General features: G+C 45.6%; 53 protein-coding genes (1 of these 53 only partly in view). 48 read left to right on the top strand and 5 right to left on the bottom strand.

Going from position 1 to position 57,671, the window contains the following annotated elements; all coding sequences use genetic code 11:
- The 14 genes from HPY31_RS03795 to pepT form a co-directional block, all read left to right on the top strand.
- Nucleotides 1-295 carry the 3' portion of a TetR/AcrR family transcriptional regulator gene (locus HPY31_RS03795; protein WP_172138526.1) on the top strand. 368 nt of this gene lie to the left of the window's left edge, so 295 of the gene's 663 nt are visible here — the last part of the coding sequence; the start codon falls outside the window, past its left edge; it ends in the stop codon at nucleotides 293-295.
- On the top strand, nucleotides 282-1,166 hold the full coding sequence (locus tag HPY31_RS03800; protein ID WP_172138528.1) for an amidohydrolase family protein: 885 nt from the start codon (nucleotides 282-284) through the stop codon (nucleotides 1,164-1,166). The genes HPY31_RS03795 and HPY31_RS03800 overlap by 14 nt, the downstream gene beginning before the upstream one ends.
- On the top strand, nucleotides 1,153-1,923 hold the full coding sequence (locus HPY31_RS03805; protein ID WP_172138530.1) for an enoyl-CoA hydratase/isomerase family protein: 771 nt from the start codon (nucleotides 1,153-1,155) through the stop codon (nucleotides 1,921-1,923). Before HPY31_RS03800 ends, HPY31_RS03805 begins: the two co-directional genes overlap by 14 nt.
- Nucleotides 1,924-1,949: 26 nt before the next feature.
- Entirely contained in the window at nucleotides 1,950-3,515 is a 1,566-nt protein-coding gene (locus tag HPY31_RS03810; protein ID WP_253901690.1) for an AMP-binding protein, read from the top strand.
- 25 nt (nucleotides 3,516-3,540) lie between these two features.
- Nucleotides 3,541-4,620, top strand: a complete 1,080-nt coding sequence (locus HPY31_RS03815; RefSeq protein WP_172138534.1) for a M42 family metallopeptidase — start codon at nucleotides 3,541-3,543, stop codon at nucleotides 4,618-4,620.
- A gap of 40 nt (nucleotides 4,621-4,660) precedes the next feature.
- A complete protein-coding gene (locus tag HPY31_RS03820; protein ID WP_172138536.1) occupies nucleotides 4,661-6,304 on the top strand; it encodes an ABC transporter substrate-binding protein in 1,644 nt (547 codons plus the stop codon).
- Nucleotides 6,305-6,335: 31 nt separating this feature from the next.
- Entirely contained in the window at nucleotides 6,336-7,637 is a 1,302-nt protein-coding gene (locus tag HPY31_RS03825) for a serine hydrolase domain-containing protein (protein WP_172138538.1), read from the top strand.
- 35 nt (nucleotides 7,638-7,672) lie between these two features.
- Nucleotides 7,673-8,611, top strand: a complete 939-nt coding sequence (gene nikB / locus HPY31_RS03830) for a nickel ABC transporter permease (RefSeq protein WP_172138540.1) — start codon at nucleotides 7,673-7,675, stop codon at nucleotides 8,609-8,611.
- Between the two features lies 1 nt (nucleotide 8,612).
- Nucleotides 8,613-9,506: an ABC transporter permease gene (locus HPY31_RS03835; protein WP_172138542.1), complete on the top strand. Its 894-nt coding sequence runs from the start codon at nucleotides 8,613-8,615 to the stop codon at nucleotides 9,504-9,506.
- 36 nt (nucleotides 9,507-9,542) lie between these two features.
- On the top strand, nucleotides 9,543-10,538 hold the full coding sequence (locus tag HPY31_RS03840; RefSeq protein WP_172138544.1) for an ABC transporter ATP-binding protein: 996 nt from the start codon (nucleotides 9,543-9,545) through the stop codon (nucleotides 10,536-10,538).
- Complete coding sequence (locus HPY31_RS03845) at nucleotides 10,535-11,518, top strand: ABC transporter ATP-binding protein (protein WP_172138546.1); 984 nt, start codon at nucleotides 10,535-10,537, stop codon at nucleotides 11,516-11,518. The genes HPY31_RS03840 and HPY31_RS03845 overlap by 4 nt, the downstream gene beginning before the upstream one ends.
- An 89-nt stretch (nucleotides 11,519-11,607) precedes the next feature.
- Nucleotides 11,608-12,450 (top strand): diaminopimelate epimerase, encoded by an 843-nt coding sequence (dapF, locus tag HPY31_RS03850; RefSeq protein WP_172138548.1) that lies wholly within the window; start codon nucleotides 11,608-11,610, stop codon nucleotides 12,448-12,450.
- 158 nt (nucleotides 12,451-12,608) lie between these two features.
- Nucleotides 12,609-13,169, top strand: a complete 561-nt coding sequence (locus tag HPY31_RS03855; RefSeq protein ID WP_172138550.1) for a dihydrofolate reductase family protein — start codon at nucleotides 12,609-12,611, stop codon at nucleotides 13,167-13,169.
- Nucleotides 13,170-13,259: 90 nt separating this feature from the next.
- Nucleotides 13,260-14,492: a peptidase T gene (gene pepT, locus HPY31_RS03860; RefSeq protein ID WP_172138552.1), complete on the top strand. Its 1,233-nt coding sequence runs from the start codon at nucleotides 13,260-13,262 to the stop codon at nucleotides 14,490-14,492.
- A gap of 197 nt (nucleotides 14,493-14,689) precedes the next feature.
- Here pepT and HPY31_RS03865 read toward each other — a convergent pair whose 3' ends face one another.
- Both HPY31_RS03865 and HPY31_RS03870 read right to left on the bottom strand, forming a co-directional pair.
- Complete coding sequence (locus tag HPY31_RS03865) at nucleotides 14,690-15,310, bottom strand: GNAT family N-acetyltransferase (protein WP_172138554.1); 621 nt, start codon at nucleotides 15,308-15,310, stop codon at nucleotides 14,690-14,692.
- A gap of 2 nt (nucleotides 15,311-15,312) precedes the next feature.
- Nucleotides 15,313-16,098, bottom strand: a complete 786-nt coding sequence (locus tag HPY31_RS03870) for a MerR family transcriptional regulator (RefSeq protein ID WP_172138556.1) — start codon at nucleotides 16,096-16,098, stop codon at nucleotides 15,313-15,315.
- A 196-nt stretch (nucleotides 16,099-16,294) separates the two neighbouring features.
- Here HPY31_RS03870 and HPY31_RS03875 point away from each other — a divergent pair, with 196 nt between their 5' ends.
- The 28 genes from HPY31_RS03875 to HPY31_RS04005 all read left to right on the top strand — a co-directional run bounded on the left by HPY31_RS03875 (nucleotide 16,295) and on the right by HPY31_RS04005 (nucleotide 46,864).
- Nucleotides 16,295-16,891, top strand: coding sequence for a class I SAM-dependent methyltransferase (locus tag HPY31_RS03875; protein WP_172138558.1), 597 nt, complete (start codon nucleotides 16,295-16,297; stop codon nucleotides 16,889-16,891).
- A 135-nt stretch (nucleotides 16,892-17,026) separates the two neighbouring features.
- A complete protein-coding gene (locus HPY31_RS03880) occupies nucleotides 17,027-18,040 on the top strand; it encodes an alpha/beta hydrolase family protein (RefSeq protein WP_172138560.1) in 1,014 nt (337 codons plus the stop codon).
- Complete coding sequence (locus tag HPY31_RS03885; protein WP_253901662.1) at nucleotides 18,040-18,837, top strand: GNAT family N-acetyltransferase; 798 nt, start codon at nucleotides 18,040-18,042, stop codon at nucleotides 18,835-18,837. The genes HPY31_RS03880 and HPY31_RS03885 overlap by 1 nt, the downstream gene beginning before the upstream one ends.
- A 398-nt stretch (nucleotides 18,838-19,235) precedes the next feature.
- Complete coding sequence (gene katG / locus HPY31_RS03890) at nucleotides 19,236-21,419, top strand: catalase/peroxidase HPI (protein ID WP_172138562.1); 2,184 nt, start codon at nucleotides 19,236-19,238, stop codon at nucleotides 21,417-21,419.
- Between the two features lie 262 nt (nucleotides 21,420-21,681).
- Nucleotides 21,682-22,476, top strand: coding sequence for a hypothetical protein (locus HPY31_RS03895; RefSeq protein ID WP_172138564.1), 795 nt, complete (start codon nucleotides 21,682-21,684; stop codon nucleotides 22,474-22,476).
- A gap of 88 nt (nucleotides 22,477-22,564) precedes the next feature.
- A complete protein-coding gene (locus HPY31_RS03900) occupies nucleotides 22,565-23,218 on the top strand; it encodes a response regulator transcription factor (protein ID WP_172138566.1) in 654 nt (217 codons plus the stop codon).
- A complete protein-coding gene (locus HPY31_RS03905) occupies nucleotides 23,219-24,655 on the top strand; it encodes a sensor histidine kinase (protein WP_172138568.1) in 1,437 nt (478 codons plus the stop codon). It begins immediately after the preceding gene.
- Between the two features lie 246 nt (nucleotides 24,656-24,901).
- Nucleotides 24,902-25,033: an FDLD family class I lanthipeptide gene (locus tag HPY31_RS28595; protein WP_216675413.1), complete on the top strand. Its 132-nt coding sequence runs from the start codon at nucleotides 24,902-24,904 to the stop codon at nucleotides 25,031-25,033.
- A gap of 84 nt (nucleotides 25,034-25,117) precedes the next feature.
- Nucleotides 25,118-28,324 carry a lantibiotic dehydratase gene (locus HPY31_RS03910; RefSeq protein WP_172138570.1) on the top strand — a complete coding sequence of 1,069 codons (3,207 nt, stop codon included), beginning with the start codon at nucleotides 25,118-25,120 and terminating at the stop codon, nucleotides 28,322-28,324.
- On the top strand, nucleotides 28,305-30,179 hold the full coding sequence (locus HPY31_RS03915) for an ABC transporter ATP-binding protein (protein WP_216675414.1): 1,875 nt from the start codon (nucleotides 28,305-28,307) through the stop codon (nucleotides 30,177-30,179). The genes HPY31_RS03910 and HPY31_RS03915 overlap by 20 nt, the downstream gene beginning before the upstream one ends.
- Before the next feature lie 16 nt (nucleotides 30,180-30,195).
- Nucleotides 30,196-31,596, top strand: coding sequence for a lanthionine synthetase C family protein (locus HPY31_RS03920; protein WP_172138574.1), 1,401 nt, complete (start codon nucleotides 30,196-30,198; stop codon nucleotides 31,594-31,596).
- 16 nt (nucleotides 31,597-31,612) lie between these two features.
- Nucleotides 31,613-32,137, top strand: a complete 525-nt coding sequence (locus tag HPY31_RS03925) for a flavoprotein (RefSeq protein WP_172138576.1) — start codon at nucleotides 31,613-31,615, stop codon at nucleotides 32,135-32,137.
- Nucleotides 32,138-32,372: 235 nt separating this feature from the next.
- Nucleotides 32,373-33,092, top strand: a complete 720-nt coding sequence (locus HPY31_RS03930) for a lipoprotein BA_5634 family protein (protein ID WP_172138578.1) — start codon at nucleotides 32,373-32,375, stop codon at nucleotides 33,090-33,092.
- 25 nt (nucleotides 33,093-33,117) lie between these two features.
- Complete coding sequence (locus tag HPY31_RS03935) at nucleotides 33,118-33,804, top strand: ABC transporter ATP-binding protein (RefSeq protein ID WP_172138580.1); 687 nt, start codon at nucleotides 33,118-33,120, stop codon at nucleotides 33,802-33,804.
- Nucleotides 33,805-33,828: 24 nt separating this feature from the next.
- Nucleotides 33,829-35,817, top strand: a complete 1,989-nt coding sequence (locus tag HPY31_RS03940) for an ABC transporter permease (RefSeq protein ID WP_172138582.1) — start codon at nucleotides 33,829-33,831, stop codon at nucleotides 35,815-35,817.
- Between the two features lie 76 nt (nucleotides 35,818-35,893).
- Entirely contained in the window at nucleotides 35,894-36,601 is a 708-nt protein-coding gene (locus HPY31_RS03945; protein WP_172138584.1) for a response regulator transcription factor, read from the top strand.
- 4 nt (nucleotides 36,602-36,605) lie between these two features.
- The gene (locus HPY31_RS03950; RefSeq protein WP_172138946.1) at nucleotides 36,606-37,841 is read left to right on the top strand and encodes a HAMP domain-containing sensor histidine kinase; all 1,236 of its coding nucleotides are present in this window, start codon (nucleotides 36,606-36,608) and stop codon (nucleotides 37,839-37,841) included.
- An 87-nt stretch (nucleotides 37,842-37,928) separates the two neighbouring features.
- Nucleotides 37,929-38,348 (top strand): ribosomal maturation YjgA family protein, encoded by a 420-nt coding sequence (locus tag HPY31_RS03955; RefSeq protein WP_253901663.1) that lies wholly within the window; start codon nucleotides 37,929-37,931, stop codon nucleotides 38,346-38,348.
- Between the two features lie 299 nt (nucleotides 38,349-38,647).
- Nucleotides 38,648-38,941 carry a hypothetical protein gene (locus HPY31_RS28755; protein WP_253901664.1) on the top strand — a complete coding sequence of 98 codons (294 nt, stop codon included), beginning with the start codon at nucleotides 38,648-38,650 and terminating at the stop codon, nucleotides 38,939-38,941.
- 15 nt (nucleotides 38,942-38,956) lie between these two features.
- Complete coding sequence (locus HPY31_RS03965; protein WP_172138588.1) at nucleotides 38,957-39,733, top strand: CPBP family intramembrane glutamic endopeptidase; 777 nt, start codon at nucleotides 38,957-38,959, stop codon at nucleotides 39,731-39,733.
- Nucleotides 39,730-40,047, top strand: coding sequence for a heavy metal-binding domain-containing protein (locus HPY31_RS03970; RefSeq protein ID WP_056487584.1), 318 nt, complete (start codon nucleotides 39,730-39,732; stop codon nucleotides 40,045-40,047). The genes HPY31_RS03965 and HPY31_RS03970 overlap by 4 nt, the downstream gene beginning before the upstream one ends.
- 3 nt (nucleotides 40,048-40,050) lie before the next feature.
- Nucleotides 40,051-40,275, top strand: a complete 225-nt coding sequence (locus HPY31_RS03975; protein WP_172138590.1) for a hypothetical protein — start codon at nucleotides 40,051-40,053, stop codon at nucleotides 40,273-40,275.
- A 232-nt stretch (nucleotides 40,276-40,507) separates the two neighbouring features.
- Complete coding sequence (locus HPY31_RS03980; RefSeq protein WP_172138592.1) at nucleotides 40,508-41,182, top strand: response regulator transcription factor; 675 nt, start codon at nucleotides 40,508-40,510, stop codon at nucleotides 41,180-41,182.
- The gene (locus HPY31_RS03985; protein ID WP_172138594.1) at nucleotides 41,179-42,999 is read left to right on the top strand and encodes a sensor histidine kinase; all 1,821 of its coding nucleotides are present in this window, start codon (nucleotides 41,179-41,181) and stop codon (nucleotides 42,997-42,999) included. Before HPY31_RS03980 ends, HPY31_RS03985 begins: the two co-directional genes overlap by 4 nt.
- A gap of 113 nt (nucleotides 43,000-43,112) precedes the next feature.
- Complete coding sequence (locus HPY31_RS03990) at nucleotides 43,113-43,805, top strand: GDSL-type esterase/lipase family protein (RefSeq protein ID WP_172138596.1); 693 nt, start codon at nucleotides 43,113-43,115, stop codon at nucleotides 43,803-43,805.
- A 21-nt stretch (nucleotides 43,806-43,826) separates the two neighbouring features.
- Complete coding sequence (locus HPY31_RS03995; RefSeq protein ID WP_172138598.1) at nucleotides 43,827-45,233, top strand: MBOAT family O-acyltransferase; 1,407 nt, start codon at nucleotides 43,827-43,829, stop codon at nucleotides 45,231-45,233.
- Nucleotides 45,234-45,248: 15 nt separating this feature from the next.
- Complete coding sequence (locus HPY31_RS04000) at nucleotides 45,249-46,385, top strand: DHHW family protein (RefSeq protein ID WP_172138600.1); 1,137 nt, start codon at nucleotides 45,249-45,251, stop codon at nucleotides 46,383-46,385.
- A gap of 5 nt (nucleotides 46,386-46,390) precedes the next feature.
- Nucleotides 46,391-46,864, top strand: coding sequence for a DUF4358 domain-containing protein (locus tag HPY31_RS04005; RefSeq protein WP_172138602.1), 474 nt, complete (start codon nucleotides 46,391-46,393; stop codon nucleotides 46,862-46,864).
- A gap of 106 nt (nucleotides 46,865-46,970) precedes the next feature.
- Here HPY31_RS04005 and HPY31_RS04010 read toward each other — a convergent pair whose 3' ends face one another.
- On the bottom strand, nucleotides 46,971-48,161 hold the full coding sequence (locus HPY31_RS04010) for a winged helix-turn-helix domain-containing protein (RefSeq protein WP_172138604.1): 1,191 nt from the start codon (nucleotides 48,159-48,161) through the stop codon (nucleotides 46,971-46,973).
- Between the two features lie 817 nt (nucleotides 48,162-48,978).
- Here HPY31_RS04010 and HPY31_RS04015 point away from each other — a divergent pair.
- Nucleotides 48,979-50,934, top strand: coding sequence for a GTP-binding protein (locus HPY31_RS04015; protein WP_172138606.1), 1,956 nt, complete (start codon nucleotides 48,979-48,981; stop codon nucleotides 50,932-50,934).
- Between the two features lie 79 nt (nucleotides 50,935-51,013).
- Here HPY31_RS04015 and HPY31_RS04020 read toward each other — a convergent pair whose 3' ends face one another.
- Entirely contained in the window at nucleotides 51,014-51,646 is a 633-nt protein-coding gene (locus HPY31_RS04020; RefSeq protein WP_172138608.1) for a Crp/Fnr family transcriptional regulator, read from the bottom strand.
- 32 nt (nucleotides 51,647-51,678) lie between these two features.
- Nucleotides 51,679-52,326 carry a Crp/Fnr family transcriptional regulator gene (locus tag HPY31_RS04025; RefSeq protein WP_172138948.1) on the bottom strand — a complete coding sequence of 216 codons (648 nt, stop codon included), beginning with the start codon at nucleotides 52,324-52,326 and terminating at the stop codon, nucleotides 51,679-51,681.
- A gap of 330 nt (nucleotides 52,327-52,656) precedes the next feature.
- On the opposite strand from HPY31_RS04025, the gene HPY31_RS04030 reads away from it, so the two are divergent.
- The 5 genes from HPY31_RS04030 to HPY31_RS04050 are packed head-to-tail and all read left to right on the top strand — an operon-like array spanning nucleotide 52,657 to nucleotide 57,639.
- Nucleotides 52,657-54,144: a 4-hydroxyphenylacetate 3-hydroxylase family protein gene (locus HPY31_RS04030; RefSeq protein ID WP_172138610.1), complete on the top strand. Its 1,488-nt coding sequence runs from the start codon at nucleotides 52,657-52,659 to the stop codon at nucleotides 54,142-54,144.
- A 28-nt stretch (nucleotides 54,145-54,172) separates the two neighbouring features.
- Nucleotides 54,173-54,709 (top strand): 3-hydroxyanthranilate 3,4-dioxygenase, encoded by a 537-nt coding sequence (locus tag HPY31_RS04035; protein ID WP_172138612.1) that lies wholly within the window; start codon nucleotides 54,173-54,175, stop codon nucleotides 54,707-54,709.
- On the top strand, nucleotides 54,700-55,704 hold the full coding sequence (locus tag HPY31_RS04040) for an amidohydrolase family protein (RefSeq protein ID WP_172138950.1): 1,005 nt from the start codon (nucleotides 54,700-54,702) through the stop codon (nucleotides 55,702-55,704). The genes HPY31_RS04035 and HPY31_RS04040 overlap by 10 nt, the downstream gene beginning before the upstream one ends.
- A complete protein-coding gene (locus HPY31_RS04045) occupies nucleotides 55,701-56,162 on the top strand; it encodes a RidA family protein (protein WP_172138614.1) in 462 nt (153 codons plus the stop codon). The genes HPY31_RS04040 and HPY31_RS04045 overlap by 4 nt, the downstream gene beginning before the upstream one ends.
- Before the next feature lie 10 nt (nucleotides 56,163-56,172).
- Nucleotides 56,173-57,639, top strand: a complete 1,467-nt coding sequence (locus tag HPY31_RS04050) for an aldehyde dehydrogenase (protein WP_172138616.1) — start codon at nucleotides 56,173-56,175, stop codon at nucleotides 57,637-57,639.
- Nucleotides 57,640-57,671 lie beyond the last annotated feature (32 nt).

Genomic DNA, 57,671 nt, shown 5'->3' on the forward strand with positions numbered 1-57,671 from the left:
GCTCTGGCAGCGTATTTTAACGGGCGGATTGGAGAGGGGCGTATTTACGATAGAAAATACCAAGCTTGCCGTCCTGGCTTTGCTTCAAATGTGCACGGGCGTCGCCCATTGGTACTCGCCCGATGGCCCAAATTCATTGGAAGAAATCAGCTTGAATTTTTCCGATATGGCGCTTGCACTCGTTCAGGCAAAGCGAAACGGTGAGCAACTGACTATCTCCGATTTGGATCTACCTACACCCGCTCGTTTTTTTATGAAACCATGGCTGGGGGCTGCTGCGCATGAACATTCTTGATGCCCGTGTCCGCTTGCCACAGCAGTTCCGTGAGGCACGCATAGGTGAAATGAGAAATGAGTACGTCGCTCAATATGACGCGGTGTTACAAGTAAGATCGACTATGGCGAAAACGCTCGACGATTTGATGCAAGAAATGAAAGAAGCAGGAGTCGACCACGCCATTATGCATGCAGAATACGAGTTCGGCGAGGATGGGGATGCGCTGAATGAAGCATTGGCAAAAGTCATATCCGCTCACACCGACCTCTTCTCAGGATTTGGTACGATTTCAATGGAGCATTTCAGACCGATGCGCGCTGTCCAACAAGTGAGCCGCATCAGAGAGCTGGGCTTTCTGGGAGTAAACATCCAGCCTGCATTTTTTGAGATGCCAATCGATGATCGCAAATTATATCCCGTATACGCAAAGGCTGCCGAGTTAGGCTTGGCAGTTGCCATTCATACGGGAATTAATTATTCAAGCATTCATCCCATCCGAAATGAACACCCGCTGCTGCTGGATCAAGTCGCCTGTGATTTTCCGGAATTAACATTGATCGCGTGTCATGGAGGGTGGCCATGGGTGCCTGAAATGGTTGCCGTAGCACGCAAGCACCCCAATGTTCTGATGGACTTGGGCGGGCTTTCTCCAAGGTATTTGGGGGTGCAAGGAGCAGGGTGGGAGATGATGTACAGGTTAGCAAACAACCTCTTGCAAGATCAAATCCTCTTTGCGACAGACTGGCCTGTATTTCCTCTGAAACGCGCGATTGCAGAATGGAAGGAATTAAGCATAAAGCCCGAGGTGCTTGAGAAGGTGCTCGGTTCGAATGCGAGAGCATTGTTTTCCAAAATAAAGGCGGAGGTAAAAAAGAATGATAACACGTAAGGCGGTGGTAGAGTGTGAGATCCGTCAAGAGATAGGCTGGATTCACCTGAATCGTCCCGAACGGTTAAATGCGGTGATTCCTCAATTGGTAGAGGAGCTGTATGGATCGCTCGATAAATTGGAACGGGAAGGAGTTAGGGCAGCAATACTGGCTGGCCGCGGGAATGCTTTTTGTGCAGGACATGATTTGCGTCATGAAGAAAAGCCTGAAAATGAGGCTGAGCTCCGCTGTAATTTACAGAAGATTCAGGATATAACGCGGAAGATCCAGCGTGTTCCTTTTCCGGTGATCGCTGCGGTCCACGGGTATGCACTAGGAGCAGGGTGTGAGTTTGCGCTCGGATGCGATTTGATCATCGCCGCTCAAGATGCCGAATTCGGCTTTCCGGAAGTGAGTGTGGGACTTAGTGTTACCGGGGGGATCTCGCATATCCTTCCCATCACGATCGGACTGGTCCGTGCGAAAGAATTGCTGTTCTCGGGCGAAAGGTTTGGTGCATCGCAAGCACTGCATCTAGGACTCATCAACAAGGTAGTGGATCATTTAGTGTTAGCACAAGAAGCTGACAAGTGGGCGAAACGGTTAGCTGAGCTCCCGCAAGTAGCGCTGGCAAAAGCCAAATTTGCACTAAATCGCGGGGCACAATGTGATCTGGAGGCAGCTTTTGAATTAGAGATCGAGCATGCGCTGGCAACCGTGCAAACGAACGAATCCAAGCAGGCGGCTGAAGAGTTCCGAAAAAAAGGATCGGTATAGAGAAGGAGGGCTGAAACCTTTTGGATATGCAAGAAATCAAGTCTTTGACGGCACGGGCAGCCAAACGATGGGGAGAAAAAATCGGGCTTGTCTTTGATGAATGGAATGAACAATTGTCCTTTCAAGAGATAGAAGACCGTTCCAACCAGATCGCCAACATGCTCCAAGCGCTGGGTGTAGGCTATGGGGATCGGGTAGCCGTCATGCTGAGGAACCAGCCGGAATTCCCCCTTACCTGGCTGGCGTTGGCAAAACTGGGCGCGACTATCGTGCCGATAAATGTAAATTACAAAGAGTACGATGCGCAGTATATCCTCCACCACTCCGAAGCAATCGTTATCGTCACTTCACAAGAGTTTTTATCCCTGCTACAGAAGATCAGACCTTCTTTACCAACCCTCAAAACAATCCTCTCAATAGACCAATCAGATGATCCCAACGTTGTCGATTTCAGAACGATGTGTGAAACAGCGCCCACGAATCCAACAACGCTTCCCGTTTTTCCTGAAACGTTAGTCAACATCCAATATACTTCCGGCACGACAGGCTTACCCAAGGGGTGTATGCTTTCACATGAATATTGGCTCACCATAGCAAAAAAGGTGGTGGAGCAGCATCCCCATTTGACCCATTCAGATGTACTGTTAACGGCTCAGCCCTTTTACTATATGGACCCCCAATGGAATTTGCTGGGTGTGATCGCTGTGGGGGCAAAGCTTGTGGTTCTCGATCGATTTCATCCCTCTACATTTTGGGAGAAAGTACGGCAATATGACGTTACCTTTTTCTACTGCCTAGGGATCATGCCCACACTAATGGTCAAAGCACCACGCTCGCCATTAGACAGGGAAAATAACGTTCGCACCATCCTTTGTTCGGCCATTCCCCCGCATCTGCACCGCGAATTGGAAGAGCGATGGGGTGCGCCATGGTATGAGGTTTTTGGCATGACAGAGACAGGGGGAGATATTTCGGTAAAACCACACGATCATGACCGATTGCTCGGTACAGGCTGCATCGGAAAACCGGATAAAGACCGGACCGTCCGCGTTGTTGATATTCATAACCGCCCCGTTTCGAGGGGCGAGGTTGGCGAGCTCCTCCTGCGGGGCTTGGGGATGATGGATGGCTATTTTAAAGATCCTGATGCGACTTGCGCTGCCTTTCAGGGCGGCTGGTTCCACACGGGAGATTTGGTGCGAATGGACGAAGACGGATACATCTATTATGTCGGCAGAAAAAAGGAGATGATTCGCCGGAGCGGGGAAAATATTTCAGCGGCTGAGGTTGAGGAAGTCATGAAAATGCATCCGGCTGTGCAATATGCTGCCTGTCTTCCAGTGAAAGACGAATTACGCGGGGAAGAAATCAAGGCATACGTGGTAGTAAAAGAGGGCCATGTGGTGCCTCCTCATGAGTTGATCGCTTATTGCACCGAGCATCTTGCTTACTACAAGGTTCCACGATATTGGGAATACCGCAGTGAATTGCCCCGTACCCCATCTGAGCGTATAGCCAAGCATGTACTGGCGAACGAAAAAGCAGATCTTCGCATCGGTTCCTATGATCGCATGGATGATAGCTGGAGATAACCTACAAATGGAGAGGAAGAGATGGATGAATAGTTGGGTAAAGGTACTGAAAGAGCTGACAGAGGCTTCCGGAGTTCCCGGACAAGAACAGGAAGTGCGAGAATTAATGCACACGTATTTGGAACCGCTTACAGAAGAAGTGTTCACAGATAATCTGGGAAGCATAATCGGTCGGAAAACAGGCCTGGCCAATGGCCCCAAAATCATGTTGATGGGCCATATGGATGAAGTGGGGTTCATGGTAACGCGTGTCATGAAGGATGGATTCATCGCCTTCCAGCCGCTTGGTGGCTGGTGGTCGCAGGTGATGCTGGCACAGCGCGTGAACATTAAAACACGCAAAGGGGACATTGTCGGCGTAATAGGGTCAAAACCGCCACATTTGCTGTCTTCGGAAGAACGAAAGAAAGTAGTTGAAATCGAACGGATGTACATCGATATCGGAGCATCCGATGCAGAACACGCAAAGGAGCTGGGTATTCGCCCAGGTGATCCGATTGTACCGATCTGCCCTTTCACGGTAATGGCGAATGACAAGATGTATATGGCAAAAGCGCTCGATAATCGCGGGGGTTGCCTGACAGCCATTGAAGTAATGAAACAGTTGCAGGAAACGGAACACCCCAACATCGTCTATAGCGGCGCAACTGCACAAGAAGAAGTGGGATGCCGCGGCGCATTCACGAGCGCGTATATGGTGCAGCCGGATCTATTCATTGCATTGGAGACGGGGATAACGTTTGACACGCCGGGAAGCGCCGACTCTCCTAATTTGCCTGATATCAAGTGTGGTGGTGGGCCTACGATTGCTCTATTCGACGGCTCGCTCGTGCCTAATCGGAAATTGCGTGATTTGTTATTTGATACGGCTGAAGAGGAAGGCATCCCGTATCAATATGCTGCTCTTGCAGGTGCGGGTACGGACGCAGGAGCTGCTCATATGGTTGGCAAAGGGGCTCCATCCATTGTCATTGCAATCCCTGCGCGTTACATTCACAGTCACGCTTCGATTCTCCATCATGATGATGTGGAAAATACGGTGAAATTGCTGACTGCTCTCGTCAAAAAGCTGGATCAAAAAACGGTTGATTGGCTCAAATCGTAGGAGGCGAGGATATTTCCCAAACAAGGGAGTGGTGTCATTGATGGGGATAAGAAATCGGGAAATCGCCACGTTTGTTAGCATTGTCCTTTCCTGTTTCGTACTGCTGGCTATCGTGTCCGGCTGCAATGCGCCAGCAACGAAATCAGGTACGGATGAAGGAAATAAAGATGCCAATATATCCGAGAAAAAGGGCGGAACGATCACCGTTGCGATCGGCAGTGAACCAGATACACTGGATGCCCACAAATCGACAGCGTTAAGCACGGAGGGGGTAGCGCTCAATCTAGGGGGGGCTCTCCTTTACAGAGATCCCCAAACAAATGAGGTGAAGCCCTATCTGGCCGAATCGTACTCCATTTCGGAAGATGGGAAGACTTGGACATTTCGCATTCGCCAAGGCGTTACCTTTCATGATGGGACACCGCTCACTGCACAGGCGTACAAGCGAACGTTTGAGCGGGCCATGTCTCCGGAAATCGCTCCGAAAGGCGTAGGCATGGTTCTTGGGATCATCCAATCAATCAAAACACCAGATGATCAGACCCTGATTTTGGAGTTGAATGAACCGTCTGCCACGCTCCTCACCTATTTCACTTCCGCTAGCTGGATGCAGCCGCTCTCGGTGGACGCGGTGCAAAAGTTTGGGGATCAATACGGAAGGAATCCGGTCGGTGTCGGTCCATGGAAGATGGAGAGCTGGAAATCAGGAGATTCGATCACGTTAATACAAAATGATGCCTATCGCTGGGCACCGCCCTCCTTTCAAAATCAAGGACCAGTGAGGCCGGACAAATTAGTTCTGAAATTGATTCGAAATCCGCAAACGGCTGTCGCTGCTTTGGAAAGTGGCACCATCGACATCGCTGATCTGCCTGCGAAAGACGCGAAGAAATTCAAGAACAACAATCGTTTTACCGTACTTGAGCAGACAAAGCGCGGCTTGGGGCTGTTTGTCGAGTTGAACTTGAATAACGAGATTTTACAAGATAAAAACGTACGCAAAGCGTTGCAAATGGCAGTCAAGAAAGAGGCTATCGTGCAGTCGCATCTCCAAGGCGAAGGAATTGTTGCAGATGGTCCGCTGCCTGCCAATTTGTTCGGATACGATCAATCCATTGCCCACTATGCGTACAAATACAACCCCGAAGAAGCGGTGAAGCTCCTGGAAGAGGCCGGATGGAAACTGAATGAACAAGGGATAAGGGAGAAAGCAGGAAAACCGCTTCATCTCGAATTGTTGAGTATGGAAGTGTGGTCTCAACCTGCCCAGTTGATGCAAGGAATGTTCAAAGCAATTGGAGTAGACGTAAAAATCATTACGCTGGAAGGCAGCGCAGTCGACCAGCTAACGGCTGCTGGCACATTTGACTTGGCGCTTGACGGATACGTCGCTGATGACCCTGATATCTTGTTTCCGTTCATGCATTCAAGTCAGATCGGTGGGATGAATCGTTCAGGCATCCATGACAAAACGATCGATGCCTTGCTGGAAAAGGGACAGGTGACGATGAAAAGCGACGATAGAGCAAAAATCTACGAAGAACTTCAGAAGCGCTCTGTGGAGGAGGCTTTTTGGATTCCCATTTACACGGAAAAACGGTTTGTCGTGGTAAACAACCGTGTTCAGGGACTGAAGCTTGATCCATCCGGACTGAAATTGTATCAGGACGTGTGGGTTAAGTAAGCGTGGAAACAAAAAACAAGGAGAACAGGTCATGAACAGTCAGGAATGGATCGTGAGTTATGAGGAGTTTGTGCGAGAAACCATGTTGGAAAGTAAAGTGCCTGGAGCTGCAGTTGGAGTGGCCAAACAAGGGCACCTCGTTTATGCCAAAGGCTTCGGTTATCGTGATGCCGAGCAAGGTCAGGCAGCGACAGTTGATACTCTGTTCGGAATCGCTTCGATTACGAAATCGTTTACCGCTATTGCGATCATGCAGCTACAGGAAGCCGGAAAACTGACGGTTGCCGATCCTGTTTCCCGCTTTTTGCCAGAGTTTCATGTAAAGACGGGAAGTGGAACGGAAGCCATTACCATTCACAACTTTCTAACCCATTCCTCCGGCTTGCCGCCATTATCTTGCGTCGATGAAGCACTCAAGCTTGGGATGAACACCTATGAGGATTTGATGACCTATATGGCCCAACTGGAATTTCCTTTATTGGGCGCACCAGGTACGGAGTTCAGCTATTCCAATGATTGCTATACGCTACTGGGAGCAATTGTCGAACGGGCAAGCGGTAAGCCATATTCGACGTATGTGAAGGAGCATATTCTCCAACCAGCGGGAATGCAGCATAGTTGCTTTTCTTTGGCGGAGTTGCACGGGTACGAGGATCGAACACCACTATTTGAGACACCGACGTTTCAATCATCCGGTGGATTAAAATCAACGCTCACCGACATGATGAGATACACCGAGCTGTTTCGAACGAAAGGTTTGATTGGCAAGGACCGAATTCTTCACACGGAAAGTGTGCAGCAGATGACCACCCCTTATTTCCGATGCGAACATAACCAATATTACGGGTACGGTATAGCGATTACACCCAATTTCTACGGTGCTGTGATGCTGGGCCATAGCGGCAGCGAGAAAGGGATTCAAGCCCACATGAGCATCATCCCCGAGAACGGATTGGCTGCCGTAGCCCTCACTAATCTCAGCGGTTCGCCAGCCACCGCATTGGCGCATGGAACGTTTCACTGCATCGAGAATCGTCCGGCGAAATCAACGCATGTCCCCTATAAGGAATATGACCTCCAGCTAGATCGTCTGCTTGAGTATGCGGGGGAGTACGGATCTATGGAAGGAATTCATCTTCAGGTAAGCGTGGATGCAGGTACGCTGATCGTAACGGTCGATCATTCGGACTCATTCTCTTTAAAAGCGATTGACGAAGATGTTTTTCTTACAAACGTTGAAGGGTCGAATCAAACCGTACGCTTTATACGAGACAAAAGTCAAACGGTAATTCGCATGATGGGCTCCTATCGCCAAATTCCCAAGCGAGTTTAGCCATACGCATTCTAGAAGAGAGGAGTGAACGAATCATGAAACAGTATTTGTTGAATCGGATGCTATCAGGAGTGATTGTCCTCCTCGGTATTTCCATCTTTTCGTTTGCACTCGTTCATTTTATTCCTGGCGATCCGGTACGGATCATGTTAGGGGAAAAGGCTACAAAAGCACAAGTGGAACAGTTACGTGAACAAATGGGGCTAAATCAGCCCCTTCCGCATCAGTACCTGACCTACATGGAAAAAGTCATCCAAGGGGATTTCGGAAATTCCTTACAAACGGAAAGACCTGTCATCGTGGAAATAATGGAACGGTTTCCAGCAACGGTCAAGCTAGCCTTCGCTGGAATTGGCATCGCGGTCGTCATTGGTTTAACGATGGGAATAATTGCTGCTAAATACAAGAATACGCTCTTGGACTTTATGCTGATGGCGGCAGCATCGATTGGATTATCGCTACCGAGCTTCTGGCTGGGCTTAATCGTCATCATGTTCTTTTCCGTTCAATTAGGCTGGTTTCCAATCGCGGGTGGTACGGGATGGAAGGATCTTGTTTTGCCTGCTTGTACCTTGGGCGTATTGTCTTCTGCAATGATCAGCCGACTGACGCGTTCAGGTATGGTCGAAGTACTTTCTCATGATTACATCCGAACGGCACGGGCCAAGGGATTGAGGGAGTCGATCATCCTATTCCGACACGCCTTGTGGAATGTCATGATTCCTGTTGTTACGGTGGTAGGCTTGCAAATCGCAACTCTGCTGGGCGGAGCAGTTATCATCGAACAAGTGTTTAACTGGCCTGGAATCGGCACATTAGCTATCCGTGCGATTTCAGCCCGTGATTTTCCGATGATTCAGGGCATTGTGTTGCTGATGGGCTTTGTCTATGTGGTGGTAAATATGATGGTCGACCTCCTTTATGGTTTGATTGATCCGCGTGTCGACCTCATTACGGAAAAGGAGGGGCGGTAACTTGAATGAAGTGAGCAAAACCGTCGCAGATGGGGTGGCGCATGCCAAATACCCGATTTTCCCCAAGCTTGCCTTTTGGGGAAAAATGAAGAAACAGCGAGCAGCAAAACTAAGCTTGGTGGTGCTTTTACTCATTACTGCGATCGGAATTGTCGGGCCTTGGATTGCTCCTTATGACCCTACTGAAAGTAATTACGAAGCCTTTCTGCAAGGCCCGTCTGCCAAGCATGTGCTCGGAACGGATGCGATCGGCCGCGATTTGTTTTCCCGTATTTTATACGGAACGCGCGTTACACTTGTGGTTGCTGTCATGGCGGTCGGCATCACAGTAGTGGCAGGAACGATGATTGGGGTCATCAGTGCATATGTGGGTGGATTCATTGATCATCTGCTCATGCGGATCATGGATATTTTGCTCGCCTTGCCGGGGATCATTTTGGCCTTGGCCATTGTCGCGGCGCTTGGACCGAGTCAAACCAATGCGATGATCGCAATCGGCATTTCTTCGATTCCCAGCTTTGCACGTCTGATCAGGGCAGCGACGCTCGTGATCATGTCGTCTGGATATGTGGAAGCCAGCAGATCGATCGGGACGCCGAGCTGGTGGATCATTCTTTTCCAGGTTCTCCCCAATATTACGAATGTATTGTTTGTTTACATGACATTGTTCGTCGGGGGAGCGATTCTCGATACGGCTGCATTGGGCTTTATCGGCTTGGGCGCGCAGCCGCCGACTCCCGAATGGGGGACCATGTTGAATGAAGGAAAAGATTACTTGTCCGATGCCTGGTGGCTTGCGACATACCCAGGATTGGCCATCACCATTGTCGTGTTGGCAGTAAACCGGCTGGGAGATGCCTTACGTGATATTTTTGATCCTCGTACGCAAAAGTAAAAGGGCGATAAGAGGATTGGAAGGGGGACTCCATTTATGGACAATGTATTGGAAGTGACAGGGCTGACAACCCGGTTCACGAAAGAGTCGGGAACGATTACGGTGGTTGATCAGCTCGATTTACATGTAAAAAAAGGGGAGACGCTGGGAATTGTCGGAGAGTCGGGGTGCGGCAAGAGCGCCACGTCGCTCTCACTCATGCGCCTGTTGGACAATAATGCCACTTTGACTGGAAGCATTCGATTCAACGGGAAAGAAGTGCTTGCGCTGAGTGAAGCCGAGATGCGCAGTCTCAGAGGCAAGGAAATGGCGATGATTTTTCAGGAACCGATGCATTCGTTAAATCCGGTGTTGACGATCGGTCGGCAAATCAGTGAGGTACTACACGAGCATGAGGGGGAAAGCAAGGCGTCGGTAAAGCAACGGGTACTCGATTTACTTACCGTGGTGGGCATCTCCCGTGCGGAAGAGATTTTCAGGGATTACCCGCACCGTTTGTCAGGAGGAATGAGGCAGCGGGTGATGATTGCCATGGCGATCGCATGCAATCCGTCATTACTGATCGCAGATGAACCGACGACCGCATTGGATGTGACCATTCAAGCGCAAATCTTGAATTTGATCAAAAAAATCAGAAGGGATATCGGCATGTCAGTGATCATGATTACGCATGATTTAGGGGTGATTGCTGAAGTGTGCGACCGCGTCATGGTGATGTATGCGGGACAAGCGATTGAAACAGCGGACGTACGGTCGTTGCTGCGCAATCCGAAGCACCCGTACACTGTAGGTTTGCTCCAATCGACACCAAGGCAACACGCAAAGAGGCTTCACAGCATAAAGGGCAGTGTGCCGACACCGGAAAACAAACCCAATGGGTGCCGGTTTGCCCCGCGATGCGATCGAGCGATGGCGATATGTTGGGAGCAGAATCCGGTGCTCACTCAAGTGGATCAGTATTCTTCTTGTCGATGCTGGTTATTTACCCAAGACAAGGGTCATGTACAGGAAAGCTCGGTGGTAGGTGGATGACGACGCCAATCCTGGAAGTGAAAGGACTACGCAAGCTGTTTCGCATGAAAAGAGGGTGGCTTCAACAACCGCATGATGTTCATGCCCTAAACGGGATTGATGTGACCGTCTATGAAGGAGAAACGCTGGGGATTGTCGGGGAGTCAGGCTGCGGAAAGTCTACATTGGGAAAATGTATTCTACGTTTGCTGGAGCCCGTCCAAGGCGAAATTCGTTTCCAAGGGAACGAAATAGGAAAAATGAACAAAAATGAAATGCGTGCAGTTAGGCGAAATATGCAAATGGTTTTTCAAAATCCATTTGAAACATTGAACCCGAAACTAACGATCGGGCACATCTTGACGGAGCCGCTGATTTCGCACCGTATTCCCCGGGAGCAGCGACAAGCGCTATTGGAAGAAACGATTGAGATTGTCGGTATGAGCAAGCAGCATCTATCTCGCTATCCTCATGAATTTTCCGGAGGGCAAAGACAACGAATTGGCATCGCCCGTGCTCTGATTCTTCGGCCAAAGCTGATTATCGCGGATGAGCCCGTCTCCGCACTAGATGTGTCAATTCAATCGCAAATCCTAAATTTGCTACAGGATTTGCAAGAACAATTTTCCTTGACGTATGTCTTCATTTCGCACGATTTGAGCGTAGTAGAGCACATTGCTGATAAAGTGGCGGTCATGTATTTAGGTGAAATCATCGAGTATGCCCAGACAGAAAAGCTGTTTGGACGACCACTGCATCCCTATACACAAGCACTGCTTTCAGCCAAACCCATTACCGATCCTGATGATACGCGAGAGCAAATTGTGTTGTCAGGAGAACTCCCGTCCCCGTCTAAGCCACCGAAGGGATGTAAATTCCATCCGCGCTGTCGTTCCAGCATGGAAATATGCAAGGTCGAGTTGCCAAAGCTGCGTGAAATAGAAGGGCAATCGGTCGCTTGTCATCTCTATCAATCATCTGCTCCAATCCATCCTTCTTAAAGCAAGGTGACTGCTCCCTAGTCCAACCTGTGGAGCAGTCGCTTGGATGAAAATAAGAAACTGATCATCGAAAAAAAAGGGGGAGAGAAATGTTTGAACGTGGGATCCCGTTTAAAAAAATGAATGGCTGTGGCAACGACTTTATTGTAGTAGACAATCGCGATGGCCTGTTGAACGAGGTTGCGCTTTCAGCCTTTGTCCAAAATGTATGCAGGCGAGGCACTTCAATCGGTGCGGATGGGTTCATGCTGCTGGAGAACTCCAACATCGCTGATTTTAAGATGAGGTATTTTAATGCAGATGGCAGTGAAGGAGAAATGTGTGGCAACGGTGCAAGGTGCATGTCGCGCTTTGCTCACCACATCGGAGCAGCAGAGACGAAGATGAGTTTCGAAACAATGGCCGGCATCTATCAGGCAGAACTCAATCAGAACAGCGTGAAGGTCAAGTTCCCGGACGTTCCATTACAAGCGCTGAAGCTGAATCAGCCCTATGAGTGGGACGGACCGAGCGGCGTTTACCACTATGGTGTTGTCGGCGTTCCCCACACGGTCTGGTTTGTCGAAAATGTTATCGCGATAGCGGACGACCAGCTCAGAGAATGGGGACGGATGGTCAGAAATGATCTGCAGCAGTTTCCCAATGGTACCAACGTAAATTTTGTGGAACGGATTGATAGGCAAACGCTTGGCATCAGGACCTATGAGCGCGGTGTAGAGACAGAGACCTACGCGTGCGGTTCCGGATCGACTGCTGCAGCCATCATTGCCGGTATTTTAGGACAAGTAGACACCCCTGTGAACCTGCTTACTCGAGGGGGACCACTTAAAATTTCTTACCAGCTCACTGATTATGCTGCCGAATCTGTTTACTTGGAAGGCAACTCAAAGCTGGTAGCAGAAGGACATTTGTTGCCCGATGCATGGACATGAAAACGCCCCACATCCGATTCCCTTTTCGATAGCTTTAGCATGCACGCATGGGTATCTATCGCCAATGAAGTGAGTTGTTTTTATACTTCGAATAAGACATAAGATGACATATTTAAAGGTCTAAAATGGGAGGAGATCAACGAAAGGGGTAACCACTCATGACGCGAAGAATCATATTAGATTTAGCTGTTACTTTAGATGGGTTTATTGAAGGGAAAAATGGAGAAGTTGATTGGTGCATAATGGACGCTGAAATGGGGTTTGTTCATTTCTTACATCAGATCGACACGATTCTTTATGGAAGAAAAAGTTATGATTTATGGGGGCAATATACGCCGGAAAATGAACATACGGATACGGAAAAAGAGATTTGGGGATTGGTCCATGGTAAAGAAAAGTATGTGTTTTCCAAGACACAGAAAGGGACTGATCATAAAGCAATATTCATCAACGATAATATTCTTGAAGAAGTCAATCTGCTAAAGAATAAGCCCGGCAAAGACATCTGGCTATATGGTGGAGCCAGTCTTATTACCACATTTATCAATTTAGAGCTTGTAGATGAATTTCGATTATCTGTTCACCCGGTTATTTTGGGAGAAGGAAAACCGTTGTTTACGGATATAAAACAGAGGTTGAATTTGAGCTTGGTGAATACAAAAACACTTTCCTCTGGCGTTGTGCAACTCATCTATCAAAGCAGTAGGCCAATCGATTGAAGAATCGATGGGGATCGTGGTAGAATTTGTCACGGGATTACCTCTTTTTAGAAGAGGTGTGACTAATTGTACTGGAGTTGAGATAAGACCATGAAAACGGAAATCATAAATAGATTCATCTCTTACGCACAAGTGGATACACAATCCAATGAAAACAGCGAAACGTGCCCTTCAACACCAGGACAACTAGTACTGGCCCAAATGCTTGTAGACGAGCTGAAAGCTTTAGGTATGCAGGAAGTTACGATGGATTCGAACGGCTATGTAATGGCAACCCTACCGTCCAATACAGACAAAGAAATTCCCACAATCGGTTTTCTCGCTCATATGGATACGGCTACCGATTTTACAGGCGCTGACGTGAAACCGCAAGTCATTGAAAATTATAACGGACAAGACATTGTCTTGAATGAAGCACTGAATATTGTCCTTTCGCCGCAGGAGTTTCCAGAGCTGGCTGGCTACAAAGGCCACACCTTAATCACGACAGACGGTACCACATTGCTTGGTGCTGATGATAAAGCCGGTATTGCCGAGATCATGACCGCCATGGACTATCTGATTCGCCACCCAGAATTGAAACATGGGAAAGTAAGAGTAGCCTTCACCCCGGATGAAGAAATCGGCAGAGGCCCTGATAAATTCGATGTGTCCGCCTTCGACGCCGTATATGCCTATACGATGGATGGCGGTCCTCTTGGCGGGATCGAGTATGAGAGCTTTCATGCTGCGTCTGCCACCATTACCTGCAAAGGGACGAACGTTCACCCCGGATCGGCCAAAGGCAAAATGGTCAACGCTGCTAAAATAGCCATGGAGCTGCATGGAAAGCTGCCGGCTGATGAAACACCTGAGGAGACGGAGGGCTACGAAGGCTTCTACCATCTGTTTTCCATTCAGGGTGACGTCGAGCAAGCGCAGCTTCGTTATTTGATCCGGGATCACGATCGTAATCGGTTTCAGGAGAGAAAGTCTGAACTGGCTCGTATCGTAGAAGAGTTACAGAAAACATACGGAGAGAAGCGAATTGAACTCGACATCAAAGATGAGTACTTCAACATGCGGGAACAGATCGAACCTGTCATGGAAGTAGTGGACATCGCCACGAAAGCACTAGAAAACCTCGGAATCGCGCCAAATATTCAACCGATTCGCGGTGGTACGGATGGCTCCCAGCTATCCTACATGGGGTTGCCAACTCCGAATATTTTCACAGGCGGGGAAAACTACCACGGGCGGTTTGAGTATGTTTCCGTAGACAACATGATGCACGCTGTGAACACCATCATTGAAATCGTTAAGCTGTATGAGCAAAGAGCTTGATGGCGAGGTAGCCTTTGATGTAGTCAGAAGATCGCTCGTGATGAAGAATCAAAAAGTTGTAAGCAGAATCAGAATGTCACTTTACTAGAGACGAATTCGTCTGCTGCATGTGAAGCACTGTAATGGCATTTGACTCAAAGCTGAAGCAAAGCGAGCAAAGGGCGGGCGTGTAGAGACGATTCGCCCTTTGTCATGAGTCATTTCAATCTCTTCACCATGTAACTCCATTTTTTCTCTTTGAATAAAACATGGGATAAAAAGCTACTTACGCGTAGTTGCGTATGGAACGCTAATCGCTGGTAAAGCTGCTCAGCTCGGGGGTTTTTTCCTGCGACGTACAAGCTTAACTTGTCTAGACTTGGCTGCGCTTGTGCGAAATTTTGCGCCCACTGCAATAGTAGGTTGCCAATTCCTTTGCCTTGATGATCCGGATGGACAACAACGTCTGTAATGTAACATTCACCTGCCTGTGGTTTATGGTCTAAGAGAGATAACCCGATAAACATTTTCAGGAGATTCCATTTGCCAAAACGATGGAGGTTCTTCCATGCAGGAAAAATTTGCATGCGATCAGATTCGGTTTTCCACTTGATGGATATCGTCCCGATAACTTCTCTCTCTTGTAGCGCGACCATTCGTTGACTCGTAGGGTCTGTAGGAACATGATCAAATAACTTTTCGAAAAAGAGGGCGAGCTCGCCATCATTGAGCTTCGTAAGGGTTGGGAATTTCCCGCGAAACCCGTGAACAAGAAGCTGACCAATCTGTTGATTGTACATGGAGTGCATAGGTTCTATCGTAATTGGTGGTACAGTCAAGATCAGTCTCCCCTTTCGGAATGGGTAGTCGGTTCGATCATAGCTTGTAGTTCATAGTGCAGTTGGCTTTGACTAAATAGGGATAAGTAAGATCTTTCAATGAGGATCAAGGGTCCCTGTATAACATGAGACTGAGCTGTGGCATAGGAGTAGAACTGTTCAATCACTTGTTCAAGGTTATCCTCTTCATGGACCAGCCTTTGGGTAGACAGATAGTTACCACTAGGCAATGAAAAATCGCCAGGCACTTCTGTTTCCGTGTATAAAGTAATGGTACTGGAACCATGCTCGATAAAATGAATGTCCGATTCGAACAAGTTCGGGACAGACTCGGCCTGTTCAGCCAACAGTTTGGCGTTTAGCGTCATTTGTGAACTCATTTCCAGCCACCGTGTCAAATAAGTAGTTTCGCGCCACTTTATTTGGTAGGGATTCGTGTGAGATTGAAAGTTCTTTTGTTCCTGCAAAACCTTTGTAATGAATTGCTGAAGCTCTTGCAGGCGAAGCATCTCTTTATTTATTTCTCTCAAAGAATGATTGAGTAGTTGCCCGTATTGATCAGCAGAATAGGAAGTCATGCATTCTTTAATCGACTGGACAGGCACTCCCAATTTGCGCAGCAACAGAATATGGGCGAGCTGGTAAACTTGATCCATGCTGTACATCCTGTACTGATTGTTATCGAAGTAAGCAGGTAGAAGAACCCCTTTCTCTTCAAAATAACGAATCTGATGAACAGACACATTCATAAGCTTCGCTAGTTCGCTAATGGTGATTTCACTTTTCATAAATGTTACTCCTATAGACGTGGTGGAATATCTCTACCATACACCGTAGGTCAGACCTAAGGTCAAGAGGTACGTTCAAAGATAGTCTCTTTTGTAAATACGCTCGATACCACGCCATATTGACATATCCTCACCTTTAAGGATATTGTAGATACAATAAATCTATAATGGGTTTAATGACAGGAGGCTGGTGAGTATGGAGAACATTTGGAATGAGCGCTTTCATTCGGAAGAATATTATTATGGGGAAGAACCAAACGGTTTTATTCAACAACAGGCTTATCGGTTCGAACAAGGACAAAAAGTGATTGCGTTCGCAGAGGGTGAAGGCCGGAATGCGGTTTTTTTAGCAAAAAGAAATCTTGAAGTGACAGCCATTGATTATGCAGAGAGCGGATTGCAAAAAACGAAAAAACTGGCGCAGAAGCATTCCGTTGAGGTACTTACCCAAAAAATGGACCTTTTGGAAGAAGAGGTGCCGAGCGAAGAATATGATGCCGCGATTATGGTATATGGACATTTTCATAAAAATGCGCAGACCATGATTCTGAATAAAATGAAAAAGGCAATAAAGCCGAAAGGGATTATGATGCTTGAGGTATTCTCGGAGGAACAATTGAAGTATCGTACAGGTGGCCCCCAGGATCATGACATGCTGTATGATCCAAAGGAAATTCTTGCTTGGTGCAAAGGTCATGAGGTGATCCATTTCTTCTATGGCGAACAAGAACGTGTGGCAGGAAAGGCGCACACCGGATTAGCCCATGTCATTCAACTTGTACTAAGAAAATGAAGGGTAGCTGCGAAAAAGAGACAAATGCGCGAGATTTTACATCTGCCTTACTCATTCCATTACTTGACCTTAGGTCTGACCTAAGGTGTATGGTTGAGAAATTCACTTAGAAATTTTTTAAGAGGAGAAGGGTAGATGAAAAAGAAAATAATGATTTCCATCATGATTATCGTCCTGCTATTTGGAGGGGCAGGATTTTACATTTTGGAACAAAATAGCTTTGATATGGTTGAGCAAGTCGTTGAAATCCAGACATCTGAAGGCAAATTGACAGGTACGTTCGTACTGCCAAAAAAATACACGAACAAATTGGGCTTAGTCTTGTTTATACATGGTGATGGACCTATTGATGCCACGCATGATGATGGCTATAAGCCGCTATGGGAGCGGTTAGCCTCACTTGGTTACGCCTCCTTATCCCTTAATAAGAGAGGAATAAACGGTTCCGAGGGCAATTGGTTACACCAGAGTATAGATGACCGCGTAGAAGAAGCGCGTCAGGCTATTGCTTGGGCAAAAGAGCAGCCGATGATTGATGAGAAACAGATTGGGGTTTGGGGAGCAAGCCAGGCGGGATGGGTTATTCCTAAGCTCGCCAAGAAGGAACCGCTCGCATTCAGCTTACTTCTATCACCCGCCATTAATTGGGTAAGTCAAGGGCAATACCATACACGCAAAAATATGGTGATAGACGGGTACTCAGAAGCGGAAATTCAAGACAAAGAGGCGTATGACCAGCAAGTACTCACGTTTTTGGAAAAACAGGCATCCTATGAGGAGTATGTGAAAATTGCTCGCGAAAATAATTTGATGGCAAAAGATAGATGGACTTTTGTAAGCAAAAATTTCTTGTCAGATGCCACGAATGACCTTCCGAATTTCAATTCGCCAGTGCTCCTGATTCTGGGGGCAGAAGATATACATGTCGATGTGAAGGAAACGGAGAGGGTATATCGAGATATCGTAAAACCTGAGCTGCTAAACGTAGCGGTCTTTCCTAATGCTGATCACTCTATGTTAAGCAAGCAAACGGCAAATTCAAATATGCAGGCAGTCATCATTAGTCTTTTCGCTCCGCGACAAATTACGATACCGGGTTATATGGATGCAATCGAGCGATTTCTAAAGGAACTTCCGATGCATACATAATGGCAGAAGAACTGTTTGATGAATCTGAAAGGGAAGTGAACATAATGACAAATCCAGTAAGAAGTGCGCCTGTATTTTCACAGACGATCACTGACTTTTGGCAGGAGCAATTTTTAAGCGGTGAGGTCCTCTATAGCGATGAATCTTTTACTATTGCCGTAAACTCTGCACTTGACGAGGATAGCCGGGTCATGGTGCTGGAAACTTCCGATGGACGAGTGATGGCGGTCGTAACACCTGCTCTGGTCGATAAGATAGGCCTATCTCTACAACATTCCTTAACTGAGTCGATCTTTCGCCAAAAATTGAATGAAGCAGGCGTTACCCTACATGGCGCAGACTATCTTTTTTATTTTTCAAAAGCCGAGAAGAACACATTGCTGCAAGAAAACCTCGAAGGTGACCTGCGCCGGTTAACCGAGCAAGATGAGGCGGTTTTCTCCACGTTTGCTTCCTCCGCATCGGAACAAGACTTGGATGACGCTTATGTGGAATTGGATCACTGGGCAGTGTTCGGCTCTTTTGAACAAAATCGCCTGGTCAGCGCTGCCAGTATGTATCCATGGGAGGAGGATGCGCATATTGCGGATCTGGGCGTGCTGACGCTGACGTCGTTTAGAGGAAAGGGTCACGCCCGCAAAGTGGTGCGCTCCCTCTCCAAATATGCTTATGGTCAAGGATATGAACCACAGTACCGATGCCAACTCGATAATGATACGTCTGCGGCTTTGGCCAAAGCAGCGGGATTCACACTGTTTGGAAAATGGGAAGTGATTTCTCCAGACTCTGCTAACTAACAAATACCCTCTCAACTATTCTATCGTCAGTGGCAACAATAAAGTGACTCTGCCGAAGCACGGAACAATGGTATTTGCCGGTACACCAGGCTCGGAATTTCAAATAACAATCAAGTAAGCCAGTTACGCACAAAAAGCCCACACATTCCGTTAGGAGGTGAACAGTGGGCTTTTTGTGATGGTTCGAATAGTAGGCGAACAATGGAGCCTGACAAGATCATAATCTACACGGTCCATGCATACGTTAGAATCAACCATTCCGAAATGAAAGAGTTCATATATTTTAAATCCTCATGAAGAAAAAACAAAAAAATGTTGATTTCCCTTGTTAACTGCTATATAACTTAATTAGAAGTATTATTATTTAATACTTAATTTAAATGACGGGAGAGGGACAAATGGACTCTATGGCAACCGCTAACACTGGAAAATGTCCGTTTTCGCACGGCAGTACTACGAATCACAACCCTAGTGCTACGTCGAACAAACACTGGTGGCCCAACCAGTTGAACTTGAACATCCTGCATCAGCATGACAGAAAATCTAACCCTATGGGCGAAGAATTCGATTATGCAGAAGAGTTCGAAAAGTTGGACTACCAGGCTCTCAAACAGGATCTTTATGATCTCATGACAAACAGCCAAGATTGGTGGCCTGCCGACTACGGGCATTACGGGCCGTTATTTATCCGTATGGCTTGGCACTCCGCTGGTACATATCGTACAGGAGACGGCCGTGGCGGTGCAGGAACCGGCACACAACGTTTTGCTCCACTTAACAGCTGGCCAGACAATGCCAACCTTGATAAAGCTCGACGCCTTCTATGGCCGATTAAGCAAAAATATGGCAACAAAATCTCTTGGGCAGACTTGTACATTTTAGCAGGTAATGCAGCTATTGAATCCATGGGCGGGAAGACAATCGGTTTTGGAGGCGGACGCGCGGACGTTTGGCATCCAGAAGAAGATATTTACTGGGGTGCTGAAAAGGAATGGCTAGGCGATAAGCGTTACACCGGCGATCGTGATCTCGAGAATCCGCTTGCTGCTGTTCAAATGGGTCTGATTTATGTGAACCCCGAAGGTCCGAACGGGAATCCAGATCCGCTTGCCAGTGCTCGCGACATTCGCGAAACCTTCAAACGCATGGGAATGAACGATGAAGAAACCGTTGCCCTCGTGGCAGGTGGCCATACATTTGGGAAGGCTCACGGCGCAGGAGATGCTGCTCTTGTAGGACCAGAGCCGGAAGCTGCTCCTTTGGAAGCAATGGGCTTAGGCTGGCAGAGCACACACGGTTCCGGTAAAGGTCGCGACGCCATCACCAGTGGTATTGAAGGGGCTTGGACTGCGAATCCGACACAATGGGATAATGGTTTCTTTGAACTCTTGTTCGGATATGAATGGGAGCTGACCAAGAGCCCGGCAGGTGCACACCAATGGGTTGCTGTAAATCCTGCTGATGAGCATCTTGCACCGGATGCAGAAGATGCGTCCGTGCGTGTTCCAACGATGATGACCACTGCGGATATGGCCTTGCGTATGGATCCAGCATACGAAAAGATTTCTCGTCGTTACTATGAGAATCCAGAAGAGTTTGCAGATGCATTTGCAACTGCATGGTTCAAACTCACACACCGCGACATGGGGCCTCGCTCAAGATATTTAGGCCCAGAAGTTCCAGCAGAAGATTTTATTTGGCAAGATCCTGTACCCGCTGCTGAATATGAGTTAACAGATGCCGATGTAGCAGAACTGAAAACACGGATTTTAGACTCGGGCCTTACCGTCAGCGAGCTGGTAACAACGGCTTGGGCTTCCGCTAGTACCTTCCGAGGCTCGGATATGCGTGGTGGCGCGAATGGTGCTCGCATCCGTCTTGCTCCACAGAAGGAGTGGGAAGTGAATGAGCCGAAAAAACTTGAAAAGGTGCTTACGATCCTGGGCGTCATTCAAGAGGACTTTGGTAAAAAAGTCAGCATGGCCGATTTGATTGTACTTGGCGGTAGTGCCGCAGTAGAAAAAGCAGCACAAGATGCTGGCTTTGATGTAACGGTTCCTTTTGCTCCTGGACGTGGTGATGCAACACAAGAGCAAACCGATGCTGAGAGCTTTGCTGTTCTCGAACCAATCGCTGATGGTTTCCGGAACTACCAGAAGAAGCAATATCGTGTCAGTCCTGCGGAACTCCTGATAGACAAGGCACAGCTACTAAACCTTACTGCTCCAGAAATGACTGCACTCGTTGGCGGTATGCGTGTTATCGGGACAAACCACGGTGGCACACAACACGGTGTATTCACGGATCGCGTAGGTACACTCACGAACGACTTCTTCGTTAACTTGCTAGATATGGGCATACAGTGGAAGCCAGTAGACGGAGGCGTATTTGAAGGACGTGACCCCAAAACGGGGGAAGTCGTGCGTACAGCAACTGCTATTGACCTCGTGTTCGGTTCAAACTCTGTTCTGCGTGCCATTGCAGAAGTTTATGCGCAAGACGATAACAAAGAAAGGTTTGTGCGTGACTTCATTGCTGCATGGGTGAAGGTAATGAATGCAGATCGTTTCGATCTTCAATAAGCATAATTAGAAAAATAAAGCAAAGAACAGTATTTGTTGTTGGATACTGTTCTTTGCTTTATATTTTCTATAGTCCTAGTAGAAATCGAATCGGTTACGATGTTCTACTTACCATCTGAAGCAAGCCTCTAGGTGGTTTTTATAGAATTTACAACTTGGAGACAACTGAAAGATACTTTTAACATATCAACGCTATATTCTTTGAACTGTAACAAGGGTTTCGTACCCAAACCAAAAACAAAAAATTTCAGGAGGCATTACCATGAACAAAAAGAATATTCTCGTTTTGTCAATGGCACTAACAATTGTAGGCGGTGCTACAGCAGCGGTATTTGCAAGCGATAACGCAATTCATTCTACGAAAAACAAAGTCGTAACGTTGGCAAGCAAAGAAGGAAATGGCACAACTCAAACCACAACAAATGATGTAGTCAAAGTAGCAAATGGAAAGATTAGCGATGAAGAAGCAGTAAAAATGGCAACGAAAGCTCTCAAAGACTATATGGGGCTTGACGCAAAATCTTTTGGTGAGGCGCATGTAAATCGAACGAACAACCAAGAAGACTTTACGTTCTTTATGGATTTATATTCAAAAGAAGATGCAGCTGTATTAAAAGAAAACGCGAAAAAAGATACGGCTGATGTTATCGTTGTACAGTTTGTTCGTGCTGAAGACTTGAACCAGCCAATGGCCGCTTCTAATCGCATTGTCATAAATGAAAAAACAGGTGAAATTGTTTCTTTAACTGCTTTCACGAATGAAGATCGAAGCTCAGAGACAACAATCGATGATGCGAAAGTTAAATCTGCGGTTATCAGCTTTTTTGATAAACAACAGAAAAATGTGAAGGAACATACGATGAAGGTTAGTAAGAGTGCTAGTTCCGGAACCATACGTGTTCTTTGCAACCTGGAAGATGGAAGAGATGCAGAGATGACAATTAGTTTGAAGAATTATTCCGTATCTAGTTATGAGATTAATTATGACAGACTACTCCCTCTACCTTCCGAAGAAAAAGACCACAGTGAGAATTTCAGAGAACTGAAAGTGAAGTAAGATATAGTAGGACTGATTAGATGGAGTGAGTGCCCGAAATGGTACTTACTCCATCTAACCGTTACAAAAGGAACGAGGTAAAAACGGAATGATAAAAATTTTAGTGGTTGAAGATGATATCGCAGTAGCAAATTTAATAAAATTGAATTTAAATACCGCAAATTATGAGAGTTCAATCGTTTTTGATGGAGAGGAAGCTCTAAATGTGATTGAAAGAGATCGTTTTGATCTCATACTTTTGGATGTGATGCTTCCGAAAATTGATGGATTTACTTTATTCGAGAAAATTAAACCTTTAGGGATACCTGTCATTTTTTTAACAGCGAAAAGTTCTGTCACAGATAAGGTGTATGGTTTAAAAGCGGGAGTAGATGACTATATAACGAAACCGTTTGAAGGAATTGAATTGCTGGCCAGGATTGAAAATGTATTAAGACATTACAATAAAAAAAGCAACATCATAAATTTTAAAGACACAGAAGTATACTTGGAAGAAATGAAGGTGAAAAAGAACGGTCAGATGATTGAGCTTACCTTGAAGGAGTTCGAATTATTGGTGTTTTTAGTGCAAAATAAAAACATCGTATTAACGAGGGAAAAAATCATAGAAAAAATTTGGGGATATGACTACGCTGGCGAGACTCGAACGATTGACAACCATATACAAAAGCTAAGAAGAAAGCTGGGATGGAAAGATGAAATTAAAACAGTATTTAAATTGGGATATAGGCTGGAGGAATAAATGAAATTTTGGCAGAAGATATTTTTATGTACATTAATCATATTTGAAATCTTTTTTGTACCAGCATCCATTTACCTGATTAATAGCAGCTTTGAACTCAATCTCAATATGGAGATCCGTTCCGGGATAAGTGAACAGGATCGATTTGCTAACTCTTTAGAATCAAATCTATATCTACTTAAAGTTCAAAAATCTTCCACTCCAGATGCAGAAGGCGTTGGCAAACCAAACATAGATTCCATGATTCGTACGTACTTGGACAACCTCGGCGAACAGGATGTGTATTTGGATGTAATAGATGAAAATGACAAAGTTATTTTTAGCCATTTTAAAAACAACAAGATAACTCTTACGAATCGAGAAGAATTAAACATCCCATCCGATAAAGTAAATTACATCATACGGGATCTAGGGGAAAAGACGTACTTATTTATAGCAAAGAATCTTTATTTGGAAAATAATCACTATAAACTTTCTTACGCGAAAGATATTTCGAGTGTTTATGAAAATAGAGAAGACTTATTAAGCCTCTTAATCAAGTTAAATGCTCTTGTTTCAGCCATTTTGGTGATCGTTACCATCATCATGAGCATGTTTATCGTAAAACCGATAAATAAACTGATTAAGTCAACAAGAATAATTGCAGGCGGGAATTTCAGCGAAAGAGTCATGGTTACATCAAAAGATGAAATCGGGTTGTTAGCAGAAAATTTCAATTTAATGGCCGGTGATGTAGAAGATAAAGTAAATCAGCTTAAAAAATCTTCAGAAGACAAGCAAAGGTTTATCGATAACCTAGTCCATGAACTCCGGACTCCTTTGACTTCGATCATAGGCTATGCGGATTATTTACGAACGAATAAGTATGATGAAGAGACTTATATCAACTCATTAAGCTTTATCTATGAAGAAGGAAAGCGGCTAGAGAAGCTGACATTTAAGCTCATGGAGCTCATCGTTTTGCGAGAAGAAGATTTTGAGTTAAAAACGGGAGAACTTGACGAACTTTTTGTGGAAATCAAACATTCCTTTATTCCAAAACTGAACATAAAGAATATGGATCTGGAAATATCGACGGAGCATCTGAGTGTGTTAATGGATACGGATTTAATGAAAATTTTGCTTGCAAACCTGATAGACAATGCGATTAAAGCATCGAAGAACAACGATAAAATAATTCTACGTTCATACAGAGATACGGAGTCAAAAATTATTCTTGAAGTGAAAGATACAGGGATCGGTATTCCTGATGACGACATAAACAAAGTCTTTGAGCCCTTCTTTATGTCCGATAAATCGAGATCGAGAGCGAATGGAGGAGGGCTGGGACTCGGGCTTTCATTATGTAAGGAGATAGCTAAAATTCATGACGCTAAAATAAGAATAGAAAGCAAGCTCGGTGAAGGAACAAGTATCCAATTGGTTTTTCATTGTTAACACCCTGGAGCAAGTGGAAATTCTAGAGACAACTTCTTTGTTACGAGAAACTAGCCATTTTTCATTGGAGTTTTTTCAATGGGAAATGGTTTTTTCTGTTTAAAAAATGGTTGTGGATAAAAATTCAAAAAATTTAAAAAATCATTAAAAATATCCTTTGCTGGAAATAATTTCTATTCTATTATTTATTTGTGATCGTAACCAAGCACTAACAGACGCGCGTGAAGTTCTGGCTACGAACAAAAAATGCAAAAAGATCTGTTCGATGTGGATGTTCAAGTAAAAGAGGTAAATCAAGTACAATCAGATTCAGTAGTGAGCGACATCATTTGCACTACATTCTGTTCAGTTACTTGGTGCCAAAGCAACTGCTGCTAATTTAGTTTGACGCTGGAGGAGCATCGCGATAAGCGATGTTCTTCCTTTATAGTCTCACTTCATGCATGGGAAAGAGGGATACGAATGGCCAAGCAAATTTTAGAGAGGGAGCTGACATCTCGCTACCATGAGAACAAAAAGGAGGAAAACCTATATACCTCAGCAGACTTTTTTATGCTGCGGGTACCTCTGTTTCCAATAGAGGTCTTCAATGAATCCAATAAAACCAGTGATTATCTAGCTGCTATAAGGAAATATGCGAGGGACGAAAATGTACGAGAAGCTATTCTCCTTTCTAGTCCATCTCTGTACGAAGCATTACCGAATCTAGAAGGCGATCCTACTTCTCGAAAAACCAAGCAGGCTCTTTCTAGTTTTGTTCGTTTTTTGTTAAGGATGTGTACCCGTGCTACTCCATATGGCTTATTCGCTGGTGTTGCTCTGGGCTCATTCAACGGCAAGACAGCCGTCTCTTTGAAAGACTCGCACTTTCACCAAAAACGCACACGTCCAGACATGGAATGGCTGCTTGCAATCATTCAGAGAATAGAGCAACGACTAGATGTAGTTAAACAGTTAAAAGTACAGCGAAATCACGCTTCGGTGCAGGTCGGCGGGCGAATAGAGCTTACGTATGCCACTGAATACGGGCAAATGAAACGTTTAGATGGTAAACAAAAAGAGAGAATCTCAATCCGTGCTACAGAAGTTGTGCACGCTGTTTTTGATCTGGCAAAACATCCGATTCAATTTGAACAATTAATTAGTAGATTGATGGAAAAGTACCCTGAGGCGGGGGAACAAAAAGTAACTGGACTGCTGTGGCAATTATTCTCTCAAGAGTTTTTAATTAGCGAATTACGTCCACCTCTCACAGTATCCACTCCATTTGATTATGTGATGAAGCGCCTTGTGTTACTTGATGGTGTACAGGATATATATTCAGAATTAGCTGAGATTCAAGCAAAAATGAAACAGTACGATGGACTTCCGATTGGAACAGGCATTCAAAGCTTTCAAGAATTAATGACGCAGATGAAAGCCCTTGAAGCAAGCATGATGCCAGTACAAGTAGACCTCCGTGTAGGTACTAACAAAGTATCTTTACACAACAGTATAGGAGAAGAAGTAGCAAAAGCGGTGGAATGTCTGTGGCGACTGTCTTTACCACAGCGGGGAGCGTCCCATCTAAGGAGCTACCATAAGGACTTTTTGGAGAAATACGGAACGTCAAGAGAAGTACCTGTTTTGGAGCTACTCAGTGATGAGGTTGGTTTAGGAACACCAGCAGGATATATGTTTCCACAAAGCAGTCGAAAAGAGCCAGTATCGCCTCTCAAGTATTCTGATAAGCGAGAAGCTAGTTTGATGAGAAAAGTAGTTCATGCGATTGCAACAAAAACGAGAGAGATAGAGATTACCAATGATTTTCTCGATCAGCTAGAAACAGAGCCAGTAGATACGAAATACGCACCAGATTCCTTGGAAATGTATGTGGAAGTATTCGCACCCTCACAGGAAGCAATCGATCAAGGAAACTATCTGCTAGAGGTAGCACCAATGCCTGGTTCGGCTAAGGTGGGCCAATCGTTTGGAAGATTCCTCGATATACTCGGACCAGAAGCGATAGAGAAACATGAACAGATTCATAATCAAATACAGGAACAGTATGAAGATGTGATTTTTGTTGAGGCCAATTATCTTTCAACCGTTGGACGACATGCCAATATCGTTCTCCATCCGTCCTTCAACCAATATGAACTGGCCATCGGCACGAATTGTTCTGAGAACGCTCTCCATCCCCTTCAACTGGAGGATGTTGTGGTAGGTGCCACAATAGAGCATTTCTATCTGAAATCCCGTACACATAGAAAGAAATTAATTGTCTCAGCGAATAATATGCTTAATTTCAAGAATGCTCCTAATATTTATCGTTTCTTGCGTGAAGTCTCTATGGAAAATGTACGTATTTGGAATCCATTCTCTTGGGGAAATATGGATGCTTCACCGTATTTGCCACGTGTTCGCTATGGAAAAACCATCTTGTCGCCTGCTATATGGAAGGTGATACCCGAATCCCTGGGGCTTAAGGCTGATCCGAAAGAAGACAAGATCTGGAATGAGGCTTTTGCTTTATGGAGAATGGAGTGGGATCTACCACGATATGTGTACATGGCTTTCGGTGACAATCGTATTTTGTTAGATTTGGATAATCCTTATCATGTTGAAGAGCTACGTACCGAACTGTTTAAGTCAAAAAACATTCAACTCCGTGAAAAAATCGGGGGTACAGAAGAATATTGGGTCACTGGACCAAAAGGTCATTTTTCCATGGAATGCGTGGTTCCATTGCTAAGGAGACCACATATAGAAAAGAAAAAAATGATCCCCTCCTATAGAAATGCAAATGTTCTTACTAAGGAGCAATACATAAAACTCCCTGGAAGTGATTGGCTTTTTTTAAAACTGTATGGGGGTCACCAGAGACAGGATGAATTTATCGTTGATCAAATCCATGCATTTGCGAATTCCATGGTTAAAAAAGGAGTAGCGGATGAATGGTTTTTCATGCGATTTATAGACCCTGACCATCATATTCGCCTTCGCTTTCACGGTAAGGCTGAGAAGCTTATGAAGGAGATTTTTCCAGAACTTTACCCTTGGATTCAAGAATGTCAGCGAGAAGGATTTATTCAAAGAATGGTAATTGATACGTATGATCGCGAAGTAGAAAGATATGGTGGACCTTTAATGATGGCTGATGCGGAGCGAGTATTTGCCAAAGATAGCCAGACGACTGCAAATCTCTTGAGATTGTTGCGGTTTCAACAAACGAATCTACCAGACTATGTTTTGGCAACGATTAGTATTATTGACATAATGACTAGATTCGGACTTAGTTTTGAACAGCAACTGGCTTGGATGGACATGCGTGTGAAAAAGGATGCCCAGAGAGAGGAGTTCCGAAAATGGCGGAAACCATTGCTTACTCTCGCTGATCCGCGGAGCAATTGGCAAGGATTGCGTAGTCATCCGAGCGGGGAAGCCATTCGTGAAGCGATGGCCTTGAGAGTGGATGTATTGCAGGATTTCGGAAGGCTTGTAGCAGAGGGTGAACAAAATCAATCGCTGTGGAGTTCCCCATCGATGATCATGGGTAGCTTGATCCATTTGCATTGCAATCGCTTATTTGGAGTAAGGCGAGAGATGGAAGATAAAGCGATGGCCTTTGTACGTCATACTTTACACAGCCAGCTTCACTGGAGGGAGAATGTTGGTGACTCCATTTAAGGCAAACAGTAATCGATTGGAAACGATTCGAAACGTATTTGCTTCCTTCTCTCATTGGCCTAGTGTTTTTCGTTTACTGTATCAAACAAATCCTCGCTACTTTGTGATTGTTATGATATTGACGATTATAAGTAGCCTGATACCTGTAGGGGTGATTATTGCCACGCAATCATTAATTGATGCGGCAGTAGCCATCTCAGTCGGTGGGAGAATCGTTCCGCTTTTCATCGCGTTTGGTCTTTTCGCGTTTCTATCTGTGATCCGCGATATTCTCAAGCACGTTGACTTAGTCTATAAAACGTTGTATCAAGAACTGCTAGCCAATCATGTAAATCTGTTGATCATGAAAAAAGCAACGCGACTTCCTTATTCCAGTTTTAAGGATGCAGGAATCTATGACCAACTTCAACGGGCAAAGCAAGATTCCACGTTCCGCCCCTATCAGTTATTTCAACAGGTGATAAGTATTAGTAGCAATGTGATTGTATTACTATCTGTTTCCGCTATGCTGATCGCTTGGAAGTGGTGGCTAGCACTGATTTTGCTCTTGCTACCAATCTGTTCCACTTTCTCATTTATTCGATTAGGACAAGAGGAATTCATGATTGACCACAATCGCGCTTCTGATCGTCGTAAGCAATATTATCTGATGCATTTATTGACCAGCGATTCATCAGTAAAAGAGCTAAAAATCTTTCAGTTAGGTCGATTTCTGGTTGATCGATATCGTAAATATTACGAGCGATTTTTTCAGCAGGACAAAGCAATGGTGATAAAAAGGACAAAGGTGGCGCTTGGGTTTCAGGCCCTGTCACTCCTTGCTGTCGTATCGATGCAGTCGTATGTCGTATGGGAAACGATGTTAGGTACGCTTGCAATTGGCAGCTTAATTGCGTTTATCCAGGCGATATCTTACACCCAAACAACCTCCACAGATCTTATGCAAACGATTTTCAACATGTATCAAAACAATCTGTACATTAGTCAGTTATTTACATTTTTAGCTGTGCCAGATGAGAAAAAATTAGCAAACGCCGAAAGCGATCCTTGTGAGAAGAATGCTTCTGGTTTAGAGTTTCGCAATGTCTCATTCAAATATCAAGGTGTCGATGCCTACACGCTACGTAATGTGAGTTTCGCCATTCGTCCAGGAGAAACGATGGCGTTAGTAGGAGAGAATGGTTCGGGAAAATCGACAATCGTAAAATTAATTACGCAATTGTATCAACCGACAGAAGGCGAGATTTTGTTTAATGGTAAGCCGATTTACCATTATGAGGAGGACGAATGGCGCCAAAAAATGAGCGCCTTGTTCCAGGATTTTATTAAATATGAAATGTCAGTTAACGAGAACGTTGGTTTTGGTAACTATCTAAAAGCGGATGATGAAGCAGCCATTATCGAGGCAAGCAAACAAGCCGGTGCAGATGAAATGATTAAACATTTTCCGCAACAATTCCATACACAGCTTGGCAAATGGTTTGCCGACGGGTATCAGATTTCGGGGGGGCAGTGGCAGCGTATTGCCATTTCTCGCGCTTATATGCGTGATGCGGACTTATACATTCTTGACGAGCCGACAGCAGCACTAGACCCTCAAGCAGAGCAGGAAGTATTCACTCGGTTCCGTGAATTGACCCAGAATAAAATGGGATTATTTATTTCCCATCGATTTTCAACTGTTCGATATGCCAACCAGATTCTTGTCCTAAAACAAGGAGAGATCATTGAAACGGGGACGCATAAGGAATTACTCGCAGAAGACGGCGTTTATGCATCTCTTTTTCATATGCAGGCTTCTTTTTATCTGGAAGAAACGGATGAAACGACCAGACAGATGGTCGGACAAATGTAAAAGAGAGAGGGAAAGTATGGAGACAAATAAAGCAGTGGCAACGACTAAGCATGCATGGAAAGGGATGAAAAGTGAAGACTTGAGAACAAAGGCGTTATCTACTGCGCTCAAGGTAGCTGCATGTTTGCGAGATCCCATTCAAGTAGAAAAGGTCGTAATGGATAAAGATAACATAAGTGTCGCAGGACCGATTCATCAACATCCTTGGGGAGCTGCTACTCTTTCTCACGGATATCCGGGTACCATACTCTTTTTTGCTGAGTTGGAAAGACATTTCCCTGATAAGGGTTGGAATATCGTTGCTCATGAACATCTCCTTGCTCTTCAAGAAAAAATTAAGGCAGTAGGGATTTCAAGTGAGTCCATGTGTGGTGGAGTAGCAGGTATTTGCTTTGCTACGCTAGTAGCTTCACGCAATCGAGAGCATTATCAACGCTTTCTTGGACAACTGGATCAATTGCTCGCTTCACGAACAGCGGTCATAATTGAAGACGAGTATGTTCTTGATAAAAAAAGAGGAGGAAGTAATCCTCATGTCTATGATGTTATTAATGGTGTAGCAGGCATTGGGCGGTACTTACTGGCAAGTAAGCAAATCGATGTTCTTCATTCCGCCTTACAGGATGTTTTGCGATATCTCGTATATATAAGCCAGCCGAGAGAATATAAAGATGGTAGAAAAATACCAGGGTGGTACTTGACTCAGGAGATGCAATATTTAGACATTGATAAAGAGATGTATCCGAATGGAAATTTTAACGTAGGGCTTGCTCATGGGATTCCTGGACCATTAGCCTTATTAGCACTTGCTTTGAAAGAAGGAGTCGAAGTAACTGGTCAGAGGGAAGCAATACGTAGCATCGCTGACTGGTTGGTACGGTGGAAGGAAAAGGACGCTTGCGAGATTATGTGGAGAGGTAGAGTGAAATTAGAAGAAGAGCTAGGGGAAGAAATGCTATCCCAACAGCCGTTTCGCCGTGATGCCTGGTGCTATGGCACGCCAGGAGTAGCTCGCTCACTCTATCTAGCGGGTGAAGCTCTACAAGATTCATCTTATTGTAATCTTGCCATTCAAGCTTACGATGATGTTTTCAAGAGATCAGAAAGCGATTGGAATCTGTATGCTGATACGTTTTGTCATGGAAAAGCAGGACTATTGCAAATGACGCTTAGAATGGCAACGACTACTAATGACGAACGCTATCAGTCACATATCGAGTATTTAACTAAGTGCCTAGTAGATAATTTTAATCCCTCGCTTCCTTTTGGTTATCAAGATATAGAACCAAATGGTGATGGAAAGGTCGGACTCAATAAGGCAGGTGCACTTGAGGGTGCAGCTGGTATTGGTCTTGCCCTTCTTTCAGCAAGCAGTAATCAAGAGCCACTGTGGGATCAGTCATTCCTATTGGCCTAAAAGGAGAAATCGAGATATGACACACGATCCATTTCTGAAGGAGAAGAAACTTTTGGTCGGTATATCAGGCTCGATTGCCGTTATAGGTGTGTCTGCTTATCTTAGTATGTTTCGAGCCCTGTTCAAAGAGATAAAAGTAGTGATGACAGAACAGGCCGCAACACTGATCCCGCCGTCTACGCTTTTGTTTTACTGCAACGAGATATTTATAGATGAAGAGCCTCGTCTTCAGAAAAAAATGAACCACGTTAAGTTAGCACGTTGGGCAGATTTGTTCGTTGTTTTGCCAGCGACGGCGAATGTAATTGGACAAGCTGCTAACGGAATTCGCCTCATGTGGATGAAAAAAGCGGTTCAGCGCAATGTAAATCAGCTTCGAGAGGACGGTCACATTGTTGTGAATCCAGTAGAAGCTATGGCTTATGAAGTAGCATCTGGCACCATGCAGCCTAACTTCGTCTTGCCTCAGGGACCAGCGGTGATGCAGGAAATGAGAAATGTATTACTTGAACGAGAAGAAAGCACAACTACATCTGTATAAGAGAAAAGACTGCTTCGGCTGCTTGTGCCAGTGAAGCAGTCCTTTTTGTATTTACCTTGCGTGAGAAGACGCATGGTATAGTAACTCAGTATGTAGAGGATGCAATTCAGATACTTGGCTCCATTCTTACTAAATGGTAAGAAAGAAGGTCACAATCGTTAGACTAGAGTCATTCAATTAAATGAAAGTCTCGTCTATAATCCAGACATAAATAGTTTATAAGGGAGCAGTTAAGATGAAAAAAGTAATAGGTTTCTTGTTGGCTATTGGAATTTTTGCAGGGATTGGATTCGGAGTAAACCGATTTATAGAAGGTCCATCACAACCGGTCGATGGCGTTCTCGTAATCGGCACAGAAAAAGATGCGAATAAGGTCAAAGAGTTGTATAAAGATAACACCAAACAAGCGATTGACTACAAAATCAAATTGGTTACAACGAAAAAAATTACGAAATTGTCAGAGCAAGGTCAGAAAGAAACAGGTCAAGAATTTGATACTAGAGAGATCAAATATTCGGTTGTTACTCGATCCACCGCTGAGCAATTCGTCAAGAAGGGGATTCTCAGAGCCAGACAAGAGCCAAACAGCACGTCTATTATTTCAGACCCTGTTACCAGCATCAAACAATTATCGAATGGTCAAAATCTGCTTTACTCTTTTAGTGATGATGAAATGAAGAATGGCCAAATTGATTTGAACGGCAAGATGGTACCTGTTGCGCATGTGAACCATCAGATGTGGATCGGGTATATACCACAAGCGGATCTTGTTATCGTTGACGACCAGACTTACAACCAATTAACCGAAGCAGAGTCAACGCTCTCCTTGATCCAGTTTGAAAATCGCAGCTTCGATTATAAAAAGAAAGATCAAGTGAACCAAGTCTTACAAGAAATCGGGAACGTATACGGAAATAGTGAAGACAAAGTAAACTTCGTAGACGTACAAGATTGAGTTTGGTTGATGAGAGGGTGACTGTATGGAGATTGTACGAATGGAAAACGTAGTAAAAAGTTATGGGGAAGGAAATAGCAAGGTAGATGCGTTAAAGGGGATTCACCTTTCGATTCAGCAAGGAGAGTTTGTTTCCATTGTTGGTGTTTCCGGCTCTGGTAAAAGTACACTGCTGCATATTTTAGGCGGGTTGGATCGTCCAACTTCAGGACAAGTATTCATTGGGGATCATAATATTTACGATTATACAGATGATGAGCTTTCGATATTCAGAAGAAGAAAGGTCGGCTTTATTTTTCAATTTTTTAATTTGATCCCGGTATTGAATGTCCAGGAAAATATCGCGTTGCCCATGTTATTGGATGAGGAACCGATAGATATGAAGTATCTGGATGAACTTATTGAAATCCTGGGTCTCCATGAACGGAAAGACCACTTGCCTTCCGAATTATCGGGCGGTCAACAGCAACGGGTCTCCATCGGCAGAGCCTTAATGAATCGGCCGCATTTGATTTTGGCGGATGAGCCCACTGGGAATCTGGATACACGAAATACGAAGGAAGTCATAGATTTATTACGATTGACTGCCAGAAAATACAATCAAACCATTGTCTTGATTACTCACGATCTCGCGATTGCTTCGGCTTCTGACCGAATCATCACGATAGAAGACGGTACGATCATTTCAGACCAACGGCTTGCTGCGAATTAGCTAATAGACTGGAGGAGAATGATTTTGATCAGCAGCTATAAACAATTAAGCAGCAAGTATTTAAAGAGGAATATGAAACGAACGATTTTGACCTTGATCGGAATCATACTCTCTGTAGCGTTAATTTCGACAGTCGGTCTTTTTATGAAAGGATCTCAACTATCCCAAATCGAGAATATCAAGAAGGTAAACGGGTTTTCTTTTCATCTCGGCATTTCCAATTACGATGAAGCACTATTAAACAAAATCAAATATAATCCCCAAATTGCTTCGTATGGCTTGATGTCTCAGGGCGGAATCGTTCCGATTGGAGATGGAGAAGTTTCTGTTCAAAAGAATTTTGCTGATCATAGCGCATTGGAGTTTTTACCCTACAGTCTCGCTGATGGCAGATTACCAGCCAATGAGCATGAAGCAGCTGTCGATTCATGGACGCTTCCTTATTTGAAAAAGGGTCTTCAGATCGGCGACTCATTTGAATTGGATAGTCAAACCTATCAACTGGTTGGTTTACTGGATAATCGGGCGTTCACTCAGAAAGATAAAGTAGGGCGTTTCCTAACCTATAAACATGATTTTGCTATCGGAGAGGGTAGGATCTTAGCCGAAATAAACGAGAAAGCGGACTTTAAAGAAGTTTTAGAGGAGATAAAATCACTTACGAAAGACGAGAATCTGGTTATCAATGAGGAATTGATCAAAGTTTTGAAACCGGGATCGAATCAATCGATTCTGGCCGTGCTCGTCATCGTTGTTAGTATTGTTGTGATCGCAACTGTTGTGGTGATTTACAACGCTTTTCAAATCAGCGTCGTAGAGCGAATGAAGCAGTTCGGCTTGCTCCGAAGCATAGGTGCTACGCGAAAGCAAATTAGACAAATCGTGATGAGAGAAGCGGCTGTGCTGGCTGTCATCGCCATTCCGGTTGGACTTGTATGTAGCATAGTTGCGGTCGCGGTTCTCCAATCCATTTTCTCGATCATTTTAGAAGATGGTGCAGGTGTTTCGTTCTTTCATATCGATTGGTGGATTTTATTCATCAGTTCGATCATTACGCTGACGGCCGTACTAGCGTCCAGTTATTACCCAGCTTTTTTTGCGGGTAGAATATCTCCACTGTTGGCAATCAGTAGCAGATTATCCATAAAAAAAGAGGCGATTAAAAAACATAAGAATAACGTGTTGAAAAAACCGTTATCTTTTCCCATGAGCCTGGCTTTGAAAAATGTCAAAAGAAATAAAAATCGTTATACCATTACGATTCTATCCATCATTATATCCAGTGTCTTGTTTATTACCTTCTCGTCTATGATGGATATCGCATTTGCATCCAAATATATGAAAGACTTATCTTCGAAAACAGATCTATCCATCTATCTGAAACAAGATCATGATGATTCTACAGCAGAAAGACAGCAAATTTCGGAGCTTTTGAAGTCAGTTGAAAATATATCCGGAGTGAAGGAACATGACCTCCATTTTGAAATCGAATTGAAGGATAAGACTCAATCTCTTGCAACTGTTGCTCACATCGAGGACTCTGTTGGAAAAAAACACGCCATTTCCATTGTGAATCACATCGATGAAAATAAAGTGAAGAAAGATTCGGAACTCGTCATAAAAGTGCTGGTATACAGCTTTATCACAGTCATTTCTTTGATTGGCAGTCTCAATATCCTCAACACGATTACGATCAGCATCATCATCAGACGAAAAGAGCTGGCTGCGTTAAAATCTATAGGCATGTCACAAAGGGATTTGAAAAAAATGATCATCTATGAAGCGCTGATCTATGGTTTTTTTGGAAGTTTGCAAGGGATCTTTTTCGGTTGTATACTTTCTTATATTATCTATTTGGCGGCTTCCGGTGTCTTGAGGGTCGAATGGACGATCCCCTACGAAGCTTGTCTCATTACGTTTGTTTCAGCTTTGATCATCAGCTTTTTATCTGTTCTATTACCACTGAGAAAAATTCAAAAAGATAATCTTATCGATGTGATCAGGGAACAATGATAAAATGGGCCTGGCTATTTTATAGTCGGGCTTTTCGGTTTGGTCAATGCCTGAACACTGGAATGAACATGAGGAGATGACAACCTTGCATAAAATATTGCTTGTGGAAGATGATGAGGCGCTTGGTCTAGCCATCGAATTCTCATTGAGAAATGAAGGCTATGAAGTGGTCAGAGCCTCTAGTGTAAAAGAAGCGAAACAGCAGTTTGATCAACAACCTTTTGATTTGGCGATCCTGGATGTCGGTCTTCCAGATGGAAACGGCTATGATTTATGTCTGCATTTCAAAAACCAAAACGATTCATCGGTTATTATCTTCTTAACGGCCTTGGATGAAGAAGCAAATGTAGTAATGGGCCTGGATATTGGCGGGGACGATTATATTACAAAACCATTCCGAGTCAAGGAATTCATGTCCAGAGTGAAAGTACAATTGCGCAAACGTGGGAGAGTAGAAACTTCTTCTATCACCTTAGTATCTGAAAATATAAAAATGGATACGAACCTCGTCAAGGCTTATAAAAATCAGGAAAGCATTCCATTAACCAATCTTGAATACAAGCTTCTGTTAACTTTCATGATGAACGCCCATAAAGCACTAAAAAGAGATGATCTCCTGATGAAAGTATCGGAAGGAGAAGATGCTTTTTTTGATGAAAACACGTTATCTGTATACATTAAACGTCTAAGAGCTAAAGTGGAAGATAACCCCAAAAATCCGCAATTCATCGTTACGCAAAGAGGATTAGGTTATCGGTGGAATAAGGATGTGAGTAGAGAGTAAGATGATGAAGAATACCGAATTGAAAGGGTATATAACGATACTGGCCGGTCTGTTATCACTATTTACCATTTACCAGTTTATTGCCCATCAACTGTTTTATGATGCTTTGAAAAGCGACTCGATTGCAACCTGGGGTGAAATTACGGCTAGATTGGTTGAACAAAATCCCAAGAATGAAGCGGAAATTATGAAAGTCTTAACAAGTCATGCATCTAATTCAAGTGTGTACCAGGAAAAAGGAAGAGAGCTCTTTAGACAGTATGGATTATATGAAGATTTGGAATCAGAGCTTTTTCCCCTTTTAAATGAACAGATTTCCAGTCATAATCAATGGATGTATTGGGGATTGATTGGTTTCGGTTTGATGTTGCTTGGGGCATGCTATATGCAATACAAGATGGTCTTCCATAAAATTAGACAACTTACTTCTTCAGCAAAAAAAATAATCGATGGGGACTACTCGGTAGTCATCAATGAAAATAAAGAAGGGGATCTCGCTAAACTAGCGGCATCCTTTCGTTCCATGAAAAATATTATTCGAAAAAGCATGCAGGATCTTCTGGAAGAGAAAGAGTTTTTAGCACAAATGCTGCAAGATATCTCCCATCAATTAAAAACGCCTCTTTCAACGATATCCATCTACAATGAAATGTTGTTGAATGCAGAACTGTCTCGTCAGCAGCAAGTTCAACTCCTGCAAAATAATGAAGTTCAAATCTCCAGAATGAATGTCTTAATTCAAAATTTATTAAAAGTAGCGAAAATTGACGCCAACGCTATTTCATTTGATAGAGAGCCAGCCAATTTGGTGGAGACGATCGATGAAGTTTTAGATCGCTTGACAAGCATGATCAGTGATAAGCATATAGCGATTGACTGGGATGCGCCGAAGGAAATCGTCGTCGCCCACGATAAACTATGGATGCAGGAAGCATTGTTGAACCTGCTGAAGAATGCGATCGAGCATTCCAAACCCAGCAGTACAATCATGATTCAAGTAAAAGATACGCCGATCTATACAGAGTTGGTGATTCAAGACTTTGGAGAAGGAATCGCACCTGAAGAATTATCGCATATTTTTAATCGATTCTACAAAGCAGCAGGTTCTAGAAAGCAGGATTCGACTGGAATTGGATTGGCGCTAGTCAAAGCCATTATCGAAGCACATCATGCTTTGATTAAAGTTGAGAGTGAAAAAGACAGCTTTACAAGATTTACGATTACTTTCATGAAATTTTAATTACCCTTATCAAAAAATCGGTAAATAAAAGAGGAAGATGGATGGTGTATGCACAAAGCCGAATGGAAGGACTACTGTACGATACCTATGAGCACTTGTAACAAGCGCTCCGCGTGTCGATGGAGAGACAGGGTCACCTATATCGTGGCCGTTTTTGTAGTTATGGTTTTGGGCTTAGGGTCCAGAGCGTTCGCCGATGTGTTGCCTGTCTTTGCAGTGGAGCATTTTGGCGATGCATTATGGGCTTGCATGATCTACTTCGGCTTTCGCACTTGTTATGCGCATAAAAAGATTTCTTTCTCACTATGGTGCAGCCTTGTTTTCTGCTTTGCGATCGAGGCCAGCCAATTGTATCAGGCTGACTGGATCAATTCCCTTCGGAAGACAACTCTTGGGGCATTAGTATTAGGAAAGGGCTTTTTGACGGCGGACCTTGTGCGTTACACTGCGGGAGCTGCCGTAGCTGCCCTGTTCGACCTAGCTTGGCTTTGGCGTAAGCGCTTGTGATGTTTGAGTTGGAATAAACTGTATAAAGGCTATTGGATAAATTTTGTATTTATGGTAGAAAGAATTTAAAAGGCATTTCTCGATTCCATATTTAGATAAATTTCTAAAAATGGTATTCGTCAAGCCCAACAGTCGAGCTAAATACTATCTCGCCAAAGCCATTACCTACTACACGTTAACAATGGCAAGCATGCTAATCGGGATGGGGATAACTGCCTACTATACGGAGATCCTTTTCGGAAAACTAGATAGGACCCATGTATGGATCGGTACATTGATGTACATACCGAATCTATTCCTTGTCGTCACAACAACGCTGTGCGACTCCAGCTTTTTTAGCAAATGCTGTTGGTACCGGTGGAGTCTCGCTGGTATTCAATATCCTGATCTTCACTGTTCCACAATTTCTCGGTAAATTTTTGGATATGGTGTCACCTGGTGGATTGTCAAATGCGGCGATGATGGTGATTCAAGAAAACTCAACACTGACCGAAGCTTTCATCACAGGGTTACCGGGCCTCGCAGGTGTCTTTACACGCAACATCGTGTTTTTCTTTATGGGCTGGTACTTTTTAGATCGATCAGAAATCTAAAGAGGAGGGGTAGAAATGGAACATTTTTGGCTGATCTGGTTGGTTAGTGTACTGTGCGCTCTATGCACGATACCTATTCAATCCAACGTGATTCGCCAACAAGTACAGCTGCAAGCCGCCATCTATTCTACTAAGAAAGTCCCGCCTGTTACTGTCATGGTTGCGATTATGATCATTCAGAGTTGTGTCTTTTTGGCTCTGGCGACTGCGATAGGTCTATGGCTCATGCCTTCCACTGGTCTTCGACTCTGGATGCTCGATCACTGGGTGTCCAGAACGGAGCTGCCTTTTTCCACCTGGTCGTTTTGGACTGTATCGATTGGTTCAGGTATCGCGGTAGGCCTCTTGGTAAAATGGTTGGATCGTTCTTTCTTTCAACAACACATGACCACAATAATGGGCAAAGAACCGATTTCATCACGGTTCTTCGGCTTTCTCTCGTCTTTTTACGGAGGGGTTTGCGAAGAAGTGCTCATGCGTCTAGGAGTTATGACTGTTGTCGTCTTTTTGGCACAGAAGATGGGATGGCTGGGAAGCTCCTATTGGCTGGGCATCTGTGTGGCCGCCATTGTTTTCGCGGTATCCCATCTTCCAACCAATTACATGACGTACGGAAAAGGTAGGGTGGTCACTGTATGGACGATGTTGCTAAACGGTATCTTGGGCATCTTGTTTGGCTTCCTATATTGGCGATACGGTTTAGAAGCTGCGATCATTAGTCATTTTAGTGCTGACATCGTGCTACATGTGATCTTGAAAAATAAAACGATAGAAAGTAGGAGAAGCAAATGATCGTTGTAACAACAGAAAACATTCCAGGATATCGTGTCGTTGAAGTGAAAGGAACGACATTCGGCTTAATCGTTCGAGCACGCGGAATTGGCGGGGACATCATGGCTGGTCTTCGTTCAGTCATTGGCGGAGAAATCAAGGAGTACACGGTGCTCCTGGAGGACGCGCGCAAGCAAGCACTTGACCGCATGATAAAAAACGCAACGGCCATGGGAGCTAACGCTGTGGTCATGTGTCGTTACGACTCTGGAAATATGGGAAATATGGGGGAAGTTGTCGCATACGGTACAGCAGTTGTCGTTGAAAAGGTGTAAGGAATGATTTATATCATTTCCTACATCGTTTTTCAGATCTTGCTTCTCATCATTTTGCTAATCATCTCGAAAATCAAGGACAAGCGACTGCACCAAGACCACGGCGAAATCGTCCCACCCGGATTTGAGCCGACGAATGAAGTGATGATCGATCCGGTCACGCAGGAAAAACGTCGTGTATACTTCAATCCGAAGACCGGGGATCGCTATTACAAAATTGAAAAATAAGCGATGAGAAGAACTGTCCAGCTCATGGGGCAGGAAAGAATGTTGTTAGTAGAATAATAGTAGAGACGAGCCAAATCTTGTTAGTCGACAAGATTTGGCTTTTGTTGTGCGCCCGTAATGGAAGGTATCTCCCATGTCGATTTGAAGCTGAGCCATATTGTGACGACCGCAAAGTCATGATAACATTCTAAAAAATATCTTTTGGAGAAATAGAGGGCGAGAGGTCATTAGCATGGCGAAAACGATACTGATAGTGGAAGACCAGCAGGTTTTGCGAGAAATTATGAAGGAATACTTGATGGACGAGGGATACGAAGTACTGGAAGCGGGGGACGGGAGTCAGGCTCTGACGTTATTTCAAGAGCATGAAGTACATTTGATCATTCTGGACGTTATGCTGCCGGAATTGGACGGGTGGTCGGTATGCAGACGCATTCGCAAAGTTTCCAACGTCCCCATTCTGATGTTAACAGCTCGTTCGGATGAGGATGACACGTTGCTTGGGTTCGAGCTCGGGGCGGACGATTATGTGGTGAAACCATGCAGTCCTCCCATCCTGCTGGCACGCTCCAAACGGTTGCTGGAAAACCGACAAATGCACGAACCGGGGGATATGCTGTCCGGCGGGGGGATTACGATTCATTTGCCGTCCCGAACCGTTTCGATTGAGGGAAAGAATTATAGCCTGACGCACACGGAATATGAAATTTTGGCCTACTTGATGAAAAACAAAGGCATCATCCTCTCTAGAGAACAGCTCATTATAAAAATCTGGGGTTACGACTTTGTCGGCGAGGATCGTACGCTCAGCAGCCATGTTCGGAATTTGCGTTCCAAGCTGGGAGAGCATGCGAAGCATATCGTCACGGTTGTTCGTTCCGGTTATAAATTCGAGGAGCGACTATGAGAACAAGCATTGTACGCAAGCTGTTTCTGCTAACGACGGGATTGTGCTTGTCTGTGATCGCGAGCATTTTTATCGGACAAACCGTATTTTTCGAGCAGTATTATGTGCATCAAAAGGTAGAGAAGGTGAAGGAAGCCCTTCAATCCTATCGGCAAAACGAGTTGACTCATGACGGGGCTTCCCAGGATGAAGTCAGGGAGGAACAGGAGTTTTATCAAAAGACGAATGCCTGGTTCGCTCGATTGGATGAAAGAGGCCAGTTGAAATACACGGACGATTTCCAGATGGAGGTCCGTCTGGAGGACTCAGACATCATCCCTGCTCTTTCTGGCAAGTCGCTTGTCGTTCCGTTGTACACGGTCATGGATGTGGAGGATATAAGCTCCGATAACCCCTTCCTAGATACTTATGTGAAAGCGGGTCAACAGATTGCCATGGAAGGGATCATGTTCGATAATCAATGGTTTGCGCAACGGATCGGGAGGAGTGTCTCCAATCTCAGAGAGGAAGATCAACTGGAGAATCAGCAACTCGTCAAAAAAGAGTATGAGGTCGTCCCGAGATTCAAGAGTGGCACCGAATACCATGAGCGGTATCCCAGCGTTTTGTTTCGCGGAACCATCACACAGGTCCGAAAACCGCAAGGCGCGGATGTATCCCGCTATATGAACCGCTTGTTTCTTGAACGGGTGAAAGCTTTTCAAGCGGATCTTCTTTACGGAGATGTTGTGGAGCAAACAAGCACCATAACGGACTACCAAGAGAACAATATCGATTACAAAATATTCGTTGAGCGCGTGACCGATCAAACAGGGAAACCCGCCTATCTGTTTGCCATGACATCGCTGCAGCCCGTAAACGAAGCGACGGAGATCATGCGAATTTATTACAGCTACATCATTGCGGGTACCTTGCTGCTCGTTCTGCTCGCCTCCTTCTATTACTCCCGCAGAATAGCAGCTCCTTTGCTTCGCATGGACGACATGACGCAAAAAATGGCCACGCTGGACTTCTCTGAAAAAATTCCGATCAAGACAGAGGATGAGATCGGGAGCCTGTCACGGAATATTAATCGGCTTTCGGATATGCTGCATGCTCATATTGTCCGGTTGGAGCAGGATATTGAGAAAGAAAAGCGGCTGGAGCAAACGCGTAAAGAATTTATAGCGGGCGTGTCGCATGAGCTAAAAACTCCGCTCAGCATCATGGAAAGCTGCCTATACATTTTGAAGGATAAGGCGGACAGCCCGAAGCGGGACTACTATTTTGCTGCGATGGAAGATGAAGTGCAGAAGATGAACCTGCTGGTTACCGATATGCTAGAATTGGCAAAATATGAATCCGGTACGTATAGAATGCAGATGGATTCGTTCCGGATTGATGTGCTACTGGAGAAAATCTGCGTAAAGTTGGCATCGGATCTCGCCGGCAAGCAGTTGCAGTTGCACCACCGTTTAGCCCCAGTTGAAGTCATCGCCAATCAGCATCGAATCGAGCAGGTGATCGTGAATTTCCTGACAAACGCCATACGCTACACGCCGGACCAAGAGGATATTGTCATCTCGACGGTTGAAGGGGAGGATACACTCAAGATTTGCATCGAAAACAAAGGCGTCCAGATTCCTGCCGAACAGCTGGAGAAGATATGGGATCGCTTCTACCGCGTTGAGCATTCCCGCAACCGTTCGACGGGAGGAACTGGTTTGGGCCTGGCGATCTCCAAGCAGATACTAGAACTGCATGGGGCGGACTATGGGGCAATGAATACGGACGAAGGCGTCTTGTTCTATTTTGAATTGAAGAAAACGAAAGTGTAGAACCTCAGTTCTGCACTTTTTTTATTGCATTTCTACCCAATCTGCAACTGATCTGCATCTGATCTTGATATCCGACGATTACTCTTTACCTTGTTCAAGAAGAAAGGGGAAAGATGAAAGTGCAAAAGAAACTGATGGGTATTACACTATTCGCCATGGTCGCCTTAACGGTTGCGGCATGTGGCACCAATAGACAAGCACAACCACCTGCTTCCGAGATTACCAGACAAGCTGGAAACATCTCCACTCCGGAGCAAACCTCATATGCATCCCTGTATCAAACAAGCGTTTTTCTCGGAGATTCGATTACGGAGGGATTGTCTTACCATGATGTGTTGAAAGAGGAGAACGTGCTGGCAGGTGCAGGGAAAACGGCTGAATTCGCGCTGGAAGATGTGGACGAATTAGTCAAGCGAAAGCCTGAGCATATTTTTATCCAACTGGGCTCGGACGACATTTTATGGCCGACCGATCATCCCAAGGAATATTCGTTATCGTACTACGCACAATTGATCGAGCGCATCAAAGAAAGGCTCCCTGAGGCGTCCATCACGATACTATCCGTTACACCGGTTACGGCCAAGGCAGAAAAAGCGGAGCCCCGCTATAAAAATATCGGCGACTACAATAAGGGATTGAAAGAGCTGGCAAGCAAGGTAAAAGTCGGATACATCGATGTGTCGTCCATTGTCGCCGATCATCCTGACATGTACGATGAGGACGGCATTCATTTCCAGGCCACGTTTTATCCGATCCTGCTCGATTACGTAAAAGATGAGCTGTCGCGTATGGAGAGCGCAAAATAACGGCGCGGGAGGAAACGAACGTTGGTATTCAGCAGTCTGATTTTTCTGTTTCAATTTTTGCCCGCCGTGCTGCTCGTTTATTATTTGTCGCCCAATAAGCTGAGAAATGCTGTTCTGTTCGCAGCGAGCCTCATCTTTTATGCATGGGGCGAACCGGTATATATCATCCTCATGATTTTCACAACGGTATTTGATTATATCAACGGGCTTGTGATCGACAAGTACAGACACCGCAAGCCGATCGCCAGAGCAGTGTTGTTCATTTCCATCGGCGGTAGTTTGGCGATTCTTGGTTTCTTCAAATATGCCGAGTTTGTCGTTTCGAATGTGAATGATCTATTCGGTCTGCATATACAGGTGGCTGATCTGCCACTACCCGTCGGTATTTCCTTTTATACATTCCAAACGATGTCCTATGTAGTGGATGTATACCTTGGTAAAGTGCAGGCTCAACGAAATTTCGTCGCTTTCGGCACTTACGTCACGATGTTTCCTCAACTGGTCGCAGGTCCGATCGTCAAATACGGAGATATTGCGGAGCAGCTGGTCTTTCGTAAAGTGACGCTGGAGAGATTCGGCGAAGGAGCGGAGTGGTTCATCCGGGGATTGGCCAAAAAAGTGCTGCTCGCCAACAATATCGGACTCTTATGGAGCAATGTGAAGTCGACGCCGATGGAGGAGTTGACGGTCCTTTCCGCGTGGCTCGGCATTTTAGCGTTTACGTTTCAAATTTATTTTGATTTCAGCGGGTATTCGGATATGGCGCGCGGGCTTGGCAAAATGTTCGGTTTCGAATTCCCGGAAAACTTCAGGCATCCGTATATTTCACGAAGCGTCACAGAATTTTGGCGCAGATGGCATATTTCCCTCGGTTCCTGGTTCCGGGAGTATGTCTATATTCCGCTCGGTGGCAACCGGTTTGGTTTGGGCAAGCAGTTCCGTAACCTCTTGATCGTATGGTTCTTAACTGGACTGTGGCATGGGGCGAGCTGGAACTTTATCGTATGGGGCTTGTATTTTGGTTGTTTCGTTGTGTTTGAGAAGCTATTTTTATTGAGATGGCTGAAGCATTGGCCGAACTGGGCAGGTCATCTTTACACGCTGCTGATTGTCGTTGTCGGGTGGGTCTTATTCGAATTCGAACATTTACCTTCCGCGTGGATGTTCATCCGTACGATGTTTGGTTTCGGAGCGCACGAATGGGTGGATCGCCAGGCGCTCTACGAACTGACGACGTATGGGGGATTGCTCGTTCTGTTGGCCTTGTGCGCGACACCGCTACCAGGGAAAATATGGGGGCAAATGAAAACACGATGGAATTCGGTAGGCATGATCGCTGCTCTAGCATTTTCTATCATTAGCTTGGTTTTGTCGTCCGCTTATTTGGTCTTTGAGGATTACAATCCATTCTTATATTTTCGGTTTTGAGAGGAGGGAGCGATCTTGACCAGCTATGACAAACGAACACGAGTCGTGACGGGCTTGTTGTTCTTGCTGTTTATCCTCGTGGTGGCCGTTTTGAACATACTGACCCCTGATCAGGCGTTCTCGGAGTCTGAAAACAGGGTGCTAGAAAAGAAGCCGCCATTTTCACTACGATCACTGCTGGCGGGGAAGTTCACTTCTGATTACGAAGCTTATATCACCGATCAATTTGCTTTCCGGGACGTTTGGATCGGGCTAAAAACGGATGCGGATCGTGTTCTGGGCAAAAAGGACAGCAACGGCGTTTATCTGGGCAAGGATGGATACCTGATTCAACATTTCTCATCACCGCTCGATGCCGAGGTGAATGACAGGGTTCAGGCCATTCAGTCGATTCACCAGACAACACCTGACCTTCGCAAGTACATCATGCTGGTACCAACTGCCGCGTTGCTTCAGGATAAACTACCTGCCTACGCGCCAATGGGCGACGAGCATGCTGCGCTCAATCGAGTTCGGCAATCGCTTCCATCTGATATTCGCTTCGTTGATGTCTATCCCGCGCTGTATGCCGGACGCGAAGATGCCCTTTTTTATAAAACAGATCATCATTGGACAAGCAAGGGCGCTTATTATGCATACCGGGTGTTGTGCAAGCAGATGGGGATTGTTCCAAAAGACGAAGCTGCTTTCAACATTCGGCAGGTGACGGATGCATTCTACGGATCACTCTATTCGAAAAGCGGCTTTCGTCATCTGCAGCCCGATCGTATCGATCTCTATCTGCCGAAGGAGGAACGCAAAAAGAAGGTGGAGTACGTGGACGAAGGACGTTCTGCGGATTCCTTGTACCAGATGGACAATCTCTCCAAAAAGGATAAGTATGCAGTATTCCTGAACGGCAACCATGCACTGGTCCGAATCACAACGGACCATCCGGACGGGAAGAAGCTGCTAGTAGTGAAAGATTCGTACGCCAATAGCTTGATTCCCTTTTTGACCGAACACTTCGCGGAGATTGATGTCGTAGACCTTCGATATTATGAGGAATCCGTAGCAAAGCTCATCCAAGATCGGCAGTTTCACGACATGTTATTCCTTTACAATGTCAAAACGTTTTTTGAAGACACCTCTATTCTGAACATCACGGAGTGAATGTAATGAAGCGATTATTGTTTGTACTACTTATGTTTTCAATCGGAATGGGAATGTTGACCGGATGCTCCAGTGACGGCGGGAATTCCGAAGAACTTTCGACCGCCGAAATGGGAGAAAGAATTCAACAAACGGTAAGCTTACAGAACATGAAGCAAGGGGATCTCACGAAACTGCAAAAGTTGTATCAGATCGAGGCAGACAAAGTGGAGGATTTCATTCTGTACACGGCTTCATCCAATGTAAAAGCAGATGAACTGGCAGTTATCAAAGTCAAAGATGCGAGCGATACCGAACATGTCATAGAGAAAATACAACAACGGATCGAGGCCCAAACAATCAAATTGAAAGACTATCGCCCAGAGGAGTATTTTCTTATCGAAAAGCATGTTTTGAAAACGAGTGGGCCGTTTATTTTATTCGCGGTGTCGAAAGACGTGGATCAAATAGAATCTGTGTTTGACGAAGCGATGAAGTAAATGTCTGGTGAAAATAGTGTTTTAGACTGATCTATAAAAAGAAAAAGCGGTAGTTTAAGACCTTGGAAATAAAGTCTTAGTCTACCGCTGGTGTTTTGCTTGTTATTCAAATTAACGTTGTCGAAATCGTCTCGCATCCGTTGAATAATGCAAAATTTTGAAAACAATTGTTCAAAGCTGTTCGCAATTGCTTTGTTGGCTTTATGTCGTTCTCGTACCAGATGTTTTTAACAACGAGCGTCCCGGCTTTTCGTTCCACGATTACCTCGGCTCGTCCGATGAAGCTCTCTCCATACAATAGGGGCAGCACATAATAGCCGAATTTCCGTTTGATTGCAGGCGTGTAAATCTCCCAAGTATAATCGAAGCCAAACAATTTGTTGATCAGCTTTCTGTCCCATATCAAATTGTCTAGCGGAGCAATCAGCTCGCAGCGTAATTTCGGCGCTGGATTTTGCTGGACGGCTTCAATAAGCGGCAAATCCTCCGTGCGACAGTATAGCGTATCCTTCATTTGTTCTACGGTAACAGCAACAATGCGATCTTCGTGTAACAGTTGGCGGAAAACTTCGTTGCGCTGCTCCGCTTTCATTCCCCATATATTCAGCCAGGCATCGGATGCGCGATTCCATAAAAGGCCAACAGCGCCGATTCGACGCAGTACCCGCCACTTGTGATACTCAAGCTCGTCCTCCAGCGGCTCCGGCGCATTCAGAAGGTTTGGCGGTATGTACTTCCCGGCAATATCGTAATATTTACGCGTTCCTTTTTTATGATGGATAATCAACTCGCCTGTCGAGTACATCTGTTCTAGCACCGATCGCGATGTATTGTTTCCACCGCTCCAGTGGATGGCCGATTGCCAAGTGAAATCTCCATCCAATTTCAGTTCATCTGAACTTAGCGTACCGTGATTTTGGATATGAGTCCGTACTTGCGCTGTCAAAACCTCCATTTCGGGATAGCGCTTGGCATGTTGTCGGGCGGCTTGCCTGTATCGCTCAAAATACGGCCAGTCCTCGACAGGGATAATAGCCAGATTCTTGTCGGGATAATCGATCAGGAATCTATCTTGATACAGCAACTCGTCGAGCATTTTCTTGGTAAATCCTTTGATTCGCGACTGCAGAACCAGTTCGGCGTTTTTTCCGCAAACATCGATGGGATCAAATTGAATACAGCCGACCTGCCGAGCAAAATCCATTACGCCTTGCTTTCCGGTAAATTGATATTCGCCCAACAGCCCGTGCTTCATTAACAGAAATTGTCGTGCTTGGCGGTTCGTCAATTGGATCATGTACACGTCGACTCCTTAACGAAACAAACGGGAGCAGCTTGCACATGCTGATGGATGGCGAAGTTGCTTATCACAATAAAGTTACGATTTGCTTCTTTCCATAATGGAAGTATTTCAACCACGCCTATTCCCCCTATCTGTAGGAATATACACAAAACACGAACTAATGTTCCTGTGATATTTTACCATTGTCTAAAGCATAAAAACAAGAGCTATTGAAAAATAACTGCCCATTAGTTAAATAACTTGCCGCCAGTCTAACACTTTATTTTTACAAAACAGTAAAAACACGATGACAAATCCGTTGGCATGGGATGCGAATGAGTGGGGAATTTGGACACAGTAAGCTGAACTTGCCCAAAAGGAGAGGGAGCCGGACGCATCGAAAACGGTAACCCTATTCGCTACCGTTTTCATACGGACCCACTTATCTTACACGGATAAACACCAAAACATTATCTCTTGATAACACACGTTGGAACCCGTTATTCAAAAGACAACGTGCAGCTGGACCCACACGTCTACCAATCATTAAAAATCGGTTGCATGGTGCGGCACTTCCAATGATGCTAACGTCGCGAATAATTCGCCTTCGTACGCCATGCACTACGGTACGTCTGAAAAGGATCACTACTACGTCAGTCATATTTATCACCTCGCTTCTCTCTGCATGGTATAGAGGATGCAAATGGGGGAAGCTTGGCAACTGATACGAGCCTGCAGGAAATGAAAATGTGCGAAACTATTCTTCTGCTCCATTCTTATGTTTTAATGAGAAAAGAAAAATGCAGTCGAGTAGCTATGGAAGAGGGATAACATGAAGCGTCTAACGATCGGCTTGTTTGCCCATGTGGATGCGGGCAAGACTACTTTCGCCGAACAGTTGCTATACCATACGAACAGCATCCGGTCGCGGGGCCGGGTGGATCATCAAGATGCCTTTTTGGACAGCCACGATATCGAAAGAAGAAGAGGCATTACCGTGTTCGCCGATCAGGCAGTTATGCACCATCAGGGCGACGTTTATTATTTAATCGACACACCAGGACACGTCGATTTTTCTTCTGAGATGGAGCGGGCGATCGGGGTAATGGATTACGCTATCGTGATTGTTAGTGCGGTAGAAGGTGTTCAGGGTCATACCGAGACAGTTTGGCAGTTGTTGCGCAAACATCGGATACCGACATTTTTCTTTATCAATAAAACAGATCGGATCGGCGCGGATGCCAGCAGGACGGAAGAGGAGATACGCAGTCAGTTGACAGGGGATGTCTGTTCCATCAAGGATAGCTTCGCCAACGGTATCGTCGCTGAGGGGCTGCGAGAGATGATGACGGAGCGGAACGACTCATTGCTAGAAGCGTTCATAGAGGAAAGAGAGGATCAAGCTTTTTGGCTGGGGGCCTTGCAGGAGATGATACGGGAAGGACGTCTTTTTCCCTGCGCTTACGGCTCGGCACTACAAGATGATGGCGTTTTAGAATTCCTGAATCAACTATCCTTGTTAACGACCGCGTCCTATGACGAGACAGCTTCATTCGGGGGGCGCATTTATAAAATTCGACACGCAGCAAACGGATTGAGACTAACGTTCGTCAAAGCGCTGAGTGGTAACCTGAAGGTACGGGAGCTGCTCAGCTATGAGAGCGGTGGACTTCGATACGAAGAGAAGATTACACAAATCTTATTGTTTACGGGTAGGAAATCACACTCGGTTGAACAAGTAACTGCTGGCGATTTGTTCGCGGTCGTCGGCTTGTCCGAGGCCAAAGCTGGTCAAGGGGTGGGGCTCTACTCAGACAATTTTGCTTATGAGACCGAGCCGACGCTACAGTCGAAAGTACAGTTTGATGGTTCGCTTCACGTGCAGCAAGTACTAGGTGCGTTTCGCATTCTGAATGCGGAGGACCCGTCTTTGAATGTGGTTTGGGAAGAGAGTTTGCAAGAGATTCACATTCGCGTCATGGGTCTGATCCAATTAGAAGTGCTGGAGCAGGTGGTGAAGGAACGCTTCGGTTTCGATGTCTCTTTCGGTCAACCGGAAATCTTGTATAAAGAAACGATAAAGTCTGCTGTAACAGGATATGGACATTTCGAGCCACTCAGGCATTACGCGGAAGTGCACCTCCTGCTTGAACCGGGAGAGCGAGGCAGCGGGATCCACTTCACTAGTGTATGTCATCCTGATGAACTGAGTTTTAACTATCAGAATCTGGTTCAGTCTCATCTCTACGAACGGGAGCATCATGGGCTATTGACAGGCATGCCAGTCACCGACATGAAAATTACGCTCCTAAGGGGTCGTGCGCATAACGAACATACGCATGGGGGTGACTTTCGTGAGGCCACCTTCCGCGCGCTGCGTCAGGGGCTGGAGAAAGCGGAGAATATGCTGTTAGAACCTTATTATGACTTCAAAATAAAGGTGGGAATGAACGAGATGGGGAGGGTACTTTCGGATGTTCAGCGCGCCTTCGGTTCGTTCGAACCACCGCAGATGTCGGACACGCATGCGGTCATTACAGGAAGGGTGCCCGTAGCAACCTTCATGAATTACAGCACCGAATTCGCTTCTTTTACGCATGGACGCGGTAGCATCCGCTGTGTATTTGGCGGATACGATCGCTGCCATAACGCAGAGGAAGTAATTGAAAGGAAAAGCTATGAAAAGGACGCAGATCCTGTTTATACATCCTCTTCGATCTTTTGCGCCAAGGGGGCAGGCTACTCAGTACCGTGGGACGAGGCAGAAGCAAAGATGCATCTGCTCTAAGTAGAACCGAGTAGGGCTGTACCAAGAGTTTCAAAGGTTATATGGAATGCAGATGGGGCGAGCCTGAGGAGGCTTCGCCCTATTTACATTGGTTGCGAGAATAAACCCGACGCAATCCCTCTATATTCACAACTCGGATGACACTACGTCCAGAAAGCTCAATCAAGCCTTGCTGGCGCCATTTCTGCAAAGTCTTGTTCACTGTCATGCGAGACGTATCAATATAGCGTGCAAAAGACATCTGATCAATAGGGATATGATTACTTCCGTGCACAGCTACCAGCTTGAGCAGATAATTCGCCATCGCAAGCTCAATTGGACTGTCAGTGAACGCGATGATTTCAGCCAGGAGACGGAGCTTATCGATTTGTGAATGGGTGAAGATCACGGCCGACTGTGGGTGGTCTTGACATATGCGCGATAAGTCGTCGTCAGAGAAAAAGTGAATGACGGAAGGAGAGGTCGTTATGGCTGATGTCAGGTATGAGCCGTTGTAAGCGCCGTGCTCCCCAAACAACCCACCTGTGGGAATGTAATCGATAGACCGCTCATGCCCGTTCTCAGATAAAAGAGTGATCTTTACGCTCCCTTTGTCTAGATAATAAAATCCAGTCCCCACATCGCCTTGATGGTAGATCGTTGTATGTTTTCCCATTTCGATCTTCTTGCCATACATAAGGTATGGGGTCCACTGATAGCGAAGACAGGCCATTGTGACCACCTTTCACATTGATTTGCTTTTGCTTACACTGTGCGAGCAGTGTGTGCCGTGAATTGTGGAAGCTTTAGCATATCTGGGCGTTTGACGACAAAGGATCGGTTTTTGATTTCAATGATGCCTTGTTCCTTCCATGCCTTCAGGATCTTGTAGACAGTGATACGGGTGAGGCCAGCACATTCAGCTAGCTCTTGTTGAGTGAGGGGAACCTCGTGGTTTTTAAAGTCTTCGCAAATGTTGAGGAGGAGACGAGCAATTTGCTCTTCTGAAGTCAGCGCTTTCATGTTAATGGAGGTTAGAAGAATCCGCATTTTTTGATTGATTGTTTGGGTGAGAAGAGACAAGAGTTCGGGGCGTGCCTTCAGCATTTCGAGGAATTGCAAACAGGAGAAATGGTAGACGACTGCATTCTTGACAGCGATAGCCGTGGTGAAATGAGGTTGTTGATCCAGCGTTTGGAGTCCCATGATTTGACCAGGGACGACGATGTTCACCAGACGATCTTTCCCCTTGAAGGTAGAGGTCACAATCTTCACTAGTCCCTTATGAAGATAATAAAAGCCTTCTCCGATCGTCTCTTGCTTATAGATCGCTGTTTTTCCTTTCACAAATTGGCGTGTGCCGTATTCTAAAAGGGTTTCCCATTTTAAATCCGTTTCAAAAGAGGATACCATCATCACCGCTCCTTTCCTCATCAATGATCTGGCTCTTCCCATCAACTAACATTAAATCTTAATTTTCTGAACATACCCCTCTTGATTATATGAAAATAAAAAGCTCCTTACCAATATTTCAACGTGAAAATAACGCGCATTCGAAAGAAAAACAGAAATGATGTTAATTCGTTTACACATCCTCCGTTGCCCATGAATCAGGTGAGCAGCATTTTACATTTTTCTGCCGCGATGTTAAGTGGGTTACATTTTTCAGAAAAGACAGACATTATAATCCGGTTTAAGAACAAAAACGTCTCAACCAACAAAAATCTACAGGGAGGAATTCTGGTGGGAATCCGTACAGGTGACCAATACATCCGGGGCTTGGGATCACGGCAACCGGAGATTTGGCTGCAAGGCAGATTGGTGACAAACGTATGTGAGGAAGCTGTTTTTCGACAGCCGATTCATGAAATAGCCAAATTGTATGACATGCAGCATGACGAGAAGTACCAGGACAAGATTACGCATATTTGTCAGGAGACCGGTGAGCGTGTGAACAACGCCTTTCTCGTTGCAAAGACCCCTGAGCAATTGCAGGCAAAACGAGCCTTGTACGAAGCCTATGCGGAAGCCACTTTTGGCTTGATGGGAAGAACGCCGGATTTTCTCAATGTCGTCTTGACGTCGCTATACAGCAATGCGTCTTTCTTGGAAAGGTACGATCCGCAGTGGGCGGAAAACGTGAAAAATTATTACAAGTATGTGCGCGACCAAGACCTGTTTTTAACGCATGCCATTATCAATCCGCAAAATGACCGCAGCAAGTCCTCGCACGAACAAAACGATGTGTACACCCATTTGGGAGCAGTAGAGGAGACGCCGGAAGGGTTGATTGTCAAAGGAGCGAAAATGCTCGCGACACTGGCGCCGATCACGGATGAAGTCATCATTTACTCGTTCCCTGGGTTCCAGCCAGGAGATGAGCGTTACGCCTTGGCATTTGCCATTCCGATTGACACGCCGGGCTTACGCATCATTTGTAGAGAGCCCATGCAGGATGGAATTCGTTCCGTTTATGACCATCCTTTGGCATCACGCTTCGAAGAAATGGATGCTCTTCTTGTCTTTCATGACGTACTCGTACCTTGGGATCGCTTATTCCTTTACAACAATGTAGAAGCGGCCAACCTGCTTTATCCAAAGACAGGGATTGGTCAGCAGCCGGCGCACCAAACAGGGGTGAGAGGACTGTTGAAGCTCCAATTTGCCACAGAAGTTGCCATGCGGTTGGCAGACTCCATCGGGGTAGACGTCTATCCGAATGTCCAAAACCTTCTCGGAGAACTGGCACAATCGTTGGAATCGGTTAGAGCGCTCCTGAGGACAGCCGAGCAGGACTACGAGACCTTGCCGTCTGGTGAGCTCATGCCGGGTTACGTACAGCTCGAAACCATTCGCGGACTGCTTCCGAAGCTGTACCCGCGAGCGATCGAAGTCATCCAGATTATTGGAGCAGGCGGATTTCTCATGTCCCCGACTGACTCTGACATGGAGCATCCCGAGTTGGCGGAGGATATGGAAAAGTTTTATGCGGGACGAAAGGGTATCTCAGGTACAGATCGGGTTCGCTTATTTAAGCTCGCTTGGGACCTGTGCGGGGAAGCCTTCGGACAGCGTTTGTTGCAATATGAACGGTACTATACGGGTGATCCGGTGCGGAAATTGGCGATTTTTTACAACAACTATAAGAAGTCTCATGCATGCACGATGGTGGATGATGCGCTCAGCGTTTTTACTACCAAAACAGCATCGCAGACGAAGCAGGTTCTTTAAACAAATAAAAACAGGGAGGGCATAGAGCATGCGTACATTGGCACCTATCCATTTGTGGAAGTTTATCGAGGATCACAACGATCAGCTCAAGCCACCAGTGAATAACAAAGTGATTTGGAAAGATGCAGAACTAATGGTCATGGTAGTGGGAGGACCGAATAAACGGCGGGATTTTCACATTGATCCATCCGAAGAAGTCTTTTACCAGCTCAAGGGCGATTGCTTCGTCGAGATCATCAATCAGGATGGAAAGCGTGAGATCATTACAGTAAAAGAAGGCGAAATGTTCCTTCTTCCTGCGAATGTCCCGCATTCCCCACACCGGATTGCGGATACGATCGGACTCGTGATTGAGCGCAACAGAAACGAGGGAGAACTAGAGGATTTTGCTTGGTTCTGTGAAAACTGCGACCACGAAATGCATCGCGTACGGATTCAACTGACCAACATAGAGGTGCAGGTAAAAGAAGCGATCGAAGGCTTCAACAGCAATCTGGAGCTGCGGACATGCCAAAACTGCGGGCACATCATGTCTCCGGAAGCGAGTGAGTGGAAATGCGAGTAGACTTCCATACCCACATTATTCCAGAGGATCTTCCCAACCTGGCTGAACGATTTCATGGAGAGCGCTGGCCAGTTCTGCACCGCACTTGCACATGCGGGGCAACTATCATGGTCGGGGGAAAAGTATTTCGTGAAGTGACGGATCAGGTGTGGGATCCCCAAAAACGGATTCATGACATGCAGCAGGAAGGCGTGGATAGGCAGGTGTTGTCACCCATTCCCGTCACGTTTTCCTACTGGGCCAAGCCAGCCGAAGCCGAAGTGATGGCGCGGATTCAAAACGATTTTATCGCAGAGACGGTCAACCAGCATCCGAAGCATTTCATCGGATTGGGTACTGTTCCCTTGCAAGACACCGAGGCAGCCATTCGGGAAATGGATCGCTGCATGCACGAGCTCGGCCTGAGAGGGATTGAAATCGGTACCAACGTAAATGGCAACAATCTGGACGACCCGGGACTGATTCCTTTTTTTGAAAGGTGTCAGACATGGGATGTGCCGCTCTTCGTACATCCATGGGAGACGCTGGGGAGAGAACGGATGCCGCGGCACAACCTGATGTACACCGTCGGGATGCCAAGCGAGACAGCGCTTGCCGCAGCAAGTCTTATCCTGGGAGGCGTGATCGAGAGGTTTCCGCGCCTGAAAATCTGCTTTGCCCATGGCGGCGGCTCTTTTCCTTTTATTCTACCCAGGCTGGACCAAGGCTGGAAGGTATGGCCGCATCTGCGTCTGACCGAACAACCGCCTAGTGTGTACGCAAAACAATTCTACTTTGATTCCTTGACGTACGACCCACTGAACATCCATTACATGATAAAGCGCTTTGGCGAAGATAAAATCATGATGGGCTCGGATTATCCCTTCCTGCTTCGTGAAACACCTCCCGGGGAAGTCATCGATCATACATGGGAGCTGACGGATGGACAGAAACGGGCGTTGCTGGGTGAAAACGCGCTTCGCTTCCTGAACATAAAGGAGATGAACGGACTGTGAAGCATCAGACTGAAACGCCGGAGCAACGTCTACAGGCTATGGGCCTTGCTCTGCCCGAACCGAGACAGCCGGCCGGTAATTATGTCGGTTGTGTCCAAGTGGGCAATCTCCTCTTTCTGGCAGGCCAAGGGACAAACGAATATCGAGGGAAGCTGGGACAGGATGTCACGATAGAGGAAGGCTACTTGGCTGCCAGGCAGTGCATGCTCAATCTGCTGGCTGTTGCCAAGCATGAGCTGGGAGAGCTGGGGAGAGTCAAACGAGTGGTCAAAATACTCGGATTCGTTAACAGCGATCCAGCTTTCATCGATCAGCCTACAGTCATGAATGGGGCATCCGATTTGTTGGTGGAGCTATTCGGCGACAAAGGTAGGCATGGGCGGTCCGCTGTAGGGATGGCCCAGCTCCCGCTAAATAACGCCGTAGAAGTAGAGATGATCTTGGAAATCGAGAATTAGGAGGATTCCCATGAGTCAGACCGTCAAGGAAAATTATGTACGAAAAGACGCCAAGCTATTCATAGACGGCGATTACGTGGACGCTGTTTCCGGTGAAACCTTCGATACAATCAACCCAGCGACAAATCTCAAGCTGGCTTCTGTGGCCAATGCAAGTGAGCAGGATGTAAAAAGAGCGATCGACGTGGCGCAGCGTACGTTTGAGTCAGGCGTTTGGAGTGAGATGCCTGTAGATGAGCGTGCCAAGATTCTCTGCAAAATGGCTGACCTGGTGATGGAGCGTGTAGACGAACTCGCTTTGGTGGAAACGCTCGATGTCGGCAAACCGATCAAAGAAAGCCGGGGCTTCGATATCCCGAGAGCGGCGGCAAATTTGCGATTTTTTGCCGAAATGGCCAAATACATGGTCCATGAGCATTATGAAATGCGCCATTTTATGTCCTACGCTAAATATGCTCCGGCAGGTGTGACAAGTCTGATCATTCCATGGAATTTGCCATTCATGCAGATGACCTGGAAAGCATCGGCGGCTTTAGCGGCAGGAAATACCGTCATTGTAAAGCCAGCCTCTTACACACCACTCTCGGCGGTGATGCTCGGAGAAATTGCCAATGAAGCAGGTCTGCCACCTGGCGTGCTCAACATCCTCACTGGTCCGGGGGGGACTGTCGGGACGGCGATGACGACGCATCCCCATGTGCGCCGGATCTCTTTTGTGGGAGAATCTAGCACCGGTAAGACCGTTATGAAGAATGCCGCTTCGCATCTGATTCCGGTATCGCTCGAATTGGGAGGCAAATCAGCCAATATCGTGTTTGAGGATGCCGATCTTGATGAAGCGGTAAAAGGGTCGGTCGAGGCGATATTCCGCAACCAGGGCGAGATTTGTCTGGCAGGATCGCGTTTGTTGGTGCAACAAAGTATATATGATGAGTTTCTGGACAGATTTGTGGCGGCTGTTCAAAGGATCAAGGTGGGAAATCCTTTGGAACCGGACACAGATATGGGAGCGCTGGTGTCCCGCAGTCACTTAGAGACGGTGGAGCACTACATCCAGATCGGGCTGGAAGAAGGAGCCAAGCTTGGTTACGGCGGAAAACGGCTCAGCGTGCTGGGTGACGGCAATTTCATTGAGCCAACCGTTCTTTATGATGTAGACAACAAGATGAGGGTGGCGCAGGAAGAGATTTTCGGTCCTGTCATCGTAATCATTCCGTTTCGTACAGAAGAAGACGCTATTCGAATCGCCAATGATTCGGCTTACGGCCTGGCAGGTGTGGTTTGGACGAACGACCTGCGGCGCGCACATCGCGTAGCTGATCGTGTACAGTCAGGTCTTTTATGGATCAATTGCTGGTATGTGCGTGATTTGCGTACTCCGTTTGGCGGTGCCAAGGACAGCGGGATTGGCCGTGAAGGTGGGCGTCACAGCTTCGAATTCTATTCTGAGGTCAAGACCGTCACCCTAAAATTATAGCGAGAAGGACAGCAAATCAGGGAGGGAGCCGT

The organism is Brevibacillus sp. HB1.3 (genome assembly GCF_013186635.1).
Lineage (GTDB): Bacteria > Bacillota > Bacilli > Brevibacillales > Brevibacillaceae > Brevibacillus > Brevibacillus brevis_D.

Bases quoted from the DNA above. Each gene is read 5' to 3' on its own strand.
- HPY31_RS03800 (WP_172138528.1), top strand. From the start codon at position 282: ATGAACATTCTTGATGCCCGTGTCCGCTTGCCACAGCAGTTCCGTGAG.
- HPY31_RS03805 (WP_172138530.1), top strand. From the start codon at position 1,153: ATGATAACACGTAAGGCGGTGGTAGAGTGTGAGATCCGTCAAGAGATA.
- HPY31_RS03810 (WP_253901690.1), top strand. From the start codon at position 1,950: ATGCAAGAAATCAAGTCTTTGACGGCACGGGCAGCCAAACGATGGGGA.
- HPY31_RS03815 (WP_172138534.1), top strand. From the start codon at position 3,541: ATGAATAGTTGGGTAAAGGTACTGAAAGAGCTGACAGAGGCTTCCGGA.
- HPY31_RS03820 (WP_172138536.1), top strand. From the start codon at position 4,661: ATGGGGATAAGAAATCGGGAAATCGCCACGTTTGTTAGCATTGTCCTT.
- HPY31_RS03825 (WP_172138538.1), top strand. From the start codon at position 6,336: ATGAACAGTCAGGAATGGATCGTGAGTTATGAGGAGTTTGTGCGAGAA.
- nikB (WP_172138540.1), top strand. From the start codon at position 7,673: ATGAAACAGTATTTGTTGAATCGGATGCTATCAGGAGTGATTGTCCTC.
- HPY31_RS03840 (WP_172138544.1), top strand. From the start codon at position 9,543: ATGGACAATGTATTGGAAGTGACAGGGCTGACAACCCGGTTCACGAAA.
- HPY31_RS03845 (WP_172138546.1), top strand. From the start codon at position 10,535: ATGACGACGCCAATCCTGGAAGTGAAAGGACTACGCAAGCTGTTTCGC.
- dapF (WP_172138548.1), top strand. From the start codon at position 11,608: ATGTTTGAACGTGGGATCCCGTTTAAAAAAATGAATGGCTGTGGCAAC.
- HPY31_RS03855 (WP_172138550.1), top strand. From the start codon at position 12,609: ATGACGCGAAGAATCATATTAGATTTAGCTGTTACTTTAGATGGGTTT.
- pepT (WP_172138552.1), top strand. From the start codon at position 13,260: ATGAAAACGGAAATCATAAATAGATTCATCTCTTACGCACAAGTGGAT.
- HPY31_RS03870 (WP_172138556.1), bottom strand. From the start codon at position 16,098: ATGAAAAGTGAAATCACCATTAGCGAACTAGCGAAGCTTATGAATGTG.
- HPY31_RS03875 (WP_172138558.1), top strand. From the start codon at position 16,295: ATGGAGAACATTTGGAATGAGCGCTTTCATTCGGAAGAATATTATTAT.
- HPY31_RS03880 (WP_172138560.1), top strand. From the start codon at position 17,027: ATGAAAAAGAAAATAATGATTTCCATCATGATTATCGTCCTGCTATTT.
- HPY31_RS03885 (WP_253901662.1), top strand. From the start codon at position 18,040: ATGGCAGAAGAACTGTTTGATGAATCTGAAAGGGAAGTGAACATAATG.
- katG (WP_172138562.1), top strand. From the start codon at position 19,236: ATGGACTCTATGGCAACCGCTAACACTGGAAAATGTCCGTTTTCGCAC.
- HPY31_RS03895 (WP_172138564.1), top strand. From the start codon at position 21,682: ATGAACAAAAAGAATATTCTCGTTTTGTCAATGGCACTAACAATTGTA.
- HPY31_RS03900 (WP_172138566.1), top strand. From the start codon at position 22,565: ATGATAAAAATTTTAGTGGTTGAAGATGATATCGCAGTAGCAAATTTA.
- HPY31_RS03905 (WP_172138568.1), top strand. From the start codon at position 23,219: ATGAAATTTTGGCAGAAGATATTTTTATGTACATTAATCATATTTGAA.
- HPY31_RS28595 (WP_216675413.1), top strand. From the start codon at position 24,902: ATGCAAAAAGATCTGTTCGATGTGGATGTTCAAGTAAAAGAGGTAAAT.
- HPY31_RS03910 (WP_172138570.1), top strand. From the start codon at position 25,118: ATGGCCAAGCAAATTTTAGAGAGGGAGCTGACATCTCGCTACCATGAG.
- HPY31_RS03915 (WP_216675414.1), top strand. From the start codon at position 28,305: ATGTTGGTGACTCCATTTAAGGCAAACAGTAATCGATTGGAAACGATT.
- HPY31_RS03920 (WP_172138574.1), top strand. From the start codon at position 30,196: ATGGAGACAAATAAAGCAGTGGCAACGACTAAGCATGCATGGAAAGGG.
- HPY31_RS03925 (WP_172138576.1), top strand. From the start codon at position 31,613: ATGACACACGATCCATTTCTGAAGGAGAAGAAACTTTTGGTCGGTATA.
- HPY31_RS03930 (WP_172138578.1), top strand. From the start codon at position 32,373: ATGAAAAAAGTAATAGGTTTCTTGTTGGCTATTGGAATTTTTGCAGGG.
- HPY31_RS03935 (WP_172138580.1), top strand. From the start codon at position 33,118: ATGGAGATTGTACGAATGGAAAACGTAGTAAAAAGTTATGGGGAAGGA.
- HPY31_RS03945 (WP_172138584.1), top strand. From the start codon at position 35,894: ATGACAACCTTGCATAAAATATTGCTTGTGGAAGATGATGAGGCGCTT.
- HPY31_RS03950 (WP_172138946.1), top strand. From the start codon at position 36,606: ATGAAGAATACCGAATTGAAAGGGTATATAACGATACTGGCCGGTCTG.
- HPY31_RS03955 (WP_253901663.1), top strand. From the start codon at position 37,929: ATGAGCACTTGTAACAAGCGCTCCGCGTGTCGATGGAGAGACAGGGTC.
- HPY31_RS03965 (WP_172138588.1), top strand. From the start codon at position 38,957: ATGGAACATTTTTGGCTGATCTGGTTGGTTAGTGTACTGTGCGCTCTA.
- HPY31_RS03970 (WP_056487584.1), top strand. From the start codon at position 39,730: ATGATCGTTGTAACAACAGAAAACATTCCAGGATATCGTGTCGTTGAA.
- HPY31_RS03975 (WP_172138590.1), top strand. From the start codon at position 40,051: ATGATTTATATCATTTCCTACATCGTTTTTCAGATCTTGCTTCTCATC.
- HPY31_RS03980 (WP_172138592.1), top strand. From the start codon at position 40,508: ATGGCGAAAACGATACTGATAGTGGAAGACCAGCAGGTTTTGCGAGAA.
- HPY31_RS03985 (WP_172138594.1), top strand. From the start codon at position 41,179: ATGAGAACAAGCATTGTACGCAAGCTGTTTCTGCTAACGACGGGATTG.
- HPY31_RS03990 (WP_172138596.1), top strand. From the start codon at position 43,113: ATGAAAGTGCAAAAGAAACTGATGGGTATTACACTATTCGCCATGGTC.
- HPY31_RS04005 (WP_172138602.1), top strand. From the start codon at position 46,391: ATGAAGCGATTATTGTTTGTACTACTTATGTTTTCAATCGGAATGGGA.
- HPY31_RS04010 (WP_172138604.1), bottom strand. From the start codon at position 48,161: ATGATCCAATTGACGAACCGCCAAGCACGACAATTTCTGTTAATGAAG.
- HPY31_RS04015 (WP_172138606.1), top strand. From the start codon at position 48,979: ATGAAGCGTCTAACGATCGGCTTGTTTGCCCATGTGGATGCGGGCAAG.
- HPY31_RS04020 (WP_172138608.1), bottom strand. From the start codon at position 51,646: ATGGCCTGTCTTCGCTATCAGTGGACCCCATACCTTATGTATGGCAAG.
- HPY31_RS04025 (WP_172138948.1), bottom strand. From the start codon at position 52,326: ATGGTATCCTCTTTTGAAACGGATTTAAAATGGGAAACCCTTTTAGAA.
- HPY31_RS04035 (WP_172138612.1), top strand. From the start codon at position 54,173: ATGCGTACATTGGCACCTATCCATTTGTGGAAGTTTATCGAGGATCAC.
- HPY31_RS04040 (WP_172138950.1), top strand. From the start codon at position 54,700: ATGCGAGTAGACTTCCATACCCACATTATTCCAGAGGATCTTCCCAAC.
- HPY31_RS04050 (WP_172138616.1), top strand. From the start codon at position 56,173: ATGAGTCAGACCGTCAAGGAAAATTATGTACGAAAAGACGCCAAGCTA.